52 protein-coding genes, 1 pseudogene and 1 riboswitch are annotated in these 55,746 nt (G+C 73.4%); of the genes and pseudogenes, 18 read left to right on the top strand and 35 right to left on the bottom strand.

Features of this window, described 5'->3' with window-relative positions:
* Positions 1-136: 136 nt before the first annotated feature.
* The 6 genes and pseudogenes from ACZ34W_RS15800 to ACZ34W_RS15775 form a co-directional block, all read right to left on the bottom strand.
* Positions 137-1,597, bottom strand: a complete 1,461-nt coding sequence (locus tag ACZ34W_RS15800; protein ID WP_329490602.1) for a catalase — start codon at positions 1,595-1,597, stop codon at positions 137-139.
* Between the two features lie 267 nt (positions 1,598-1,864).
* Positions 1,865-2,917: pseudogene (gene alc / locus ACZ34W_RS15795) on the bottom strand (allantoicase); the annotation flags it as partial.
* A complete protein-coding gene (gene allB / locus ACZ34W_RS15790) occupies positions 2,914-4,293 on the bottom strand; it encodes an allantoinase AllB (protein ID WP_465604353.1) in 1,380 nt (459 codons plus the stop codon). The gene allB and the pseudogene alc, both read right to left, overlap by 4 nt.
* 114 nt (positions 4,294-4,407) lie before the next feature.
* A complete protein-coding gene (locus ACZ34W_RS15785) occupies positions 4,408-5,550 on the bottom strand; it encodes a glycerate kinase (protein WP_465604351.1) in 1,143 nt (380 codons plus the stop codon).
* Positions 5,551-5,899: 349 nt separating this feature from the next.
* Positions 5,900-6,787 (bottom strand): 2-hydroxy-3-oxopropionate reductase, encoded by an 888-nt coding sequence (locus ACZ34W_RS15780; RefSeq protein ID WP_329490598.1) that lies wholly within the window; start codon positions 6,785-6,787, stop codon positions 5,900-5,902.
* 58 nt (positions 6,788-6,845) lie between these two features.
* On the bottom strand, positions 6,846-7,688 hold the full coding sequence (locus ACZ34W_RS15775; protein WP_329490597.1) for a TIM barrel protein: 843 nt from the start codon (positions 7,686-7,688) through the stop codon (positions 6,846-6,848).
* A gap of 237 nt (positions 7,689-7,925) precedes the next feature.
* Here ACZ34W_RS15775 and ACZ34W_RS15770 point away from each other — a divergent pair, with 237 nt between their 5' ends.
* The 7 genes from ACZ34W_RS15770 (at position 7,926) to ACZ34W_RS15740 (ending at position 13,815) form a co-directional block, all read left to right on the top strand.
* Positions 7,926-8,171 (top strand): thiamine-binding protein, encoded by a 246-nt coding sequence (locus tag ACZ34W_RS15770; protein ID WP_387887521.1) that lies wholly within the window; start codon positions 7,926-7,928, stop codon positions 8,169-8,171.
* A complete protein-coding gene (locus ACZ34W_RS15765; RefSeq protein ID WP_329490595.1) occupies positions 8,168-8,548 on the top strand; it encodes a helix-turn-helix domain-containing protein in 381 nt (126 codons plus the stop codon). The genes ACZ34W_RS15770 and ACZ34W_RS15765 overlap by 4 nt, the downstream gene beginning before the upstream one ends.
* 225 nt (positions 8,549-8,773) lie before the next feature.
* The gene (uraD, locus tag ACZ34W_RS15760) at positions 8,774-9,277 is read left to right on the top strand and encodes a 2-oxo-4-hydroxy-4-carboxy-5-ureidoimidazoline decarboxylase (RefSeq protein WP_465604348.1); all 504 of its coding nucleotides are present in this window, start codon (positions 8,774-8,776) and stop codon (positions 9,275-9,277) included.
* 76 nt (positions 9,278-9,353) lie between these two features.
* Positions 9,354-9,689, top strand: coding sequence for a hydroxyisourate hydrolase (gene uraH / locus ACZ34W_RS15755; protein WP_329490593.1), 336 nt, complete (start codon positions 9,354-9,356; stop codon positions 9,687-9,689).
* Positions 9,690-9,715: 26 nt separating this feature from the next.
* The gene (gene pucL / locus ACZ34W_RS15750; protein ID WP_329490592.1) at positions 9,716-10,630 is read left to right on the top strand and encodes a factor-independent urate hydroxylase; all 915 of its coding nucleotides are present in this window, start codon (positions 9,716-9,718) and stop codon (positions 10,628-10,630) included.
* Between the two features lie 265 nt (positions 10,631-10,895).
* Positions 10,896-12,359, top strand: coding sequence for a nucleobase:cation symporter-2 family protein (locus ACZ34W_RS15745; protein ID WP_380384500.1), 1,464 nt, complete (start codon positions 10,896-10,898; stop codon positions 12,357-12,359).
* Between the two features lie 70 nt (positions 12,360-12,429).
* Positions 12,430-13,815: an 8-oxoguanine deaminase gene (locus tag ACZ34W_RS15740; RefSeq protein ID WP_329490591.1), complete on the top strand. Its 1,386-nt coding sequence runs from the start codon at positions 12,430-12,432 to the stop codon at positions 13,813-13,815.
* 218 nt (positions 13,816-14,033) lie between these two features.
* On the opposite strand, the gene ACZ34W_RS15735 is transcribed toward ACZ34W_RS15740, so the two are convergent.
* Both ACZ34W_RS15735 and aceB read right to left on the bottom strand, forming a co-directional pair.
* Positions 14,034-14,420, bottom strand: a complete 387-nt coding sequence (locus tag ACZ34W_RS15735; RefSeq protein ID WP_329490590.1) for an allophanate hydrolase-related protein — start codon at positions 14,418-14,420, stop codon at positions 14,034-14,036.
* Between the two features lie 145 nt (positions 14,421-14,565).
* Positions 14,566-16,218 carry a malate synthase A gene (gene aceB, locus ACZ34W_RS15730; RefSeq protein WP_465604345.1) on the bottom strand — a complete coding sequence of 551 codons (1,653 nt, stop codon included), beginning with the start codon at positions 16,216-16,218 and terminating at the stop codon, positions 14,566-14,568.
* 202 nt (positions 16,219-16,420) lie between these two features.
* Between aceB and ACZ34W_RS15725 the strand changes: the two genes are divergently transcribed.
* On the top strand, positions 16,421-17,218 hold the full coding sequence (locus tag ACZ34W_RS15725; RefSeq protein WP_329490588.1) for an IclR family transcriptional regulator: 798 nt from the start codon (positions 16,421-16,423) through the stop codon (positions 17,216-17,218).
* Positions 17,219-17,397: 179 nt separating this feature from the next.
* Positions 17,398-17,967 carry a hypothetical protein gene (locus ACZ34W_RS15720; RefSeq protein ID WP_465604343.1) on the top strand — a complete coding sequence of 190 codons (570 nt, stop codon included), beginning with the start codon at positions 17,398-17,400 and terminating at the stop codon, positions 17,965-17,967.
* Between the two features lie 143 nt (positions 17,968-18,110).
* Here ACZ34W_RS15720 and ACZ34W_RS15715 read toward each other — a convergent pair whose 3' ends face one another.
* On the bottom strand, positions 18,111-19,385 hold the full coding sequence (locus tag ACZ34W_RS15715) for a glycoside hydrolase family 16 protein (protein WP_465604341.1): 1,275 nt from the start codon (positions 19,383-19,385) through the stop codon (positions 18,111-18,113).
* Positions 19,386-19,389: 4 nt separating this feature from the next.
* A riboswitch (cyclic di-AMP (ydaO/yuaA leader) is annotated at positions 19,390-19,514 on the bottom strand.
* A gap of 426 nt (positions 19,515-19,940) precedes the next feature.
* Here ACZ34W_RS15715 and ACZ34W_RS15710 point away from each other — a divergent pair.
* Entirely contained in the window at positions 19,941-20,270 is a 330-nt protein-coding gene (locus ACZ34W_RS15710) for a MoaF-related domain-containing protein (RefSeq protein ID WP_329490584.1), read from the top strand.
* A gap of 71 nt (positions 20,271-20,341) precedes the next feature.
* Here the strand turns inward: ACZ34W_RS15710 and ACZ34W_RS15705 are convergent, their stop codons facing one another.
* Positions 20,342-21,484, bottom strand: a complete 1,143-nt coding sequence (locus ACZ34W_RS15705; RefSeq protein WP_465604339.1) for an alpha/beta hydrolase — start codon at positions 21,482-21,484, stop codon at positions 20,342-20,344.
* A 324-nt stretch (positions 21,485-21,808) separates the two neighbouring features.
* Positions 21,809-22,429: a TetR family transcriptional regulator gene (locus tag ACZ34W_RS15700; protein ID WP_329490582.1), complete on the bottom strand. Its 621-nt coding sequence runs from the start codon at positions 22,427-22,429 to the stop codon at positions 21,809-21,811.
* A 337-nt stretch (positions 22,430-22,766) separates the two neighbouring features.
* Here ACZ34W_RS15700 and ACZ34W_RS15695 point away from each other — a divergent pair, with 337 nt between their 5' ends.
* From ACZ34W_RS15695 to ACZ34W_RS15685, 3 genes are all read left to right on the top strand, one after another.
* Positions 22,767-23,531 carry an SDR family NAD(P)-dependent oxidoreductase gene (locus ACZ34W_RS15695; RefSeq protein ID WP_465604337.1) on the top strand — a complete coding sequence of 255 codons (765 nt, stop codon included), beginning with the start codon at positions 22,767-22,769 and terminating at the stop codon, positions 23,529-23,531.
* 161 nt (positions 23,532-23,692) lie between these two features.
* Positions 23,693-24,790 carry an FHA domain-containing protein gene (locus ACZ34W_RS15690; RefSeq protein ID WP_465604335.1) on the top strand — a complete coding sequence of 366 codons (1,098 nt, stop codon included), beginning with the start codon at positions 23,693-23,695 and terminating at the stop codon, positions 24,788-24,790.
* Positions 24,791-24,831: 41 nt separating this feature from the next.
* On the top strand, positions 24,832-25,224 hold the full coding sequence (locus ACZ34W_RS15685) for a hypothetical protein (RefSeq protein WP_465604333.1): 393 nt from the start codon (positions 24,832-24,834) through the stop codon (positions 25,222-25,224).
* 574 nt (positions 25,225-25,798) lie between these two features.
* Here the strand turns inward: ACZ34W_RS15685 and ACZ34W_RS15680 are convergent.
* The 4 genes from ACZ34W_RS15680 to ACZ34W_RS15665 all read right to left on the bottom strand — a co-directional run bounded on the left by ACZ34W_RS15680 (position 25,799) and on the right by ACZ34W_RS15665 (position 29,167).
* On the bottom strand, positions 25,799-26,758 hold the full coding sequence (locus ACZ34W_RS15680; protein WP_465604331.1) for a phosphotriesterase family protein: 960 nt from the start codon (positions 26,756-26,758) through the stop codon (positions 25,799-25,801).
* The gene (locus ACZ34W_RS15675) at positions 26,755-27,171 is read right to left on the bottom strand and encodes a carboxymuconolactone decarboxylase family protein (protein ID WP_359804297.1); all 417 of its coding nucleotides are present in this window, start codon (positions 27,169-27,171) and stop codon (positions 26,755-26,757) included. Before ACZ34W_RS15675 ends, ACZ34W_RS15680 begins: the two co-directional genes overlap by 4 nt.
* A gap of 14 nt (positions 27,172-27,185) precedes the next feature.
* A complete protein-coding gene (locus ACZ34W_RS15670; protein ID WP_465604329.1) occupies positions 27,186-27,806 on the bottom strand; it encodes a DUF4865 family protein in 621 nt (206 codons plus the stop codon).
* 341 nt (positions 27,807-28,147) lie between these two features.
* Positions 28,148-29,167 (bottom strand): LLM class flavin-dependent oxidoreductase, encoded by a 1,020-nt coding sequence (locus tag ACZ34W_RS15665; RefSeq protein ID WP_329490575.1) that lies wholly within the window; start codon positions 29,165-29,167, stop codon positions 28,148-28,150.
* Between the two features lie 400 nt (positions 29,168-29,567).
* Between ACZ34W_RS15665 and ACZ34W_RS15660 the strand changes: the two genes are divergently transcribed.
* Entirely contained in the window at positions 29,568-30,557 is a 990-nt protein-coding gene (locus ACZ34W_RS15660) for an aldo/keto reductase (RefSeq protein WP_465604327.1), read from the top strand.
* Positions 30,558-30,806: 249 nt separating this feature from the next.
* Here the strand turns inward: ACZ34W_RS15660 and ACZ34W_RS15655 are convergent, their stop codons facing one another.
* The 6 genes from ACZ34W_RS15655 to ACZ34W_RS15630 all read right to left on the bottom strand — a co-directional run bounded on the left by ACZ34W_RS15655 (position 30,807) and on the right by ACZ34W_RS15630 (position 36,799).
* Entirely contained in the window at positions 30,807-31,883 is a 1,077-nt protein-coding gene (locus tag ACZ34W_RS15655; protein WP_329490573.1) for an LLM class flavin-dependent oxidoreductase, read from the bottom strand.
* Positions 31,884-31,887: 4 nt separating this feature from the next.
* Complete coding sequence (locus tag ACZ34W_RS15650; RefSeq protein WP_329490572.1) at positions 31,888-32,793, bottom strand: ABC transporter substrate-binding protein; 906 nt, start codon at positions 32,791-32,793, stop codon at positions 31,888-31,890.
* A gap of 56 nt (positions 32,794-32,849) precedes the next feature.
* The gene (locus ACZ34W_RS15645; RefSeq protein WP_465604324.1) at positions 32,850-33,629 is read right to left on the bottom strand and encodes an ABC transporter ATP-binding protein; all 780 of its coding nucleotides are present in this window, start codon (positions 33,627-33,629) and stop codon (positions 32,850-32,852) included.
* Positions 33,626-34,432, bottom strand: coding sequence for an ABC transporter permease (locus tag ACZ34W_RS15640; RefSeq protein ID WP_329492337.1), 807 nt, complete (start codon positions 34,430-34,432; stop codon positions 33,626-33,628). The genes ACZ34W_RS15645 and ACZ34W_RS15640 overlap by 4 nt, the downstream gene beginning before the upstream one ends.
* 128 nt (positions 34,433-34,560) lie before the next feature.
* Complete coding sequence (locus tag ACZ34W_RS15635) at positions 34,561-35,589, bottom strand: NrtA/SsuA/CpmA family ABC transporter substrate-binding protein (RefSeq protein WP_442906963.1); 1,029 nt, start codon at positions 35,587-35,589, stop codon at positions 34,561-34,563.
* Between the two features lie 127 nt (positions 35,590-35,716).
* On the bottom strand, positions 35,717-36,799 hold the full coding sequence (locus tag ACZ34W_RS15630) for an ABC transporter substrate-binding protein (protein WP_465604321.1): 1,083 nt from the start codon (positions 36,797-36,799) through the stop codon (positions 35,717-35,719).
* Between the two features lie 555 nt (positions 36,800-37,354).
* On the opposite strand from ACZ34W_RS15630, the gene ACZ34W_RS15625 reads away from it, so the two are divergent.
* The gene (locus tag ACZ34W_RS15625) at positions 37,355-38,137 is read left to right on the top strand and encodes an IclR family transcriptional regulator (RefSeq protein ID WP_329490568.1); all 783 of its coding nucleotides are present in this window, start codon (positions 37,355-37,357) and stop codon (positions 38,135-38,137) included.
* A gap of 76 nt (positions 38,138-38,213) precedes the next feature.
* On the opposite strand, the gene ACZ34W_RS15620 is transcribed toward ACZ34W_RS15625, so the two are convergent.
* The 6 genes from ACZ34W_RS15620 to ACZ34W_RS15595 form a co-directional block, all read right to left on the bottom strand.
* Positions 38,214-39,017 carry a winged helix-turn-helix domain-containing protein gene (locus ACZ34W_RS15620; protein ID WP_465604319.1) on the bottom strand — a complete coding sequence of 268 codons (804 nt, stop codon included), beginning with the start codon at positions 39,015-39,017 and terminating at the stop codon, positions 38,214-38,216.
* 82 nt (positions 39,018-39,099) lie between these two features.
* Complete coding sequence (locus ACZ34W_RS15615; protein ID WP_465604317.1) at positions 39,100-39,228, bottom strand: hypothetical protein; 129 nt, start codon at positions 39,226-39,228, stop codon at positions 39,100-39,102.
* 660 nt (positions 39,229-39,888) lie between these two features.
* Complete coding sequence (locus ACZ34W_RS15610) at positions 39,889-40,437, bottom strand: GTP-binding protein (RefSeq protein WP_465604700.1); 549 nt, start codon at positions 40,435-40,437, stop codon at positions 39,889-39,891.
* A gap of 70 nt (positions 40,438-40,507) precedes the next feature.
* A complete protein-coding gene (locus tag ACZ34W_RS15605; RefSeq protein WP_465604315.1) occupies positions 40,508-40,975 on the bottom strand; it encodes a DUF742 domain-containing protein in 468 nt (155 codons plus the stop codon).
* 8 nt (positions 40,976-40,983) lie between these two features.
* Positions 40,984-41,403, bottom strand: a complete 420-nt coding sequence (locus ACZ34W_RS15600; RefSeq protein WP_329490565.1) for a roadblock/LC7 domain-containing protein — start codon at positions 41,401-41,403, stop codon at positions 40,984-40,986.
* Complete coding sequence (locus tag ACZ34W_RS15595; protein ID WP_465604313.1) at positions 41,400-44,357, bottom strand: sensor histidine kinase; 2,958 nt, start codon at positions 44,355-44,357, stop codon at positions 41,400-41,402. The genes ACZ34W_RS15600 and ACZ34W_RS15595 overlap by 4 nt, the downstream gene beginning before the upstream one ends.
* Positions 44,358-44,934: 577 nt before the next feature.
* Here ACZ34W_RS15595 and ACZ34W_RS15590 point away from each other — a divergent pair.
* The 3 genes from ACZ34W_RS15590 to ACZ34W_RS15580 all read left to right on the top strand — a co-directional run bounded on the left by ACZ34W_RS15590 (position 44,935) and on the right by ACZ34W_RS15580 (position 49,339).
* Positions 44,935-46,764 carry an AMP-dependent synthetase/ligase gene (locus ACZ34W_RS15590; RefSeq protein WP_465604311.1) on the top strand — a complete coding sequence of 610 codons (1,830 nt, stop codon included), beginning with the start codon at positions 44,935-44,937 and terminating at the stop codon, positions 46,762-46,764.
* 213 nt (positions 46,765-46,977) lie between these two features.
* Positions 46,978-48,138 (top strand): polysaccharide deacetylase family protein, encoded by a 1,161-nt coding sequence (locus tag ACZ34W_RS15585; protein ID WP_465604307.1) that lies wholly within the window; start codon positions 46,978-46,980, stop codon positions 48,136-48,138.
* A gap of 322 nt (positions 48,139-48,460) precedes the next feature.
* Positions 48,461-49,339 (top strand): nitroreductase/quinone reductase family protein, encoded by an 879-nt coding sequence (locus ACZ34W_RS15580; RefSeq protein ID WP_465604305.1) that lies wholly within the window; start codon positions 48,461-48,463, stop codon positions 49,337-49,339.
* Between the two features lie 119 nt (positions 49,340-49,458).
* Here ACZ34W_RS15580 and ACZ34W_RS15575 read toward each other — a convergent pair whose 3' ends face one another.
* From ACZ34W_RS15575 to ACZ34W_RS15540, 8 genes are all read right to left on the bottom strand, one after another.
* Entirely contained in the window at positions 49,459-50,259 is an 801-nt protein-coding gene (locus tag ACZ34W_RS15575; protein WP_465604303.1) for an SGNH/GDSL hydrolase family protein, read from the bottom strand.
* Positions 50,260-50,557: 298 nt separating this feature from the next.
* Positions 50,558-50,920: a VOC family protein gene (locus ACZ34W_RS15570; RefSeq protein WP_359804284.1), complete on the bottom strand. Its 363-nt coding sequence runs from the start codon at positions 50,918-50,920 to the stop codon at positions 50,558-50,560.
* Between the two features lie 4 nt (positions 50,921-50,924).
* On the bottom strand, positions 50,925-51,713 hold the full coding sequence (locus ACZ34W_RS15565) for a hypothetical protein (protein WP_465604300.1): 789 nt from the start codon (positions 51,711-51,713) through the stop codon (positions 50,925-50,927).
* Between the two features lie 204 nt (positions 51,714-51,917).
* Positions 51,918-52,850 carry a hypothetical protein gene (locus tag ACZ34W_RS15560; protein ID WP_465604298.1) on the bottom strand — a complete coding sequence of 311 codons (933 nt, stop codon included), beginning with the start codon at positions 52,848-52,850 and terminating at the stop codon, positions 51,918-51,920.
* A gap of 1,257 nt (positions 52,851-54,107) precedes the next feature.
* On the bottom strand, positions 54,108-54,326 hold the full coding sequence (locus tag ACZ34W_RS15555; RefSeq protein ID WP_465604296.1) for a hypothetical protein: 219 nt from the start codon (positions 54,324-54,326) through the stop codon (positions 54,108-54,110).
* 315 nt (positions 54,327-54,641) lie between these two features.
* Positions 54,642-54,911 (bottom strand): hypothetical protein, encoded by a 270-nt coding sequence (locus tag ACZ34W_RS15550; RefSeq protein ID WP_465604294.1) that lies wholly within the window; start codon positions 54,909-54,911, stop codon positions 54,642-54,644.
* Positions 54,908-55,093 (bottom strand): hypothetical protein, encoded by a 186-nt coding sequence (locus ACZ34W_RS15545; protein ID WP_465604291.1) that lies wholly within the window; start codon positions 55,091-55,093, stop codon positions 54,908-54,910. Before ACZ34W_RS15545 ends, ACZ34W_RS15550 begins: the two co-directional genes overlap by 4 nt.
* A 211-nt stretch (positions 55,094-55,304) precedes the next feature.
* Entirely contained in the window at positions 55,305-55,526 is a 222-nt protein-coding gene (locus tag ACZ34W_RS15540) for a hypothetical protein (protein WP_465604289.1), read from the bottom strand.
* Between the last annotated feature and the right edge of the window lie 220 nt (positions 55,527-55,746).

Below are 55,746 nucleotides of genomic sequence, written 5' to 3'. Positions count from 1 at the left end.
TGTCGGGTGCTCTGTGCGGACAGCACAACGGCCCCTCCCCCACTGCCCTGGGAGGAGAGGCTCGGTGTGCGGCCGCCGGGGTGCGGGCCCCGGCGGCCGGTGAGGGTGGTTCACAGCGGACCGGAGGGACGCCGGGTCAGCCCTCGTCGCCGGCGCGGAGCTTGGCCACGGCGGCCTCCAGCCGGCTGCCGTACTCCTCGTCGGCCGCGTGGAAGTGGGCGAGGTTCTTCTCGACGATGTCGTCGCGCGTCACCTGCGCCAGGAAGCCCGCGATGTTGTCGATCAGGCGGGTCTTCTCGCCGGCCGACATCAGCCGGTAGAGCTCACCGGCCTGGAAGAAGTCGTCGTCCTTGGTGTGCGCCGGCGTGGTGTAGGTGCCGGTGTGGCCGTTCAGCGCGACCGGCGCGGCGAGCGCGTTGTCGGTCTGGGCCGGGCCGTCGTACGAGTTGGGCTCGTAGTTCTTGCCGCGGCCGGACTTGTTGACGGCGGCGAAGCCGTCGCGGCCGTAGTTGTTCGCCTCGGTCGCCCGGGGGGCGTTGACGGCGAGCAGCGTGTGGTTGACGCCGAGGCGGTAGCGCTGGGCGTCCGCGTAGGCGAACAGCCGGCCCTGGAGCATCTTGTCCGGGGACGGGCCGATGCCGGGCACGAAGTTGTTCGGCGAGAACGCCGACTGCTCGACCTCGGCGAAGACGTTCTCCGGGTTCTTGTTCAGCACCAGGCGGCCGACCTTGACCAGCGGGTAGTCGGCGTGCGGCCACACCTTGGTCAGGTCGAAGGGGTTGAAGCGGTAGTCCGCGGCCTCGGCGACCGGCATCAGCTGGACGTACAGCGTCCAGCTCGGGAACACGCCGCGCTCGATGGCCTGGTGCAGGTCGCGCTGGTGGCTGTCGGCGTCGGCGCCGAGCACCTCGGCGGACTGGCCTCCGTCCAGCGAGCGGATGCCCTGGTTGGTCTTGAAGTGGTACTTCACCCAGAAGGCGTCGCCCTGCTCGTTGACCCACTGGTAGGTGTGCGAGCCGTAGCCGTTCATGTGGCGGTACGAGGCCGGGATGCCGCGGTCGCCGAAGAGCCAGGTGATCTGGTGGGTGGAGGCCGGCGAGTGGGCCCAGAAGTCCCAGACGTTGTCGGCCTCCTGGACGCCCGTGTACGGGTCGCGCTTCTGCGAGTGGATGAAGTCCGGGAACTTGATCGGGTCCTTGATGAAGAACACCGGGGTGTTGTTGCCGACGAGGTCGTAGTTGCCCTCCTCGGTGTAGAACTTCAGCGCGAAGCCGCGCGGGTCGCGCACCGCGTCGCTGGCACCCAGGTTGCCCGCCACGGTGGAGAAGCGCAGGAACAGTTCGGTGCGCTTGCCGACCTCGGAGAGGAAGGCCGCCCGGGTGTACTGCGACACCTCGTCGGTGACCTCGAAGTACCCGTAGGCGCCGGAGCCCCGGGCGTGCACGACGCGCTCCGGGATGCGCTCGCGGTTGAACCGGGCCAGCTTCTCCAGGAGCTGCTGGTCCTGGATGAGCAGCGGGCCGTACTCGCCGGCCGAGGCCGAGTTCTGGTTGTCGGCGACGGGCGCGCCCGACTCCGTGGTCAGGATCTTGGACATGGAGGGTCCTTCAGGGTCGACAAAGACGTGCGTGGAGAGGAGGTTGACGGCGCCTCAGACACCGAGCAGGCGCCAGACGGCCGAGCGGCGGCGGGAGGAGTGCTCGCCGTCCGGGCCGTCACCCGGCCGCAGCGCGGCGACGGCGGCGGTGGCCGCGGCCCGGTCCGCCAGCGGGCGGGCGGCGGCCAGGTCGGCGGCCTCCGCGCCGGTGAGACCGGCCTCGGTGAGCGCGACGGCGGCCTCGGCGGCGGGAACGGCGTTGAACCAGCGCAGGGCGAGGGCCGCGCGGCCGGACTCGGTCAGCCGACCGGTGAGGCGCAGCCGGGCGAGGCCGCCGTCCGGGTACACGTTGATCCGGACGTGGGTCGCCGGGCGGCCGACGTCGAGCCGCAGGCGGTGCCGGGTGTCGGGCTGGAGTCGGGTGCGGGGCAGGATCTCGAACCAGCCGTCGGGGTCGGTGGCCGGGTCCCCGCCGTCGGTGGCGTCGTAGCCGGTCAGGTCGGCCCAGCCGGGGGCGTTGGCGACGAAGTGGGTGGTATCCACCTCGGCGGCAAGGACCTCGCCGCCCCCGGCCAGGGCGATCTGCACCCAGTCGTTGGCCTTGTCGCGCCGACGCCGGGTCTCCCAGCCCTCGCCCATGACGGTGGCGCGGCCGGGAGCGTTCAGGTTGTGCGGGGAGGAGAAGTAGCGGTCGGACGCCGCCTCGGCCACGCCGCCGAACTCCTGGGCGGCCAGGTCGAAGGTGAGGCCGTCCAGCTCGCGCGGGTCGGGCAGCACCTCGCCGTGCACCCGCAGCCGGGCGACCCCGCCGTCCGGGAAGATGTTGAGGCGTACGTGGGTGTAGCGGGTGCCGTCGGCTATCGCGAACTCGTGGGCGGTGTCGCCCCGGAGCGGGGTGCGCGGCAGCAGTTCGACCCACTCGGCGGCCGCGAGCTCCGCCGGCGACGGGTGCCCGGGAACGGCGGCGGCCTCGACCGAGGCGCTCTCCGGGTAGTTGCCGGTGAAGTGGGCGGTGTCCACGACGAGGCCGCGGATCACTCCGCCGACGCCGAGCCGGACGACCGCCCAGTCGTGGTCCTCGTCGGTGGGGTGCGGCTGCTCGGGGCCGGCGCCGCGGCGGCGCCTGGACTCCCAGCCGTCCATGATCTGGCCCTTGTGGCCGAAGGTGTGCGCCCGGAACTCCGCCGGCTTGGCGACCAGCAGGTTCTCCGCGTCCGCGAAGGTGTCCTCGTTGGTGGCGACGACGCCCGCGCCGAGCCGCCGGGAGGCCAGGTCGACCAGCTCGGTGAACGGGGCGCTCGGGGTGTTGACGGTGCTCACTGGGTCTCCTGGTGACGGGTGATCCGGCGGCCGAAGGGCTCGGCGGCGGTGTCGACCACCCGGCCGCGCAGCCAGGTGGTGCGGACGGCGCCGGTCAGCGTGCGGCCCGCGTAGGGGGTGACGGGATTGCGGTGGTGCAGCTCGGCGGCGTGCACCGCGAACGCGCCGTCCGGGTCGAAGGCCACCAGGTCGGCGTCGTGGCCGACGGCGATGGCGCCCTTGGTGCCGGTGAGGCCGACCAGGGCGGCCGGCCCGCTCGCCATCCAGCGGACCACGTCGGACAGCGTGTGGCCGCGGCGGCGGGCCTCGGTCCAGATCGCCGGCAGGCCGAGCTGGAGGGAGGCGATGCCGCCCCAGGCCGCCGCGAAGTCGCCGCTGCCGCCGAACTCGGGCAGCAGCTTGAGGTCCGGGGTGGACGGCGAGTGGTCGGAGACGATCGCGATGAACTCGCCGGCGGCCAGCGCGGCCCAGAGCGCGTCGCGGTTGGCCTCGTCGCGGATCGGCGGACAGCACTTGAACGCGGTGTCGCCGTCCGGCACCTCCTCGGCGGCCAGCGTGAGGTAGTGCGGGCAGGTCTCGGCGGTCACCCGGACGCCGTCCGCGCGGGCCTGCCGCAGCAGCGGCAGCACCGCGGCGGAGGAGACGTGCAGGATGTGCACCCGGGCGCCGGTCCGGCGGGCGGTGTCGAGCAGCCGGGCGACGGCCGCGGTCTCCGCGTCGGCGGGCCGGGAGGCGAGGAAGTCGCGGTAGTGGACGCCGGGTTGCTGCGGGGCGGCGGCGAGCACGGCGGGGTCCTCGGCGTGGATGATGGCCAGCGCGCCGATCCGGGCCTGCTCGGCCAGCGCGGCCTCCAGGTCGGCCTGCTCGACGTGCGGGAACTCGTCCACGCCGGACGGCGCCAGGAAGCTCTTGAAGCCGAACACGCCCGCGCGGTGCAGCGGTTCGAGGTCCGGCACGTTGCCGGGGACGGCCCCGCCCCAGAACCCGAGGTCGACCCAGGCCTGGCCCTCGGCGGTCTTCCGCTTGGCCTCCAGGCCGTCCACCGTGGTGGTGGGCGGGATGGAGTTGAGCGGCATGTCGATGATCGTGGTGACCCCGCCGGCGGCGGCGGCCCGGGTGGCGGTGGCGAACCCCTCCCACTCGGTCCGGCCGGGCTCGTTGACGTGCACGTGGGTGTCGACCAGACCGGGGAGCAGGGCGGTGTCGCCGAGGTCGGTGAGTCCGCCATCGCCGGCCGTGAGCGCGCCGTGCCCGGCGATCCGCTCGATCGTGCCGTTGCGGATCAGCACGTCAGCGGGTCGTTCGCCGTCCGGCAGCACGACCCGGCGGGAGCGGATCACCGCCGTCTCGCTGAAGGACGCCTCGCTGGGGGGCATGGGGGACCTCCGAAAACCTGGGTACGAGTGGGGTGTGCCGAAGGAATGCCCGGAGCCTAGGGCCGCCTTCAACAAAACGTCAATGTAGGAAGGTACGAGAGCCGGACGGCCTGCTCAGCCGCGCAGCAGCGCCCTCGCGAGGCGCTCCCCCGCGACCTCGGCCAGTTCCCCGGCCCGGGTCATGCTGTCCCCCGGCTGTTCCGCCAGGTCCGTGAGCGCGTAGGCCGCGGTGAAGCCGGCCGCCCGCCACTCGCGCTCCGACAGCTCCAGCCGTCCGGCCACAGCGGCCACCCGAACCCCCGCCCGGGCGGCCGCCGCGGCAACTCCGGCGGGCGCCTTGCCGTGGAGCGTCTGAGCGTCCAGGCAGCCCTCGCCGGTCACGACGAGGCGTGCCCCACGCACGGCCTCGTCGAAACCCAGCAGTTCGAGCATCAACTCGATGCCGGGTCGCATGGTGGCGCCGAGCAGGGCGAGGGCGGCGAAGCCCACCCCGCCCGCGGCCCCGGCGCCGGGGGCCTCCCGGACGTCGCGGCCGACCGCTTCGCCGACCACGTCGGCGAAGCGGGTCAGCCCCTCCTCCAGTACGACCAGGTCGTCACCGTCGGCGCCCTTCTGCGGCCCGTAGACGGCGGTCGCGCCGCGCGGGCCGAGCAGCGGGTTGTCCACGTCGCAGGCCACCACGACCTCGACGCCGGTGAGCACGTCGGCCAGCGGTCCGAGGTCGAGCCGGGCCAGCTTGCGCAGTGCGGCGCCGCCCGGCGGCAGTTCGGCGCCGTCGGCGTCCCGCAGCCCGGCGCCGAGCGCCTGGACCATGCCCGCGCCGCCGTCGGTGCAGGCGCTGCCGCCCAGGCCGAGCACGATCCGCTTGGCTCCCAGGCCCACCGCCCGGCCGATCAGCTGGCCGACCCCGTAGGAGCCGGCCGCGAGCGGGGCGGTCCGGCCGCCGGGGAGCCTGGCGAGCCCGGAGGACTGTGCCAGCTCGACCACGGCGGTGTCGCCCCGGACGGCGAGCGCGGCGTCCACCGGCAGGCCGGTGGGGCCGGCCACCTTGGCCGGGATCCTGCTGAACCCGGCGGCCAGCGCGGCGGCCAGGGTGCCCTCGCCGCCGTCGGCGACGGGCAGTTCGCGGACCTCGACACCGGGCGAGGCACGGCGGATGCCGGCGGCGATCCGGGCGGCGACCTCGGCGCCCTCCAGGGTGCCCTTGAACTTGTCGGGAGCTACGACCACGTGGCCCTGGGTGGGGGTGGCGGGCATGGTGCGGGCCTCACTTCCGGACGGTTCTGGCGCTGGTTCGTCAAGCATGTGCCCCGGGAGGCCGGGACGCGGGGTGCGGCCCCCTCCCCGCCGTTCCCCTCGTCCCGCTTCCGACGTACGAGGGGCTCCCCTCGGCGAGGGAGGGGGCCGGGCGGCGCGCGGGCACGACCGAAGTGCCCCCGACAGGGAGTGCGCGCCGCCGGTTTGGTCGATCGGCAGGAGGCGGATGAGCCCCGGCCCGCCTGCCGATCGGGTCTGGCCTCCTGGTGGCGCGGGCACGACCGGTGAGGTACACGCCACCAGGAGGAGTCTCAGAGGTACCGCGGGGGTACCGCCGGTCCCGCGAGCGTCACGCGAGCTCGCGGCCGGAGAGGCGCTCGACGCCGCGCAGCAGCGCCGAGTGGTCCAGCGAACCGTCGCCGTTGGCGCGGGCGGAGGCGACCAGCTGGGCCACCACCGCACCGACCGGCAGCGCGGCACCCACGGCACGGGCGGCGTCGGTGACGATGCCCATGTCCTTGTGGTGCAGGTCGATCCGGAAGCCCGGCGCGAACTCGCGGTTCAGCATGTTCGCCTTCTTGCGGTTCAGCACCGTGGAGCCGGCCAGGCCGCCGCCGAGCACGTCCAGCGCGGCCGCGAGGTCGACGCCGGCGTTCTCCAGGAACACCACGGCCTCGGCCAGCACCTGGATGTTGACGGCGACGATCAGCTGGTTGGCGGCCTTGACGGTCTGGCCGGCGCCGGCCGGGCCGACGTGGACGACCGTGGTGCCCAGCACGTCGAACAGCGGCTTCGCCTCGGCGAAGTCCTCGGCCGCGCCGCCGACCATGATCGACAGCACCGCCTCGACGGCGCCGGCCTCGCCGCCGGAGACCGGCGCGTCCAGGGTGCGGACGCCCTTCTCCTTGGCGGCGGCCTCGACCTTGATCGAGGTCTGCGGGGTGATGCTCGACATGTCGATGACGAGCGTGCCGGGCCGCACGTTCTCCAGCACCCCGCCCTCGCCCAGGACGGCCTGCTCGACGTGCGGGTCGGCCGGGACCATGGTGATGACGACCTCGGCGTCCTTCACCGCGTCCGCGATGCTGCTCGCACCGTGGCCGCCGACCGCGACCAGCGCGTCGATCTGCGGCTGGGTGAGGTTGTAGCCGGTGACGTGGTGGCCGGCCTTGACGAGGTTGGCGGCCATCGGGCTGCCCATGATGCCGAGGCCGATGAAGGCGATCTTGCGGCTCATCGCGTCGTTCCTTTGTCCGTGGTGGGGTGGGGTGCGGTGGCTGCCGGAGCGCGGTGCGCTAGCCGGCGCGGTGCTCGCGCGGGAGCCACTCGAAGCTGTCGGCGCTGACGCCGCCCGCCGGGCGGTACTCCAGGCCGATCCGGCCGGTGTAGCCGGCGGCGGTCAGCCGGGCGAAGAGGTCCTCGAAGTCCAGCCCGCCGGTGCCCGGCTCGTTGCGGCCGGGGTTGTCGGCGATCTGCACGTGGCCGAAGCGGTCGGCGTAGGTGTCGATCACGGCCGCCAGGTCCTCGCCGTTCATGGCCAGGTGGTAGAGGTCGCAGAGGAACTTGGCGTTGCCCAGGCCGGTCGCGGCGTTGACCTTGTCGACCACCTCGACCGCGGCGGCCGCGGAGACCAGCGGGTAGTCCGGGGACTCGGGCTTGTTCAGCGCCTCGATCAGCAGGACGGCGCCGATCTCGTGGGCGGCCCGCGCGGCGACGACGAGGTTCTCCAGCGCGAGCGCGTCCTGCTCGGCCGGGTCCACGCCCTCGATCCGGTTGCCGTAGAGCGCGTTGAGCGCCGTGGTGCCGAGCGAGGCGGCCAGCCCGGCGGCGACCGGCACGTTGGCCCGGAAGCGCTCCTTCTCGGCCGGGACCGAGACGGTGCCGCGGGCGCCCTTGCTGAGGTCGTCCAGGAAGTTGAGACCGGTCAGCCGCACGCCGGCGTCGCCGAAGGCCTTGCGGAGCGCGTCCAGCTCGGCCTCGGACGGGGCGTGCTCCTCGCCGAACGGCCACCACAGCTCGGCGGCGGTGAAGCCGGCGGCCGCGGCAGCGGCCGGGCGCTCCAGGAGCGGGAGCTCGCCGAACAGGATCGACAGGTTGACGGTGAAGCTGTGCGCGGAGGCGGCAGTCACGTCAATCACCTCTCATCTCTCTTCCGTCTATCCGCAACTTCCACGATCCGGAAGAGGGATTCTGCTTGGTGGAAGCATGTCCGGCCCGTCGAGCGAGTGTCAAGACCGTCGCAACAATTTGTTGAAGAGGCCGAAGCCGATCCCCCGCACCGGGCCCGCGCTGTTCGATCGACCAGCCGCCCCCCGGCGGCCGACCGCCCGATGACCGGCCGCGCTCCCGCTCGCTACAGTGAGCGGGTGCGATTGATGGTGGAGTTCACGACAGAACCGTTCGAACTGGACACGTTCCCGGAGCACGCCGTGGCGGCCCGGAAGGTGGTCGACGAAGCCGGCCTGGCCGTCGCGGTCGGCCCCTTCGGAACCGGCGCGGAGGGCGAGGCCGACCAGGTCCTGGCCGCCGTGACCAAGCTGCTCCGGGAGACCCTGGACGCCGGCGCGACCCGAATCTCGGTCCAGGTCAGCGTGCTGGGCGAGGAGGGCGGTACGCCGTGACCGAGCACGTGGACCACCCCCTCGCCGCCGCGATAAAGCCGCTGCTGGAGGCCGTCGGCGCGACGCCCGTGCCGCTGGCGGAGGCGAAGGCCGAGGACGTCCTGCTGGAGTGGGAGGGCACCCCGGCCCTGGCCGTCCGGCTGCCCCACCTGAGCAGTGCGCTGGACCGGCTGCTGACCGAGATGGCCCGCCAGTTCGACGGCCGGCCGCTGGCCGAGCTGGACCGCTGGGAGAAGCAGCGCGTGGTCGCCCTGCTGGAGGAGCGGGGCGCCTTCACCGTCCGCCACGGGGTGGAGACGGTCGCCTCGGCGCTCGGCGTGAGCCGCTTCACCGTGTACAACTACCTCAACCGCCAGGACGGCACGAAGTCCGGCTGAGCGTGCGACGCCCCGGTCGGCCGCGTCGGCCGACCGGGTGTGCCCCGCCGGCCCGGCCAGTCTTCATCAGCCCCCGGCGGGGCACACTTGTCTCATCGCACACGAAACGGCCCGGCAACCGGGGCCGGTTCAAAACGTAACCACCAACCGTTCAACAAAGTGTTGACGGCCCGGTTGGGTGGATCTAGCTTGTGCGGGTGGCACCACTCTTCAGGAGGTCCACCCGTGACCAACCACCCTCACGCCCTTGACGCCCTGGCGGCGGCCGACGCCGCCGAGCTGAGAGAGCTCCTGCTGGAGGTCTGCTCCAGCCGCACCTGGGCCGACGCCGTGGCATCGGCCCGGCCCTGGCCGGACCGCGCCGCCCTGCTCGACGCCAACGCGACGGCCATGGCCGCACTGACGGCCGCCGACCTGCGCGACGCGATGGCCGGCCACGCCCGGATCGGCACGCCCAAGGCGGGTGACGCCACCTCCGAGCGCGAACAGGCCGGCATCCGGGGAGTGGACACCGCACTCCTCGACGAACTGCACCGGGCCAACACCGCCTACGAGGCCAAGTTCGGCCACGTGTTCCTGATCTGCGCGACCGGCCGCACCGCGGACACCATGCTCGCCGCCCTGCGGGAGCGCTTCCCGAACGACGCCGCCACCGAGGCGGAGATCGTCCGGGGCGAGCTGCGCAAGATCAACGACATTCGGATCAACCGACTGCTCGACGAGAACTGACCCGTCGTCAGCTACTTTCGACGCACCGACGTATCGACGTACCGTCACATCTGCCATCAGTAAGGTCACTTCACCCATGACTGGCATCTCCACCCACGTGCTCGACACCAGCCTCGGCCGCCCGGCCGAGGGTGTCCCGGTCGAGCTCGCACTGCACACCGAGGGTGGCTGGAAGGTGCTCGGCACCTCCGCCACGGACTCCGACGGCCGGGCCAAGGACCTGCCGGCCGCGGAGGCGGGCTCGGTCGTCCGGCTGCTCTTCGACACCGCCGCGTACTACGCGCGCACCTCCGCGGAGCCGCCGTTCTTCCCCGAGGTCGCGATCGTCTTCACGGTCGCACCCGCGCAGCACCACTACCACGTGCCGCTGCTGCTGAACCCGTTCGGATACTCGGTCTACCGCGGAAGCTAGACCGCTTGATTGATTGGGAGCCTGTCATGGCCCACGTGCTCGGTCAGAACCAGTACGGCAAGGCGGAGAACCGCATCGTCCGCGTCTACCGTGACAGCACCCGTCACGAGATCAAGGACCTGAACGTCTCGGTCGCCCTCTCCGGTGACCTCGACGACGTCCACCTCACCGGCTCCAACGCCAACTGCCTGCCCACCGACACCACCAAGAACACCGTCTTCGCCTTCGCGAAGGAGTACGGGATCGAGTCCGCGGAGCAGTTCGGCATCACGCTGGCGAAGCACTTCGTGGACAACAACGAGCCGATCCACCGGGCCCGGATCCGGATCGAGGAGTACACCTGGGACCGGATCAAGACCCCGGACAACTCCGCGCGCTTCATCGGCTCGGAGGAGGTCGGCCACTCGTTCGTCCGCAACGGCGGCGAGACCCGCACCTGCGAGGTCGTCTACGACGGCGAGACCGTCCAGGTGATCTCGGGCCTCAAGGACCTCGTGGTGATGAACTCCACCAACTCGGAGTTCTGGGGCTACATCAAGGACAAGTACACCACCCTCCAGGAGGCGTACGACCGGATCCTCGCCACCCAGGTGACGGCCCGCTGGAAGTACGGCTTCGACGGCCGGGACGAGGAGCCCCAGCCCAACTGGAACCGCTCCTACACCCATGTGCGGCGCCACCTCCTGGAGGCCTTCGCCGAGACCTACTCCTACTCGCTGCAGCAGACCCTGCACTCGATGGGCACCCGGGTCCTGAACAACCGCGCCGAGGTGGACGAGGTCCGCCTGGAGCTGCCCAACAAGCACCACTTCCTGGTCGACCTGGAGCCGTTCGGCCTCAAGAACGACAACGAGGTCTACTACGCCGCCGACCGGATGTACGGCCTGATCGAGGGCACCGTGCACCGCGAGGGCGTCGTCCCGGTGATCCCGGTCGCCTGACCGTTCCCCACCCATGGACCCCGCCCGGCACCACCGCACCCCCCGGCCTCCCACGGCCGGCCGGCACCGGACGGTTCGCAGTACCCGCAACTCCTGCACCAGCAGTTTCTCCACCCCCCACCCACCGGAGATCGTGCCCGCCTCACGGCGGCCGGCCCGGGGTGCTGGAGAAGCGTCCCGAGGGATCCTTGCTCCGCCGTCCCGCCCTCGGGGGATCTCCAGCGCCGCGGGCGCGCCGAGAGCCAGGGCACAAGAGGGGCTCGACATGGCACTCCGTTCCACCCGCACCACAGACGGCGGTTCCACCCCAGAAAGACCACCCGGTCCGGACGGTGTGTCAACCCACCTCCCCGACACCCCTTCCGGGCCGGGAGTCCACCCCGTGGACGAGATGCTGCCGACGGTGAAGCTGGTCTCCACCGGTCTGCAGCACGTCGCCGCGATGTACGCGGGAGTCGTAGCTCCTCCACTCATCGTCGGCGCCGGCGTGGGGCTCTCCCCCACCGAACTCGCCCTGCTCATCTCGGCCAGCCTGTTCACCGCCGGACTGGCCACCCTCCTGCAGACCCTCGGCATCTGGAAGATCGGCGCGCGGCTCCCGTTCGTGAACGGCGTCTCGTTCGCGGGCGTCGCGCCCATGATCGCCATAGCCAAGGAGCACGGACCGAAGGACGCCCTCCCGGTGATCTTCGGAGCGGTGATCGTCGCGGGGCTCCTGTGCTTCCTCGCGGCGCCGTACTTCTGCAAGCTGATCAGGTTCTTCCCACCGGTCGTCCAGGGCACCGTGATCACCCTCATCGGGGTGTCCCTGCTGCCGGTGGCGGTGAACTGGGCGCGCGGCGGATCGCCGGGCGCCCCGGGATTCGGGTCCATGCGGGCCATCGGCCTCGCCGCGATCACCCTCCTCGCGGTGGTGCTCTGCAACCGGCTGCTGCGCGGCTTCTGGCAGCAGCTCTCGCTGCTCGTCGGGCTGGCGTTCGGCACCCTGCTCGCCTTCCCGCTGGGCCTGGCCGACTTCGGCGCGGTACAGGACGCGAAGGTCTTCGCGCTCCCCTCCCCGTTCCACTTCGGCGCCCCCGTGTTCGACGCGGCCGCGATCGTCTCGCTCTGCATCGTCATGGTGGTCTCGATGACCGAGTCCACCGCCGACATGCTGGCGCTCGGCAAGATCGTCGACCGTCAGGCCGACGAGGCCACCCTCGCCGCCGGCCTGCGGGCGGACGGCCTGGCCACCGCGCTGAGCCCGGTCTTCAACGGCTTCGCCGCCAGTGCCTTCGCCCAGAACATCGGACTGGTGGCGCTGACGAAGATCCGCAGCCGCTTCGTGGTCGCGGCCGGCGGCGGGATCCTGATCCTGCTCGGGCTCTTCCCGGTGCTCGGGTCGGTCGTCTCGCTGGTGCCGCAGCCCGTCCTGGGCGGCGCCGGGATCGTGCTCTTCGGCACGGTCGCGGCGAGCGGCATCCGCACCCTCGCGGAGGCCGGCATGGAGTCCAGCTCGAACACCATCCTGGTGTCGGTCGCGCTCGGGGTCGGGATCATACCGATCGCGGTACCGACCTTCTACGACGCTTTCCCGGAGGCCGTCCGCACCCTGCTGCACTCCGGGATATCGGCCGGCAGCGTGATGGCCGTCCTGCTCAACCTGCTCTTCCACCACGTCGGGGTCGCCCGCCGGTCGCCGGCCGACGGGAACCCCGCCACGACGGTGCCGACGGCGACACCGTCCTGACCGGTTGACGGGGGGCGCGTGCCGCTCATCGCGCGCTCCTCGTCAACCCTCCCCCCATAGGAGTAACACCATGGCAGTCCAGCCCCCACCCGCCGACCAGCGGATCGTGATCGAGAACGTCGCGATCGCGACGGTCGACGCCAACGACACCGAGTACGCCCGCGGCCACGTGGTCGTCCTCGGCAACAGGATCGAGTCGGTCGGCGACGGCCCCGCCCCGCAGTGGCTGGACAACGTGGTACGCCGGATCAACGGCGAGGGCCACCTCGTCACCCCCGGCCTGGTCAACACCCACCACCACTTCTACCAGTGGATCACCCGCGGGCTCGCCCAGGACAACATCCTCTTCGACTGGCTGGTCGCCCTCTACCCGACCTGGGCCCGGATCGACGACAAGCTCGTGCACGCCGCCGCCCAGGGCTCGGCCGCCGCACTGCTCAAGTCCGGCTGCACCACCGCCGCCGACCACCACTACGTCTTCCCGAAGGACGGCGGCGACATCCTCGGCGCCGAGATCGAGGCCGTCCAGGAGCTCGGCATGCGCTTCACCGCGCTGCGCGGCTCCATGGACCGCAGCAAGAAGGACGGCGGCCTGCCGCCGGACCACGCGGTCGAGAACACCGAGGAGATCCTGATCGCCTCCGAGGCGGCCGTGGACAAGTACCACGACGCCTCCTCCGACGCGATGCTCCAGATCGCCATCGCGCCCTGCTCGCCCTTCTCGGTCTCCACCGAGCTGATGCGCGAGGCCGCCCTGCTGGCCCGCCGCAAGGGCGTCCGGCTGCACACCCACGGCTCCGAGACCGCCGAGGAGGAGGCGTTCTGCAAGGAACTGTTCGGGATGGGCCCGACCGACTACTTCGAGTCGGTGGGCTGGCTCGGCGAGGACGTCTGGATGGCGCACTGCGTCCACATGAACGACTCGGACATCGCCAAGTTCGCCGAGACCGGCACCGGTGTCGCGCACTGCCCGTCCTCCAACGCCCGCCTCGCCGCCGGCATCGCCCGCGTCCCCGACATGCTGAAGGCCGGCGTCCCGGTCGGCCTCGGGGTGGACGGCACCGCCTCCAACGAGTCCGGCGAGCTGGGCACCGAGCTGCGCAACGCCCTGCTGATCAACCGCCTGCACGGCTACCCGACCGCGCTCACCGGCCGCCAGGCGCTGCGCCTCGGCACCATGGGCGGCGCCCGGGTGCTCGGCCGGCAGAACGAGATCGGCTCGATCGAGGCCGGCAAGCTGGCCGACCTCGCGCTGTGGAAGATCGACGGCATCATGCACTCCTCGATCGCCGACCCGGTCGCCGCGCTGACCCTCGGCGCCCTGCCGCCGCTGGCCGCCCTCTTCGTCAACGGCAACGCCGTCGTGGAGAAGGGGCAGCTGACCACGGTGAACGAGGACCGGATCGCGCAGGCCTGCGCCCGCGCCGCCAAGGAGCTCGCCGCCCGCCCCGTGTAACCCCCTGAACTCCGGGCCGCCCAGGGACGGTGCGTCACCCGGACTCCGTGCGCCACCGCTCAGGACGGCGCACGGACCACAGCCCCGGACCCACGGCGAGGGTCCGGGGCTGTGGCGTGCCCGGGCGGAGGCGGCCCCTCCGCGTCGGCCCGATCGGGGTCCGGACACGACGGAGGGCCTGCGCCGGTCGGCGCAGGCCCTCCGAGCGTGGTGGGGTGTCAGGCCGTGCGGCCCAGGGTGGCGAGGTAGCGGCGCCATCCGCCGTAGCGGGTGATCTCGCGGTGGACGCCGCGGTCGGCCTCGCCGCGGGCGAGCAGCATGGAGAGGCAGGGCGAGCCGTCGGCCAGCGTGATGACGCCGAGTTCGAGCTCACGGGGCTCGCCGGGGAGGATCACGTCCCGCAGGTGTTCGAGGGTGATGTCGTACAGCTCGCCCTCGATGGCGGTGTCGACGGACGGGTCGGCGAGCAGTCCGGGGCAGACGTCCCCGATGGAGAAGAAGCGGTAGCCCGGCGCGGTGCGGACCGGGCCGACCAGCGCGTCGGCCACCGAGGGGTGGAAGGGGCCGCCGACCATGGCCTGGCCGTTGAAGAAGATGCGTGCCACGGGGATCGATGCCTCCGGAAACGGCCGTTCCGCACGGCGACGATGAGGACAGCTGGATTCGTCGCCGTACGGAACGGAGCAATGGGGCGCGGCGACTGCTACAAGCCGGCAGGCGGCAGCGGGCGCACGCACGGATAGATTGGACTCAGTCCAGCAGGGGCAGCGCGGGCAGGGTCAGGAAGTCCGCGAACTCCTCGGCCAGGGCGACCTGTTCGAAGAGCTTGGCGGCCTCGCGCCAGCGCCCACCGGCGTAGGCCTCGTCGCCCAGCTCGGCCCGGAGCGCGGCGAGCTCCTCGGCCACCAGACGGCGCACCAGGTCGGCGGTGGCCTTCTCGCCCGTGTCGGAGAGCACCACGCCGTTGTGGATCCACTGCCAGATCTGCGAGCGGGAGATCTCGGCGGTGGCGGCGTCCTCCATCATGTTGAAGATGGCGACGGCACCGAGGCCGCGCAGCCACGCCTCGATGTAGCGGACCCCGACCTGGACCGCGTTGTGCAGGCCGGCGTGGGTGCAGTGGCCGCCGGCGCCGGCGATGTCGAGCAGCTGGGCGGCCGTGACGGGCTCGGCCGGGCCCGGGTCGTCCTTCTGGTTCGGGCGCTCGCCGAGGACGGCGTCGAAGCAGGCACGGGCGACCGGGACGAGGTCCGGGTGGGCGACCCAGGAGCCGTCGAAGCCGTTGCCGGCCTCGCGGTCCTTGTCGGCCCTGACCTTCTCCAGGGCGGCCGCGTTGACCTCGGGGTCGCGGCGGCTGGGGATGAAGGCGGCCATCCCGCCGATCGCGTGCGCGCCGCGCCGGTGGCAGGTCTGCACCAGCAGCCGGGTGTAGGCGGCCATGAACGGGGAGGCCATGGTGACGGCGTTGCGGTCCGGCAGGATGTAGTGCTCGCCGGCGTCGCGGAAGTTCTTGACGATCGAGAACAGGTAGTCCCAGCGGCCGGCGTTGAGCCCGGCGGCGTGGTCCCGCAGCTCGTAGAGGATCTCCTCCATCTCGAACGCCGCGGTGATGGTCTCGATCAGCACGGTGGCCCGGACGGTGCCGTGCGGGATGCCGAGCGCCGCCTGGGCGTGGGTGAAGACGTCGTTCCAGAGCCGGGCCTCCAGGTGGCTCTCCGTCTTCGGGAGGTAGAAGTAGGGGCCGGAGTTCGGGTCCTCCGCGCCGCGCGCGAGCAGCCGCGCCGCGTTGTGGAAGAAGTAGAGGCCGAAGTCGAGGAAGGCCCCGGCGACCGGCCGGCCGTCGACCAGCAGGTGGTTCTCGTCCAGGTGCCAGCCGCGCGGGCGGACCACGACGGTGGCCAGCTCGGCGGCCGGCCTGAGGGTGTAGGCCTTGCCGGCCGAGGAGGTGAAGTCGATCCGGCCCTCGAAGGCGTCGATCAGGTTGATCTGGCCGCCGACCACGTTCTCCCAGGTCGGCGAGGTGGCGTCCTCGAAGTCCGCCAGCCAGACCCGGGCGCCGGAGTTGAGGGCGTTGATGACCATCTTGCGGTCGGTGGGGCCGGTGATCTCGACCCGGCGGTCCTGGAGGGCGCGGGGGGCCTCGGCCACCGTCCAGTCGCCCGCCCGCACGGCGGCCGTCTCGGGGAGGAAGTCCAGGGTGCCGGCCTCGGCGATCTCGGCACGGCGGGTCCTGCGGCGCACCAGGAGCTCCTGCCGGCGGTCCTCGAACGCGCGGTGGAGGCCGACGACGAAGGCGACCGCCTCCGGAGTGAGCACCTCCTCGGCCCGGTGGACTCGCGGACCGGCGACAGTGACGACCGGAGCGGCGGGGGAGGCGCCGGCGGGTCCCTGATCTGTAGCCATGAGCAGGACACTCCTAAGACGGTTGAGCATGGCGAAGGCAGTTCCGGTGGGAACGTCCTTGATCTGAACCGAGGGGAAACCCCACCTGTCGGAGGGTTCGATTCTGTAAGGTGGAGACTAGTTTCCGCGATACAGAATTTCAACGGTTTGTTGAGGTGATCGCTGGGACTCTACTCCTCCCCCGACAGCGAAGGGAACGCCGGTGGTTGCGACCCCCGACACAGCATCGACGACGGGTCCGGACCGCGCGAGCGGCGGCGTGCAGTCCGTCGAGCGCGCCTTCCTGCTGCTGGAGGCGCTGGCCGACTCCGGCGGCGTGGCGACGCTCAGTGAGCTCTCCACCTCCTCCGGGCTGCCGATGCCCACCATCCACCGCCTGGTTCGTACCCTCGTGCAGCAGGGCTATGTCCGCCAGGACACCGCGCGCCGCTACACCCTGGGCCCCCGGCTGATCCGGCTCGGTGAGACGGCCGGGCGACTGCTCGGCAGCTGGGCCCGCCCCTACCTGGCCGAACTGATGGAGGCCACCGGCGAGACGGCGAACCTGGCCGTGCTGGAGGGCGGCGAGGTGGTGTACGTCGGCCAGGTGCAGTCGCGGCGCTCGATGCGGATGTTCACCGAGGTCGGCCGCCGGGTGCAGCCGCACTGCACGGGCGTCGGCAAGGCGCTGCTGGCCCAGCTGCCCGAGGAGGAGGCGCGGGCCGTGCTCGGCCCGAACCCGCTGCCGGCGCACACCTCCTACACCGTGACCGACCCGCAGGAGCTGCTGGTCCAGTTGGCGCAGGCGCGTGAGCGCGGCTACGTGGTGGACGACCAGGAGCAGGAGATCGGGGTCCGCTGCATCGCGCTCGCGGTACCCGGCGCGCCGACGCCGACGGCGCTCTCCGTCTCCGGCCCGGAGGCCCGGATCCGGGCGCTGGAGGAGCAGGCCGGCGCGGCCTCGCTCGTCCCCGTGATGCACCAGATCGCGGCCCGGCTGGGGCAGGTCCTCGCCCCCTGACGGACGATCACCGCTCCTGCCGCGCAGGGAAGGCCGGGTGGCCTCCGGCGTGCCGTTCCTCCGTTCGGGCGGCCCGAGGGCGGGGTGCGACGAGGACGGCGAGCCGGTCGGTCACGCTGGTGCCGACGCGGCCCGCAACGGTGCGGACCGCCGGAACGCAGAGGGCAGGGTGAGCGACGATGTCGCGCAGAAGGTCCGCACTGAGATTCCTCGGCAGGGCGCTGACGGTGGGGTGCGCGGTGACCGCGCTGGCCGCCGGGTCGGCGGGGGCCGCCTGCCCGGGCGCCGATCCCGCGGTCGGGGACGCCCCGGCGGCGGAGGTCGCGCCACTCGCGGTGCCGGCCCCGTCGAACTCCGACCTGGAGGTGATCCGGCTCGACCCGGACGCCGTCGCGCCGGAGGGCATGGTCACGTTGCACGCCTTCATCGCCAACCGCGGGCCGGACAGGACGGCCTCGCCGTTCACCGTGGTCGTCACCCTGCCGGAGGGTGTCACGCCAAGGGAGCCGTTCTCCCCGGAGAACTGCACCGCGTTCCAGAACGGCCACCGGGTGCGCTGCCAGTTCCCCCCGGGCCTGCCGAGCCTCGAGAGCGCCACGGCACTGATCCCGCTGAAGGTCGGCGCCGACGTCCCCTACGGCGAGCTGCACGGCGGCTACGTCGCCATCAGCAGTGCGGACGACCCGAACTCGGAGAACAACAAGCTGCCGTTCACGATGAACATCGTCGAGCCCCCCGCCAGCTACTGACCGGACCGGCCAGGGCCGTACCGAGCCGGGCCCCGACGGCTCAGCGCGGTACGGCTGTCCTGAGCCGTACCGCGCCGAGTGCGTTCCGGTCCGGGTGCGTTCCGGTCCGGGTGCGTTCCGGTCCGGACCGGGCGCCGATCGGCCTAGCGGTAGACCCGGACGTAGTCCGCGGCGAAGGTGATCGGGGCCGTGCCCTGCGGCGCGGCGTGGTACTGCCCTGCACTCAGGGACAGGTTGAGGATCAGGTACGCGGACCAGTTGGCGCCGACGCCCTTGCCGTCCGAGAACACCTTCGTACCGTTGACGTACCAGTCGACCGAGGTGGCGCCGTAGTGGGTGCCGATGGTGACCCAGCCGTCCTTCGCGATCGCCTTGGCGTCGGTGTAGTACAGGTGGCCCGGGTTGACGTGGTTGGTCAGCTCCAGCAGGTTCGGGTTGTCGGGGTGGTACTCGAAGGAGTCGATCTCCCCGTTGCCGTTCTTCCAGGTCCACAGGGCCGGCCAGGCCCCCGTGCCGGCCGGGAGCTTGACCCGGGTCTCGGCGTAGTCGCCGGTCTTCACCTGGAAGCCCTCGCTGGAGTACTCGGTGGTGAGCAGCCCGGTGTCCCAGGACTTCTTGCCGTTCTCCAGCGTGTTGGCGCCCGGCTTGGCGGTGAACGTGGCGACGCCGCCGGCCACCGAGACGTTGTTCCTGTTCAGCCAGTCCAGCTTGTTGTCGTCCGGGTTGTGGTTGCCGTAGCGGTAGGCGCTGCTCTTGTCGCCCGTCCAGCGCGAGCCGTAGGCGATCGGGCCGTTGAACTCGTCCGACCAGGTCAGCGACTTCCCGGCGACCGGCGCGCCGGTCGCCGGCGCGGTGGGGGCCGGGGCGGTGGGCGACGGCGTGGCGGTCGCGGTGGGCGACGGCGTCGGGGTGGGCTTGGGGGTGGCGGTCGGGCTCGGGGCGGGGGCGACGGTCGCGTCGGAGACCGCGAGCTGGCGCGAGGGCAGGTTGTGCCAGGTACCGCCGAGGTCCTGCCAGAAGCCGAACTGGGTGTACGTCCCGGCGGGCAGGGTGCGGGCACCGGTGGTGATCGACAGGCCGCCGGGGCAGATCTGCGCGTTGGAGACGTTGCCGGGGAAGTCGAGGTTGCGCCCGGCCGCGTCGCGGACGCCGACGCCGACGGTCTTGGCCGTGAAGCAGGACGAGGAGTGGACGGTCAGCGCGGCCGTGGTGGCCTTGCCCGCGACCATGGTGGCCGGGGCGAGCCTGTCCTGGGTGACGGTCGGCGCGGTGGCCGCCTGGGCGCCGGTGAGCGCCGGGACGCCGAGCAGGCCGGCGCCGCTGATGGCGAGCGCTCCGGTGGCGGCGAAGGCGGCCTTGCGGCCTCGGTGGGAGGGGCGGGCGTGGCGCGGGGTCGCGCGCCGGGCAGGCTTCTGCATGGCGGTGTCCTCTGTAGACGCCTGCGAGGTGAGCTGTCGGGTTCGGGCTGAGGTTGCCCGGCCGCCTGTGGGAGCGGCTTCACCCCTAGCCTCGGTCCGCACGCGCGAGCGCGTGGGCCTGGCACTGACCTGGGTCCCCCGCTCCCGTCCGCTGCGGTGCTCGACTGCCGACCGGCGGGTGGACAGGACTCGGCGTCCCGACGGCGGGGTCCGCGAAGACGGACTCGTGCAGGCTAGGCAGGCCGCTCGAATGTCGACAAGCCGACGGGGGGTGTTGTCGCGCAGCTCACAGTGCGAGCCGTCCGGAGTGGATCAAGTCACCGGGGAAGTTGATCAGTTGGAGACGGGGCGGGGCGTGGGGCGGGCGCGGGGCGGCCGACGGGGTCGGCGGCGGGTCGGCGAGCGGGTGGCGGAGGTCCGGCCGGGCGGGGGCGGCGCCGCCCCGGTGTCCGCTCCGTGGCCGGGTGCCCGCATGTCCGCCGCGAAGGTCGGCCGGTCGGATAGGTTGGGAGTCCAGCCGTACCGCACAGACGAGAGACGAGGACCCGCTCCGCCATGACCGCGCCCCTGCCCGCCTTCGCCGGCCGTACCTACCTCTTCCAGGTCGACAACGGCGCGGCCTTCCGCAACGCCTACTCGCCCGACGGCAAGCGGCTGCGCTGGGAGGGCCTCGGCGAGTCGGCGGGCCAGTGGGAGGACGTCGCGCTGCACATCGCCGAGATCGGGCCGGAGCTGTACTTCGTCAGCTGGACCGAGCAGAGCGGCATCACCGTCAGCCACGTGATGGACCTCGGCAGGCTGACGGTGCGCGCGTTCTGGACGTACGAGGGCGAGGGCGGCCGGGTCGGCGAGCTGCACACCGGGACGCTGGAGCCGGTGGCCTGAGCCGTGGCCTGAGCGCTGCTGTACCGGCCGTGCCGCGGCGCCCCGCGCCCGTCCGGGTCAGGGGTCAGAGGTCAGACCGCGCGGTCCGGCACCCTGAGGTGCTGGGAGAGCCACTCCAGCGAGGACGGCAGCAGCCTGCTCCAGGTCTCGAAGTTGTGGCCGCCGGTCCTCATCATGCTGTAGGAGACCTTCATGGGCGCGTGCGCGGCGGCCACGAAGGCCTCGGTGTCCCGGCGGTAGTCGCCGTCGCCCTCCCTGGTCCCGGCCAGCAGGACGGACACCTCGGGCTGCGGCAGGTTCTTCAGCCGCCACATCAGGTCGGCCTCGTTGCGACGCTGCTGGCTGCCCTTGAAGAGGTCCCCGGTCGTCGGGTCGTCGGCGGCCTGGTAGTAGCCGGAGAGCGAGACGGCGGTCGGGAAGACCTCCGGGTGCCGCATGGCGAGCTTGAGGGCGCAGTAGCCGCCGGTCGAGTTGCCCATGAATCCCCAGGCCCGCGGGTCCGAGGAGACCCGGTAGGTCGCCTGGATCGCGGCCGGGACGTCCTTGGTGAAGTACGTCTCCGACTGCGCGCCGCCCGGGATGTCCTCGCACTCGGTGTCCTGCGGGAGTGCGGGCGAGGGGCGCATCAGCACCATCACGGTCGGCTGCATCCGCCCCTCCTGGAGCAGCTTGAGCGCCGCGCCCGGGTAGTTCAGCCGGGTCACCAGGTTCTTCGCGATGCCGGGGAAGCCGGTGCTCACGATCACCGCCGGGAACTGCTTCTGCGCGTACTCCGGCTGGAAGTACTGCGGCGGCAGGTAGACGTACCCCTCGGTGGAGAGCCGTGTGGCGGCACCGTCGATCCGGACCTCGCGGATCTCACCGGACTGCTTCGGGTCGCGACCCAGCGCCCCGCCGCCCTTGACGGACGCGTGCCCGATGGTCTCCACCTGCAGGCGGCCGGACGCGTCCGCCTTGTTCTGGATGACGACCGGGCCGTTGCCGCCGGTGCCGAGCAGGTCGTCCCAGCTGCTGTAGAAGGCGAAGTAGTTGTTGGCCACCAGGCCCAGTGCGGCGAGCACGGTGAGCTGGGTGGCGAGCAGTGCGCCGATCCGGCCGAGCACCGCCTGCCAGGTCGTCTTCGACAGTCTCGGCCACAGCCAGACCGTGCCGGCCATCATCACGACGGCGATCAATACGGTCAGCGCCAGCACCTTGTGGCTCGTCAGACCCATGTCCTACTTGCTCCCACGCCTCGAACTCCCCCATACCCGTCGTCAGGACATCTGTCAGGACAACCGGAACGGCCGCCCCGGTTCCCCCGTCCACCACGGAAGCCACCACCGAGGCGCGATCAACAACCCTAGCGGCCCGCCGGGCCCCCGTGGACCCGCCGACCAGCGGGTATGGCGACCGGGGTGGTGCCGGGACCGCGGGAGAGCGGGCTGGCACGAGCGGAGTGACGGGCAGTGTGACGAGCGGTGTGACGGGCGATGCGACGGGCGATGCGACGGGCGGTGTGACGGGCGATGCGACGGGCGGGCCGGCCTGAGGTCGCGTCAGCTGACGCTGCTCCAGAGGCGCAGACCGGCGGTCAGTTCGCGCATGCACCGGGCGCCCAGCTCCTGGGGCGAGCCGGGCCCGGCGGCGGGGGCGTCGGAGAAGGCCCACTCCTCCAGGGCCACCCGGATGGCGGTGGTCGCGGCGGCGGCCGCGAGCCGGATCTCCAGCTCGTCGGTACCCCGGGGGCAGCGGGCGGTGAGCACCGCGCGCAGCCGCTCCTCCGAATCGGCGTGCACGCGCTGCCAGACCGAGTCGAGACGGGGGTCGCGAAGCAGGTCGCGGGTCCAGTGCATGGCCTCCACGCCCGGGGTGTCGGTGGGCGTCAGCGACTCGACCGCCGAACGCTCCAGCGCCTCGCGGACCGGCAGATCCGCCGAGCTCTCCGCGAAGAGCAGCACCCACCGCCGGCCGCCGGCCGCCAGCAGCGGGGCGACGGCGTCCTCCTTCACGGAGAAGTAGCGGTAGAAGGTGCGCACCGAGATGCCGGAGGCGAGCGCGATCTCCTCGGCGGTGGTCGCCTCGGCCCCGCGCTCGGCGAAGAGCGCGGCGGCGGTACGGGCGATCTCCAGCCGGGTGGTGTCACGGCGGCGCTGGTTCAGGGTGGGGCGTCCGATCACAGCACTCAGCGTACGCGTACCGACGCACGCGGTGGCGCGACGTGCCGGGATGGCGTGTTGTGCCGGGATGGCGCGGCGTGCCGGGATGGCGTGTTGTGCCGGGATGGCGCGGCGTGCCGGGATGGCGTGTTGTGCCGGAGTGGCGTGACTCGCCCGGGTGGCGCGGCGCGCCTCGGCGGCGTTCCGCGCCGGGCGGTCGTCAGCGGTATGACCGTCCAACCGAATCCGCGTGGCACATCGTGCCACTTTGGCCCAGCGCGACTTATTGGCACGACGTGCCACTTCGGCGTACCGTGTCATTCGAGGTCGCGAGACCACGAACGAACGGAGAACCACCATGGAGCGCTTCAGCGGGCGGATCGTCCTGATCACCGGCGGCGGCTCGGGCATCGGCCAGGCCACCGTGCACCGGATCCTCGCCGAGGGCGGGCGGGTCGTCGCGGTCGACGTCGACGAGGACGGCCTGAAGGCCACCCTGGACCGGGCGACCGGTGACGGGACCGCCGACCGGCTGACGACCTCGGTCGTGGACATCTCGGACGAGGCCGCCGTCCGCGCAGGCGTGGCCGAGGCGGTGGCCGGACTCGGCGGGCTCGACGTCCTGGTCAACGCGGCCGGGATCCTGCGCTCCTCGCACACCCACGAGACCAGCCTGGAGTTCTGGAACACGCTGATCGCGGTCAACCTGACCGGCACCTTCCTGATGACCCGCGAGGCGCTGCCGGCCCTGCTCGCCGACGGGCGGGGCGTGGTGGTGAACTTCAGCTCCACCTCCGCGACCTTCGCGCACCCCTACATGGCCGCCTACGCCGCGACCAAGGGCGGCATCCAGTCGTTCACCCACGCGATCGCCTCGGAGTACGCCAAGCGGGGACTGCGCGCGGTCTGCGTCGCCCCGGGCAGCATCGACAGCGGCATGACCAACAACCCGGGCCTGCCCGCCGACGCCGACTTCAGCCTGCTCGCCAAGCTCTCCCCCGCGCTCGGCCAGGGCTTCGCCGGGCCGGAGACGGTGGCCGGCGTGATCGCCATGCTGGCCTCGGACGACGGCGCCTTCGTCACCGGCACCGAGATCCGGATCGACGGCGGCACCCACATGTGACCCCCGACCGGACGGCTGGCCGACCCGGTGGGCCCCGGGGGCTGTCCCGAGGCACCGAGGTGGCCTTTACTGGAGGTGAGGGCACCCGAGCCGGCGGACGGACGCCGCACCGTGTCGCCGCCGCCGGTGGTTCAGCAGCCCGCCCGGCAGGAGGCCGTGCCATGAGCTCACCGTCGCGGGATCAAGCCTTACCCCGTCTCGTCGTCGACACCCCCGGCCGGCTCCAGGGCGAGGTCTTCGAACTGACCGACCGGCCGCTGCTCGTCGGCCGGGACGCCACCTGCCAGATCCGGGTGGGCGAGCCCGGCGTCAGCCGGCGCCACGCCGTGGTGCAGCGGTCGGCCGGTCACACCACCGTCGAGGACCTGGCCTCCACCAACGGCACCCGGCTCAACGGTCACCCGGTGCACGGACAGGAGGAGCTGCACGCCGGGGACGTCCTGGACTTCGGCCCCTTCGAGGTGCACTACGAGGACCCGTGGGAGGCCGCCACCGCCATCCTTCCCGGCCCCGGCACGGGGGACCCGGCGCAGAGCCCGGCGGAGCGGCCCGCCGATGTGACTCGGACCGCCGCGCTGCCGCTCCAGCCGGAGCCGTCGGAGCGCCAGGAGTACCAGGAGCGCCAGGAGTACCGGCAACCGCAGGAGCAGCCGCGCGGGCTGCGGGGTCCGCTCGTACCGCCGTCGGCGCCGCAGCAGCAGTACCCACCACAGCAGTACCCTCCGCCGCCGCAGTACCCGTCGGCGCGGCCGCCCCCGCCGGGCCGCCGCCCGCCACCGCCCGGGCCGCCCGACCGCCCGGCGGCACCGCCGTACGGGGCGGAGCGCCGGTTCGAGGTGGGGCAGCAGCAGGCGGGCAACCTCAGCAACGTCGCGGGCGACCAGTACAACTACGTCACGCAGGCCCGGCGGGAGAGCTTCTTCCGCGAGATCGCGGCAACCCGGACCAGGGCGCGGCACCTGGTGGTGGCGGGCTTCCTGCTCTTCGTGGTCGGCGGCGCGGTCTACGGCTGGGCGATCATCCGCTTCATCGCCGAGACCAACGACGCGGCCAACACCGACAGCCCCGACCTGACCGTGCCCAATGTCCTCGGCCCGGAGATCGGCGGTATGCCGGTGGGCGCCATCGGCTTCGGGGTGGCCGCGATCGGCAGTGTTCTGATCCTCGTCGGAATCGTCCTGCACATCGTGGTCACCTCCCGTCGGCGGCGCTTCGAGTCGGCGGAAGCGCAGCGGCTCCAGGCGCCACCGCCCCGCTGAGACTCCCCAGCGTCCAAGGACCGACTCCCCGGAGGGACGCCATGGTCTTCAACATCGGCAACCAGCAGGGCGGCGTGATCAACAACGTCGCCGGTGACCAGACGGTCCGGGGCGGCCAGACGGGCCACTTCACGGCGGCCGGGCAGGACGTCCGCGCGCTGGTCGGCGAACTCCGCTCCGCCGCCGAGCGGGCGCAGCTGCCACCGGCGGTCGCCCCTCAGGTCCGGACCGAACTCGACGCGCTGGACACGGAGGTCGCGCGACCGGAGCCGGACCGCGAGGCGGTCGCGGGCCGACTCACCAGGATCACCCGCCTGCTCGGCTCGGCCGGTGCACTCGTCGCCGCCGGTACCGGCCTGCTCGGGCCCCTCTCGGCCCTGGCGGGCTGGCTCGGCGCACTGGGACAGCCGATCCTCCGGGCACTCGGCGGCTGACCCGGGCCCCGGCCGGGCGGCCGCCCGCCAACGCGGCACCGCCCGGTCCTCAGCGGTCGGCCCGGGGACGGCGCAGCCCGTACCGGTCCGCCGAACCGCTCTCCGCCTACTCCTCCTCGGCCACCGGCTCGGCACATCGGGCCGGCCGATCCTCCGAGCACTCGGCCTCGGCCGGGCGGCCGCCCGCCAACGCGGCGCCGCGTGGCCCGCAGCACAGGACCGACGGAACGACCAGTGCCCTCTCCGCAGCCCTGACCGGCCTACTCGGACCGCACTCCACCCCCGGGGAACGGCTCGACGCTTCGGACGGCTGTGCCGAACGCGCCGACCCCACCGGCCCGGCAGCACGAGCCCTCGACGAACGCCCACGAGTCGGCCGCCGCGCGCGCCGCGACCGGTATCGGTTTGCCCGGCCCACCGGGCAGCCCGCCCGAGTCCCGGTCGAGCGGCCCCGCCGGGCAGGCAACGCAGCGGGTCGGTGAGCAGCCCGCGGAACAGCCGGTGCACCTGTCATCGGCTCGGACCGCCCCACCCCGGTGGGTGGCAGCCACTGCGGCCCGGCGGCGCAGAGCGCTCAGTGGGGCGCCCAGCGGACGGTCAGGGCCTGGGCGGGGTTGGTGACGAGGAGGCGTCGGGCCAGGTCCGGGCCGAACTCGCGGTCCAGGCGCGGAGCGAGGGCCGTGAGCAGGTGGGTGGGTCCGGGGCTGTGCCGGGCGGTGCGGGTGGTGGTGTCACCGCCGAGGAGCAGCCGGTCGGCGTGGCCGGCCTCGACCAGCGCGGCGACGGTGTCGAACAGGTGGTGGTCGGTGGCGTGATGGGCCCGGGAGGGACCGTCCAGGGCCAGGTAGGCGCCGGAGCCGGCGAGGTGCCGGTGCAGCCGCAGGTCGGGCAGCCGGTTGAGGTGGCCGAGGATCACCCGGTGGGCCGGCACGCCGTGCTGCCCGCAGAGCAGGTCGAGGACCTCCGAGGCGGCGGTCCCGAGTTCGTGGTGGACGGCGATCGGCGCGCCGGTGGCGTGGTGCGCCTCGGCCGCCGCCGCCATCACCCGGCGGGTGTGCGGGCCGAGGCCGTGGTAGTCGCCCGCCACCTTGATCAGTCCGGCCCGGACGCCCGCGGGCGCGGCGCGCAGACCGGTGGTCAGCTCGGCGGTGAACAGCTCGGCGAGCCCTTCGTAGCGCTCGGCCAGCCACCGCGGGTCGTAGTGGACGTCCTGGTGCAGGCCGGTGGCCGCGACCAGGTGGACGCCGGTCGCGCGGGCGAGACCGGGGAGCGCGAAGGCGCCGCGGCCCATGCCGTGCGGGGTCCACTGGACCATCGCCCGGCCGCCGGCCGCCGCGAAGTCGCGCAGCACCCGCTCGGCGGCCGCCGGGTCGTCCAGTTCCTCGCCGGGCAGCCGGGGGCTGCGCAGGAACAGGTGGTCGTGGGCGTCACAGACGCCGAACTCGGCCGGGTCGAGGTCACCCAGAACGGTGCGGACGGCACCGCCCCCGGCGCCGGCGGCAACCTCGGCGGCACTGTCGACAGAAGCGCTCACGCGGCCCGGCCCCCGGTCTCCGCCTCGGCGAAGGCGGTCTTCGCCACCCGCAGGGCGGCCAGGGCCTTGGGCACGCCGACGTAGGGCGCGAGGTGGACCAGCACCTCGGTGATCTCCTCTCTGCTCAGCCCGACCCGCAGGCTGTTGCGGACGTGGTCGGCGAGCTGCGGCTCCACCCCGCCGAGGGCGGTGAGCGCGGCCAGGTTGGCCACCTGGCGGTCGCGCAGCGCCAGCCCGGGCCGCTGGTAGGTGCCGCCGAAGAGGCTGGTGACGATCCAGTCGGCGAAGCCGGGCGCCAGCGCGTCCAGGCCGGTCAGGGTGGCGGCCTGGGTCTGCGGCCCGGCGAGTTCGTCCAGGAGCGCGTAGCCGGCGGCGCGGTCGAGCGGCGCGGGGACGAGGTCGGCGGGGTTCACGGCGTGTGGTCCTTTCACCAGTTGCGGTCGGCGGGCAGCCGGTCGAGTTCGGGGGTCGACAGGTGCAGCACCCGGTAGCGGGTGCCCGGGGCGTCCTCCGGGACCGGGCCGCTCCAGAGCGCGATGCGCAGCAGTTCCCAGCGGTCGGGGTCGACGGCGACGGCCGCCGTGTGCAGCGCCGGGTGGTCGGGCAGGGACGCGAGGGCGGCCTCGACGGCCTCGGCCGGGTCGGCGCCGTCCGGGAGGGGTTCGAGGTCGCGGCTGGCGAAGCCGGCGGACCCGTCCGCGTCGCCGCGCAGCAGACCACCGCGCGGCGGTCCGTCCCGGCGCGGACCTCCGTGGCGCAGACCGGCGCCGAGCCAGTGTCGGACGGCCGGACGGCCGAAGTCGGCGCTCAGGCCCCGGAAGCCCGGGCCCCAGAGGAAGCTGTTCATGCCCTCGGCGGTCCGCCAGAGGTAGAACGGGGCGTACTGGTTGACGGGCGAGTCGTCGCGGCCGCGCTCGCGCACCAGGTACGCCTTGAGGCCGAGGCCGGGGTAGGCGTCGAGCAGGTGGCCCTTCTCGGCGACCCGCCGGTGGATGATCCCCATGTCGTAGTCGGCGGGGAGGGTGATCTCGTACTGCATGGCGTGCACGTCGGGCTCCTGGTGGGGGCTTCGGACAGGGCGGGGCCGCTCACCTCGGCCGGTAGGCGGTCCCGGCCGGCGCGGTACGCGGCGAGCAGCCCGAGGGCGTCCGGGACGGCCCGGTCGAACGGCTCGGCCGTACCGGCGGCGCGGGCGAGCACGTAGCCGCCCCGGACGACGGCGACCATGACCGCGGCGATGACGTCCGGGTTGCCGTTGCCATGCGGCGACTGTACCTACTGGTACGTCCGATGTACATACCAGTAGGTACAGAACCACGACGGCGGCTGCCGGAGCCCCGCGAGGCGACCGGCCTCACCGGGTGACGGCGGTGCGCGCGGGGCCGCCGGTCAGGGCAGCTCGCGGCGGATCACCGGGGCGACCTCGGCGGCGAACAGCTCCAGCTGCTCGTGCTGGACCTCCTCGGTGAGGGCGTCCACGCCGATGCCCACCACCTCGTTGCCGAACGCCTCGTGATAGCGGTGGATCTTCTCGATCACCTGCTGCGGGCTGCCGACCAGCGCCGAGCCGCGCTCCAGCGCGTCCTCCAGCGACTCGAACGGCGAGTTGTTGTGCCTTCCGGCCGCCGAGCCGAGCAGGGCGTCCCAGTACGGGCGGAAGCCCTCGATCGCGTCCTGCGAGCGCCTGGCGACGAACAGGCCGCCGAAGCTCGTCCCGACCCGGGCGTCCTTGGGGTCGCGGCCGTAGTGCTCCCAGCGCTCGCGGTAGTGGTCGACCAGCGCCTTGTACTTGGCCAGCGGATGGAAGGAGTTGGCGGAGAACAGCGGGTCGCCGAAGCGGGCGGCGAGGTCGGTGGACTGTTCGCTGGTCGCGCTGCCGTGCCAGACCGGGATCGGGTCCTGGTACGGACGCGGCGAGGTGGTGACCTCCCTGAGCGGCGGGCGGGTGCTCCCCTCCCAGCTGACCTTCTCCTCCCGCCAGAGCCGGTGCAGCAGTCCGTAGTTCTCGGCCAGTGCGTCCCACTGGCGGTCCTCCGGCAGCCCGAACAGGTCGAAGTGGCGCGGGTCATTGCCCTTGCCGATGATCAGTTCGAGTCGGCCGCCGGAGAGTTGGTCGAGCACCGCGTAGTCCTCCGCGACCCTCACCGGGTCCAGGATGCTGAGCACCGTGACGGTGGTGAAGAGCCGGATCGTGGAGGTGCGGGCAGCGATGGCGCTGAGCAGCACGGGGGGCGCCGGGGAGAGGAACGGTTCGCCGTGCCGCTCCCCCACGCCGTAGCCGTCGTAGCCGAGCCGTTCGGCGGTGACGGCCTGGTCGATGACGTTGTGCAGCTTCTCGTAGGTCGTGCGCCGCACTCCGGTGACGGGGTCGGGTCCGTTGGAGACGAGGGACGAGACGGTGAACCGCATGGCGGTCTCCTTGTGGGGCGTTCGGTGGTCGCTCGGCGGGGTGCGCCGGCGCTCGGCGGGGATCCACCGGGGAGGTCCGGGGATCCGGAGGGAAACGGGGATCCCGGGGGAACGGGGATCCCGGGGGGAACGGCGGCGCGGCGCACCCGGGCCCCGGCGGCCCCGCGCCCAGGGGCCGATCGCGCTCACACGGGAGCGGCGGCGGGGCGGGAGAGGAGCTTGGGCGGCGGCGGCGTCAGCGCGAGCCGCGGACGGGGCGACAACAGCGCGGGAGAGCTGCGCAGATGGTCATACCGGCTCCCCTTCGCCTCGCACACACACGATCCACCGCGAGCATATGCACCGGTCAGGGGCGGGGCAAGAGCTTGATCGGGGCGACGGTCCTGGCAGGATGTCCGGCATGACGTACCTCGCCGCGGATGACCGCTATGCCTCGATGACCTACCGCCGGGCCGGCCGCAGTGGCGTCCAGCTGCCCGCCGTCTCGCTCGGCCTGTGGCACAACTTCGGTGACGCCCAGCCGCTGGAGGTGCAGCGGGCGGTGCTGCGCCGCGCCTTCGACCGGGGCGTCACCCACTTCGACCTGGCGAACAACTACGGCCCGCCGTACGGCAGCGCCGAGCGCAACTTCGGCTACCTCTTCGCGCAGGACTTCCGCCCGTACCGGGACGAGATGTTCATCGCCAGCAAGGCGGGCTGGGACATGTGGCCCGGCCCGTACGGCGACGGCGGCAGCCGCAAGTACCTGCTGGCCAGCCTGGACCAGTCGCTGGGCCGGATGGGCCTGGACTACGTGGACGTCTTCTACTCGCACCGCCACGACCCGGACACCCCGCTCGAAGAGACGATGGGCGCGCTGGACTCGGCCGTCCGCTCGGGGAAGGCCCTGTACGCGGGGATCTCCAACTACCCGGCCGAGCAGCACCGGGAGGCCGTCGCGATCCTGCGCGAGCTGGGCACCCCGGCCCTGCTGAACCAGTCCGCCTACTCGATCCTCGACCGCTCCGTGGAGGAGGGGGTGCTGGACGCGGTCGGCGACACCCGGACCAGCCTGATCGCCTACTCCCCGCTCGCCCAGGGGCTACTGACGGACCGCTACCTCTCCGGTGAGGTGCCCGCCGGGTCGCGGATGTCGGTCGGGCGGTTCCTGAACAAGGAGGCGCTGACCGGCCCGAAGCTGGAGCAGCTGCGCTCGCTGAACAACGTCGCCGAGCGGCGCGGGCAGACCCTCGCCCAGCTGGCGCTGTCCTGGGTGCTCCGCGACGACCGGGTGGCATCGGTGATCATCGGCGCGAGCAGCGTCGCCCAGCTCGACCAGAACATCGACGCGCTGAACGGCGGCCCGCTGACCGCCGAGGACCTCGCGGAGATCGACGCGCTGAGCCGCTGAGCCGTCCTGGCCGTCTGATCCGGCCGGTCCGAAGTCCCGGCAGTCCGTACAGTGCCGCCCCGAGCTTCCTCGGGCGACTCCGCGTGACCTGCCGGGACTTCGGGCGTTGTACCGTCCGCACACGTCCTTCGAGACCCTGGAGTCCCCGTGCGGACGCTCCTCCTGCGCACTCTCGCGCGCTTCGCCCGACAGCTGGCACTGACCTCGCCGGTGCCGTTCCCCGTGCTGCCGGGCACCTTCGCCCCTCCGCTAACGGCGGCCCACGCCGAGCGCGGGTAGCACCGTCTCGGCGACCCGGTGCGCCTCTTCGAGCAGCGGGTTGCCGGAGAGGATGAAGGTGTCCACACCGAGCGATTCGAACTCCTGGAGACGCTCGACCACCTGGGCGGTCGAACCGACCACCGCCGTACCGGGGCCGGGGCGGAACAGGCTCATCCCGGGCCACAGGTTCGGGTGGCTCTCCAACTCCCTCGCCCGCGCGGGCACTCGGCCCCCGTGCTGGCGGAACTGGCGCTGCCAGCCGACGCCGTCCTCACCGGTCGCCCCGCCGAGCTGCCGGGCGTAGGTGGCCTCGCTGGTGACGTCGAGCAGCCGGTCGGCGGCGGCCCAGGCCTCGTCCTCGGTGTCGCGGACGATCAGGTGCAGCCGCAGGCCGATCCGCAGGGTGCGCCCGTACGCGGCGGCGCGCTCGCGGACCAGGTCCAGCTTCTCCCGGAGCTGCTGGGGCGGTTCGCCCCAGGTCAGGTAGACGTCCACGTGCTCGGCGGCCATCTCGATACCGGCCGCCGAACTGCCGCCGAACCAGAGCGGGATGCCGCCCGGCTGGACGGGAGCGAGTTCGCGCAGGCTCGCGCCGGCGTTCTTCAGGTCGTAGAACTCGCCTTTGTGGTCGAAGACCTCACCGGAGGTGAGGCGCCGGACGATCGACCAGTACTCGGCACTCAGCCGGTACCGGTCGTCGTGCTCGACGTCCAGGCCGTACTCGCGCAGCTGCGCGGTGGAGCCGTTCACGACGTTGAACCGGAGCCGGCCGCCGTGCAGGTGGTCGAAGCTGAGCGCCATCTTCGCCAGCAGGGTGGGCGAGATGAGCCCGGGGTGGACGGCCAGCAGCGGCTTGAACGCGGGGGTGGTGGCGGCGGCCAGCGCGTTGCCGAGGTCCCAGACGTCGTAGAGGTCGGTCGCCAGCAGCGCACCGGTGTAGCCCAGGCGCTCGACGCTGCCCGCGAGTTGCTGGAGGTAGCGCAGGTCGACCGGGCGTCGGCCGGCCGGTTCCCAGGGGTAGTGGCCCTCGCGCGGGATGATGTACCAGAGGACTTCGGAGGCCATCGGGTCAGACCGCCTTGGCGAGTGCGGCGGCCACCGGGGCCTCCAGCGCGGGCAGATGGGCGTCGGCGACGGTCAGCGCGCGGTCGATGAAGCCGACGCCGTGGAAGATGTCCGCGGCCTCCTGCTGCTCGGCGACGAACTCGGCGGTGGCGGGCTCCAGCCGCCACGGCAGGGCGGTCAGCGCCTGCTCCCAGTCCTCCACCGCCCCGCCCAGGTCGGCGGCGGCGATCGCGGCCGCCTCGGCCGGGTGGGCGGCCACCCAGGCATCGGCCCGGCGCAGCGCGGCCGCGATCGCCGCCACCACCTCGGGGCGCTCGGTGGCGAAGTCCCGGCGGGTGAAGAACACCGAGCGGTCGGTGATGACGTCACCGGTGCGGATCAGCTCGCGGAACCGCCCGCTCCGGCGGGCGGCGGCCAGTTCGGCGCCCTGGGCGATCCAGCCGAGGATCTCGCCGTCGCGCAGCCGCTGCGCCTGGTCCTCGTCGGCGGCCGGGCGGACCGGGGTGATGTCGGTCGCGTAGGAGAGGCCCTCGGCGTGCAGCGCCTTGGCCAGCAGGTGGGTCTGCCAGGAGCCGACGGCCAGCACGACGGTGCCGCCCCTCAGGTCGGCGACGGAGGCCACCGGGCCGTCGGCGAGCACCAGCAGCGCACCGTGGTCGGGGCGGGGAGCGGAGACCGCCGCGTACACCAGGTCGTGGCCGGCGGCCTGGGCGGTGACCGGCGGGGTGGAGCCGGTGCCGCCGAAGTCGATGGTGCCGTCGGCCAGCAGGGCGCCCGTACGGGTGCCGTCGGCGTAGTGGTGGAAGACGCCGGTCTCACCGAGCGGGGCCAGCTCCTCGGCCAGGTGGTCCAGCCGGGAGAGGTAGTAGAGCGAGGGGTTGCTGGCGTGGACGCCGAGGGTGATGGCCATGGTGATCTCCGGTGTACTGGCGGGGACTTGGGGGGTGGGGAATGCGGAGCGCGGGGTCAGTGGACGCCGAGGTCGGCGAGCAGGCGGCGGCGCAGCTCGGCGAAGGCCGGGTCGGCCGGGTCCCGGGGGCGCTCGACGGCGACCCGCTCGTCGCGGACCAGCCTGCCGTCCCGCAGGACGGCGACCCGGTCGGCGAGCCGGACGGCCTCCTCCACGTCATGGGTGACCAGCAGGACGGCCGGGCGGTGGCGGCGGACGAGGTCACCGACCAGGTCCTGCATCCGTAGCCGGGTGAGGGCGTCCAGGGCGGCGAACGGCTCGTCCAGGAGGAGGAGTTGCGGCTCCCGGACGAGCGCCCGGGCGAGCGCCGCCCGCTGCGCCTCACCGCCGGAGAGGGTGGCCGGCCAAGCGTCGGCGTGCTTCTCCAGCCCGACCTCGGCGAGTGCCCGCAGGGCGGTCTCCCGGGTCGCGGCGCCGCGCGGCAGCCCGACGGTGACGTTGGCGAGCACCCGCTTGGACGGCACCAGGCGGGGCTCCTGGAAGACCACCGTGCGGACCGGCGGAACGAGCACCGTACCGGCGTCGGCCCTGTCCAGGGCGCCGAGGATCCGCAGCAGGGTGGTCTTGCCGGTTCCGCTGGCACCGAGCAGGGCGACGAACTCGCCCCGGGCGATGGACAGGTCCACCCCGTCGAGGACGGCCCGGGTGCCGAAGACCCGGCGCAGGCCGCGCAGGTGGACGGCGGGGGCGCCGTCCCCGGCCGCGACGGCGCCGGTGGTCGGGGTCGCGGTGGCGGTCGGGGACGCGGTGGTGGCGGTGGTGGTCGGGGTGCTCATCGGCCCGCTCCTTGGGTGGCCTTGCGCCAGGGCATCAGGAAGCGCTCCAGGAGGCGGACCACACCGTCCGCGGTGAGGCCGAGCAGCCCGTAGATCAGGATGCAGACGGCGAGGACGTCGGTGCGCGAGAAGTTCTGCGCCTGGGCCATCAGATAGCCGATGCCCTCGGTGGAGTTGATCTCCTCGGCGGCGATCAGCGCGATCACACTGAGCGTCATCGAGAGCCGCAACCCGGAGAGCAGCGAGGGCAGCGCACCGGGCAACACCACGGTGCGGACGATCGCCCAGCGTCCGAGACCGAAGCTGCGCATCGCCTCGATCAGCTTGCGGTCGGTGTTGCGCACGCCCCCGGAGGTGGAGACGTACATCGGGAAGCTGGTCGCGACCCCGATCAGGGCGATCTTCGCCGTCTCGGTGATGCCGAACCAGACCATGAAGAGCGGGACCAGGGCGAGGAACGGCACCGTGCGCAGGACCTGCACCGCGGAGTCCAGCAGCTCCTCGCCCAGCCGGAAGAACCCGGTGACGACGCCGAGCACCAGCCCGGCGCCGGCCCCGAAGACCAGGCCGAGGCCGGCCCGGGTGAGCGAGACGGTGAGCGCGTCGGTGAGCTGGCCGTTGCCCCAGAGCTCGCCGACCGCGTCGGCGACCTGGGCGGGCGAGGCGAGCACGTCCTGGGTGAGCGCCCCGGTGGCGGAGGCCAGCGCCCAGCCGCCGAGCAGGGCGAGCGGGCCGATGGTGCGCAGGATCAGCGCGACGGCGCGGGGGCGGGGCGCGGGCAGCCGGGTGCGCGGGGCGACCAGACCGGCTTCGAGGGCCGCGACGGTGCCGTCGTCGGCGGTGGCGGCCCCGGTGGCGGCGTCCCCGGTGGCGTCCCCGGTGGCGTCCCCGGTGGCCTCCCGGGTGACGGCGGGCGCGTCGGTCACGGTGCTCACTTGGCACCGTCCGCGAGGGTGGCGATGTCGATCAGGTACGGCTTGACGTCGACCAGCTGCTTGGTGACCTTCTGGTCGGCGAAGAACGCCGCCACCGTGGCGAAACGGGCGGTGTCGGCCTCGGTGATGACGTCGGCGGTGGCGCTCTGCCGGGTGACGGCGACCGCGATCTCCTTCTCGGCGGGGGTGACGGCGGTCGGCCCGGAGTCGGTGAACACGTTGAGGTAGCCCGCCGGGTCCGCCTTCTCCTTCAGGCCGCCGTCGTGCAGGTAGGCGTAGAAGGCCTTGACCACCTCCGGGTGCTTGTCGGCGAAGCCGTTGCGCACCGCCCAGACCGCGTAGTTGTCGGAGCCGACCTCCTTGCCGTTGACCAGGAAGTGCGCGCCGGAGTTGGCGATCGACGGGGTGGAGAAGGTGTTCCAGGTCGCCCAGGCGTCCACCTGGCCGGAGTTGAAGACGCCCGAGGTCTGGTCGGCGCGCAGGTAGACGCGTTCGACCCGATCGGCCGGCACGCCGCTCTTCTCCAGGGCCTTGAGCAACAGGTACTCGCTGGTGCCGCCCTGGCTCACCGCGACCTTCCGGCCGGCCAGGTCCTGGACGGACTTGATGGGCGAGTCGTTCTTCACCAGGATGCCCTCGCCCACGCCGTCCGGCGCCGTCTGGGCGAACAGCTTGAAGCCTGGCTTCTGCGCCAGGGCGGCGACGGCCGAGGTGATCGACCCCAGCGCGACGTCGAGCTGGTCGGCGGAGAGCGCCTGGGCGGCAGGGGCGAACGGGCCGGCGCTCCCCGTCCAGGCGACCTTGGCGTGGACGGCGGCGAGGGCCCGGTCGAGCGAGCCGTCCTTCTTGCCCAGGGCGAGGAAGCCGCTGTTGCCCGGGTCCGGCAGGCGCAGCACCACCTCGGCCCTGCCTCCCCCGTCGGCGGAGGCCTTGGCGCCACCGGCGGACGAACCGCAGGCGGCCAGGGCGGTGGTGGTGAGCAACGCGGTGGCGGCGAGGGCGAGGCGGCGGGTCTTCACGGTCAGCTCCAGGGGAATCGGCAGGCCGGCGGGCGCGGCAGTGGGCAGGACAGCGGCGGGGGCGGCGGGGGGCAGGTCAGCGACGCGGACAGGGCGGCGCGGCGGGCGGGGCGGCGGCGTGGGGTGAGCGGCCTCAGGCCGGCCCCGCCGCGGCGCGGCGGGCGGCGAGCAGGGCGCGGGCGGCGCGCAGCGGCTCGGGGTCCGCCCAGGCGGCGACGTCGACGGGGGCGGCGAGGAAGCCCTGGTGGCGCAGGAAGCGCTCCTGCTGCTCCAACAGGCCGAGGCGCTCCTGCGAGAGGTCGAGGTGCAGGGTGCGGTGACCGCCCGCCGCGTAGGCCCCGGCGACGCCCTCGGCGCCGGCGCCGGTCTCGGCCCGCAGGATCCGGGCCACCTCGGCGGGGTTCCCGGCGGCCCAGTCGGCGGCCTCCAGGAGGACGGCCAGGAAGCGGGCGACCAGGTCCGGACGCTCGTCCAGCAGCCGCTGGTGGACGGTGACCGGGCGCGGTGTGCCGTTGTTGACCCGGCGGCGGCGGTCCGGCACGGCGTCCAGCTCGATCGCGACCTCGGCGCCGATCCGGCGGGCCGCCTCGACGGCCAGCGCGCCCTTGACGTACACCGCGTCCACCACGCCGTCGCGCAGCGCGGCCAGTTCGGCGGCCCACTGCCCACCGCCCGGGGCGGCCGGGACGTCGACCAACTCGGCGTCGTCCAGGGTGAGTCCGGCCGTGGCGAGGGCGCCGTGCAGGCCGGCCAGGGCCATCGCCCGCCAGAAGTCGATGCCGATCCCATGGCGTGGGACGGCCAGTCGCAGCCCGCGCAGCTGCCCGGGCGAGCCGATCCCGCTGCCGGCCCGGACCAGGACGACCTGACGCTCCTCGATCCAGGTGAGACCGATCAGCCGGGTCCGCTCGCCGCGCGAACGGGCCCAGAGCGCGGGCACGTTGCCGCCTTCGCGGAACAGGCCGGTGAGGGCGTGGGTGTAGTGGTGGTCGGCGGCCACCTCCGGCGGGGCGTCCTGGAGCGAGCGGACGGTGATGCCGTCGGCGGCGAACTCCCGGGCGAAGCGGCCCTGGTCGGCGGCGATGCCGGTGGCGGTGGGGACGGGGCAGCGGGTGAACCAGAGCGTGTCCGGGGCGTCGGCTGCGACACCGGCCGCCGCGGCGGGTTCGGCGTCGGAGGGGGCGGCATCGGCGGTGGAGCGGACGTGGCTGGGCACGGTGGCGGGTCCTCTGGCTGGGCGGATACGGGCAGCGGCGGGGCGCGGCACCGGGCGTGGTCGGTCGGAGGGAGGGGGTTGAGCGGAGGGCTGGGCAGCGGGCTGCACGGGGGCCGACCGGGGAACCGGGCGGGGAGCGGGCGGGCGGTCCGGCCGTGACGCGGCCGGGCGAAGGGCCCACGGCGGCGCGGGAGGGCACCGACCTGGGAGGACCCGGGGCGCGGTGCGGCGTTTCGACCGACTCGGGGGCTACGGCGGGTCAGCGACAACAGGTGCAGGGGGCGGAGCACCGGTGGGTCGTCACGGCGCTGCTCCTTCCTGCCGGTTGGGTGGCCTGGGCGACAACTCGGGCTCCGGACGGGGCCGTCCGGGGCGATGTGCCGAGCGTTCCACGGCGAGGGAGCGCGAAGCAAGCTTTTGCCACATCGTGGGATCAGTTGTTCATCAACGCCATCCCATTGCAATGCCACCGACACAATTCCGCAGCAGCGGCTGCCATAGTCTGGAACCGACCCCGGTGGACCCGCCGGGGCGCCGGACCGAACGCGAGGTGCCATGGCCGAGGCCGCCACCGCCGTCCAGAGCCCGCCGACCGGTGCACAGGCCGTCCAGCGGGCCCTCGGGCTCCTGCACTGCTTCCACGACAACGGCCCCGACCTGAGCGCCTCGGACCTGGCCCGCCGGATGGACCTCTCGGTCTCCACCGCGCACCGACTGGCCCGCACCCTGGTCAGCGCCGGCTTCCTGGAGCAGGACGAGCAGACCGCCCGGTACCGGCTCGGCCCGGCCGTCGCCGAACTCGGCCAACTCAGCTTCCACCAGCGGGGGCTGCACCTGGCCGCACCCGAACTGGACCTGCTCGCCAAGCGCACCGGGGCCACCGCGGACCTCGCCATCCGCAGCGGCCCGCACGCGGTCATCCTGGTCGGCGCCTCCGTGCGCCCGGACACCGGGCTCGGACTGCGGCGCCCGCTGCACTCGACGGCGCTGGGCAAGGTCCTGCTGGGCTGGCCGCGCCCCGGCGAGCCGCAGCCTTCGACGATCGGCCCGCTGCTGCCGTTCACCGACCGGACCATCACCGAACCCGCCCGTCTCGACGAGGAGTTGGCGAAGGTGCGGGCCGCCGGCTACGCGCTGAACGACGGCGAGTCGGCGGCCGGGGTCCGCACCGTGGCCGTCCCGGTACTGGACGGCGCCGGGCAGGCCCGGTTCGCGCTGGCCGTCCGCTCGACTCCGGCGCACCTGACCGACGACCGGCTGGACTGGTTCCTGGGGCACGCGCGGACCTGCGCCGCCGCACTGGCCGTCCTGCTGCTGCCGCCCGACCAGCGGGCCTGACCGACCGTCATTCATGCGACACGGGCCGGGCGTTCGAAGGAACGCCCGGCCCGTGACGACGGGATTCAGCAGCGGGTCACGCCACCGGGGTGTACTTGTAGCCGACCCGGCGGACCGTGACGATGCTGTCGCGGTAGGCCGCGCCGAGCTTGCGGCGCAGGCGCGCCACGTGCACGTCCACCGTGCGGCCGTCGCCCACGTGGCCGTAGCCCCAGACGGCGGAGACCAGGTGGTCACGGGTGTGCACCCGCTGCGGGTGCTCGGTCAGGTGCGCCAGCAGCTCGAACTCCAGGTAGGTGAGGTCGAGCAACCGCCCGTCGACGTAGGCGTTGCGCCGCTCGGTGTCGACCGAGATGCCGTGACCGGCGGGCCGGACCGGGCGGGCGGCCTGCGGCTGGACCTGAGCGCGGGGCCGGGTCGGGTCCGGCGCCTGCGCGGCGAGGAGCGGGGCGCCCTGAACGTGCTGGCCGGGGCCGACCGCGGCGGCGCCGCCCTCGGCGGGCACCAGCACCAGGTAGCCGACCATCGGATGGCCGGCCGAGGCGCCGAACTGCGCGCCGTACTGGGCGAGCAGGGCCTGCGGCAGCGCCCCCTGCGGGAGCGCGGCGACGACGGTGGCCCCCTCCGGCAGCGCGGCGAGCAGGGCCTGCGCGACCTGGCCGCCCTGCGGCGCCGGGGCCGCGACCGGGGCGGGCGCCACGAAGTGCGACGGCGCCTGGCCGACCTGGTGGTGCGGCCCCGACTGGTGCTGGGGGGCGGCGGGGTGCGGCGGGATCGTGGCGCCGTGCCATCGTTCGGCGCTCGACGGGACGGAGCGGACCGCGCGCAGGTGCGGGGTCGCGGCGGGAAGGGGAAGGGTGGCCGTGGAGGAGGAAGACATGGTGCCGCTCATTTCGCGCGTGACGGACGGGGTGGAGTCGTCTGCGCGTCGACCGGGTGTACTGCCGGGGGCTGAACCGAGGTCAGCGGCCGGCGGGCCGGGACGCGCTGGGCGAGCCCGGACACGTCTGGTCGAACAGGTGCGGCTGCCGGGACGGCCAGAACGGCTCAAGGTCGAGGTGACCTCGGCTGCTGTCCACGACGTTGCTCATGCGCCCATTCAACCATGTGAACGGACCGTTGCACCGCACGCGGTGCGACGCTCCCGGCACGCCGGCAGGCATGGCGGCAGCAGGGGTGGTGATGGGGCGGGCGAGGTTCACTGATGGTCTCCGCGAGAGCGGGCATGGGATACGGCGGCACGGCCGGACACCGGCGTCCGGTGCGGCTGGGCCTACGGATTGACGAAGCGTCAGAAGCATGCTTCACGACCGGGTGGGCCGCGAAGTCCGTCGGGCTACCGGGAGGTCGGCCGGTCCGTCACCGACAGCAGGCGCTGCAGATCAGCGCGTGGTCGATGTACCGGCGGATCGTCAGGGCCGGCGTGACCGGGGCCGGCGCGGCCGCGGCGCGGCGGTGGTCGACGGTCACGGTACTGCCCTCCCCCTGGTCCTGGACGCGGTCGCGTGAGCGGTGCGTCGTGGTGCGCCGCCGGGCTTCCCACGGCGTTCCGGTGTGCTCCGAGGCATCCCGAACCGCAGGGCCGGGCGGCCTTCGTCCAGAGCCTTCCACGCCGGACCCGGTCTAGGCAACCTTCCGACCGGCGGACGTCCGGCATGCGGACGCCCGAATGAGACGACGGCTCCCGGCGGCCGCCTGCGACCGCCCGGGCTCCCCGGCTTCTGCGCCGGGCCTGATCGGCAGAGCACCGGTCAGGACCGGCCCGGGCCGCCCCTTCGCTGTGCGCCGACGTGCTCGACCAGGGCGACCAGCACGTCCTTGCCGTCCTCGCGCCGGCGGGCGTCGCAGAGCAGCACCGGGATCCCCGGGTCCAGGTCGAGCGCGTCCCGGACCTCCTCGGCGGCGAACAGCTCGGTGCCGTCGAAGCAGTTGACGGCCACCACGAAGGGGATGCCGCGCTGCTCGAAGAAGTCCACCGAGGGGAAGCAGTCCGCCAGTCGGCGGGTGTCGGCGAGCACCACCGCACCGAGCGCACCACGCGCCAGCTCGTCCCAGACGAACCAGAACCGGTCCTGCCCCGGGGTGCCGAACAGGTAGAGCGCCAGCCCGGCGCGCAGGTCGATCCGGCCGAAGTCCATCGCCACGGTGGTGGTCCGCTTGGCCTCCACCCCCGCGGTGTCGTCCACCGGGCGGCCGAGTTCGCTCAGCTCCTCCTCGGTGCGCAGCGGGCGGATCTCACTCACCGAGCCGACCAGCGTGGTCTTGCCCGCGCCGAAGCCGCCCGCGACCAGGATCTTCACCGCGACCGCCGGACCGCCCCGCCAGGGCGGGTCGTTGGCCGTGGCACCGGCGGCGGCGTTCTCGTGGTGGTCAGAGCGCACGGAGTCCATTGATCACGTCTCGCAGCAGGCGCTCGTCCGGCAGCTCGGCGAGCGGAACGGGTCGGGTGACGCTGATCAGCTCGGCGTCGTAGAGGTCGCCGAGCAGCACACGGACCACACTGACCGGCAGGTCGGTGTAGGAGCCGAGCTCGGCGACGGACAGCGGCTCGCGGCGGCACCAGGTCAGGATGGTCTGGTGCTCCGGGGCGAGCACCAGCGCGGGCACCGCCCCGGCCCGGGGCCCGGGTTCGGCGACGGTGATCAGCGAGATCAGGTCGAACAGGCCGTCCTCGACCGGGCGGGTACGGCCCCGGGTCATCGAGTACAGCCGCACCACCGGACCGGCCTCGTCGTCGAACCACCGGTCGTCGACCGGGGTGCGCGGCTGGAACAGGTCGACCCCGGACTCGTCCCCGGCCGGGGCGTCCTGTTCCAGCTCGGGCTCCTCCTCCGCCATCGGGCCGCTCATCTCCCCGGCGGGGCGGCTTCGGTGCGCGGCTCGGCGGCCATGTGCTCGCCGACCCGCTTGACCAGCAGGGCCATCTCGTAGGCGATCTGGCCGATGTCGGCCTCGGCCTCGCTCAGCACCGCCAGGCAACTGCCGTCGCCGGCCGCGGTGATGAAGAGGAAGGCCTCGTCCAGCTCGACCATGGTCTGGCGGACGCCGCCGACCTTGAAGTGCCCGCCGGCGCCCTTGGCCAGGCTGTGGAAGCCGGCCGCGACGGCGGCCAGGTGCTCGGCGTCCTCGCGGTCGAGGTCGCGGGAGGCCCCGGTGGCCAGCCCGTCACTGGACAGGATCACCGCGTGCCGCAGGGCCGCGACGCGCCCCACGAGATCGTCGAGAAGCCAGTTGAGGTCCCCGGACGACTGCGTCGAAGTGGTCATGAATCTCTTCCTTCCGCTGGAGCGGGTGGTGCGGGTGGTGCCTTCACTGCGGGTGGTGCCTTCACTGCGGATGCTGCAGGTGGTGCCGGTACCGCGGGTGTCGAGGGTGCTGTCTGTGCGGGGCCCGGGGCGGGCGACGCGCCCGGTACCCAGCGGGCGAGCGGGGCCCGGTCGCCGGGCGGCGGGGCGGGCAGGGCCGCCGGGGCCGGGGCCGGTGCGATCGCGCGCCGGTTCGGGTCCGGCGGCTGCCACGCGGGCACGGCGGCCGGCCGGGCGGGCGGGACGGGGGCGGCCGAACCGCGGCCCCGGGTGAAGCCGCGCTGGAAGGAGGCGAACGTCGCCCGCGCCTCCTCCGGCGAGCGCTCGCGGGCGGTCTCGGCGGCCGACCGCTCGGGCTCCTGGACGGCGCGCTCCCGGAGCTGGGGCGCGAGGCTGGCCTGCCGGACGCGGCGCGGCAGTGGACCGGGCCCGCCGGCGCGAGGACCGTCGGCCGCCTGCCCGGCGGAGGGCTGCTCTGCCGGGGGCTGCGCTGCCAAGGATCGCCCGGCCTCGGGCAGCCCGGCTTCCGGCCGCCCGACCGGGGGCCGACCGACCGAGGACAGCCTGGCGGAGGGGAAGGCGGCCGGCGGCTGCTGCCCGACCGGCGTGCGGTCCGGCCCACCGGCGGCACGGGCGTCCTGCGGTCCGGCCTCGGCGCCCTCCGGCGCGGCCAGGCCCTCCCGGCGGTGACGGCCCGGGCCCCGGACCGCCTCGTCCGGCGAGGCCGTGACCAGCGTCGGCCCGGTCCTGTTCCGCGCCCGCCGCGGCAGACCGCCCGGGGTACGGGTGGTGTCGGGCGCCGACGGCCGCGGGCCGCCGCTCCCCCGGTGGCGTCCGCCCTGGTCGGACGCGGTCCCGGCGGCCCGGCGGGCCTCCGGCCCCGGCCCGCCGTCGGCCGCGCCGCTCGCACCGCCCGCCGTACCCCCGCCGCCCGGCGGCGGCACCACGACCAGGTCGCGCTCGCCCTGCCCGGCCGGCACCACACGCCGGCCGGGAGCCGCCCCGGCCGGCGGCCCGTCCGACGCCTCCGCCAGCAGCTCGCGCGGGATCAGCACCACCGCGGTCGTCCCGCCGTACGGCGACGGCCGCAGGTGGACCCGGATGCCGTGCCGGCGGGCCAGCCGGCTGACCACGAAGAGGCCCAGGCGGTCGGTGTCCGCGAGGTCGAACTCCTGCTCCACCGCGAGGCGCTCGTTGATCTCGGCGAGCGCGAGTTCGCTCAGCCCGAGCCCCCGGTCGTCGATCTCCAGCGCGAAGCCGTGGGCCACCACCTCGCCCTGGACGGTCACCTGGGTGCTCGGCGGGGAGTACACCGCGGCGTTCTCGACCAGCTCGGCGATCAGGTGGGTGACGTCCGCGACCGCGCTGCCGAGCAGCCCGGTGCCGGGGAACGGCCGGACGATCACCCGCGCGTAGTCCTCGACCTCGCCGACGGCGGCGCGGACGACGTCCACCATCCGCACCGGCTTGCGCCAGGCCCGGCCCGGGGAGCCGCCCGCCAGGATGATCAGGCCCTCGGCGTGGCGGCGCATGCGGGTGGTGAGGTGGTCGACCTTGAAGAGGTCCTCCAGCTCCGCCGGGTCCTCGGTGCGGCGCTCCATGGTGTCCAGCAGCGTCAGCTGGCGGTGCAGCAGCACCTGGCTGCGGCGGGCCAGGTTGACGAAGACCGCGGAGACGCCGCGCCGCAGGTCCGCCTGTTCGACGGCGGCCTCCACGGCGGCCCGCTGGACGGCGTTGATCGCCCGCCCGACCTGGCCGATCTCGGCCGAGCCGAACTGCAGCTCCGGCGCCTCGGTCGCGACGTCCACCGCCTCGCCCTTGCGCAGCCGCAGCATCACCGAGGGCAGCCGGGTGCCGGCCAGCTCGTTGGCCGCGTTGCGCAGGCCGATCAGCTCGCGGGCCAGGCCCCGGCCTATTCGGTAGGAGATCATCACCGACAGCACCACCGCGACCAGGCCGATCGCACCGGCGATGCCGCCGCGCCAGAGCAGCCCGATCGCGTACGAGCGCTCCCGGTCGCCGATCGCCCCGGCCAGCCGGGTGTTGATGGCGGCGAGGTCCCCCAGCGCGCGGTCGGCGGTCTCCCGCCAGGAGTCGCCGTTGATCGCCTGGACCACTCGCTCCGGCCCGCCCGCGCCCACGAAGTCGGCCTCGGCGCGGGACAGCGCCGCCCAGGCCTCGCCGCCGCGCAGCGCGATGTAGTCGCTCTGGTCGGCCGGGTCGAGCTCGGCGATGTAGACGGTGAACAGCGCCTGCTGGTTGTGCAGGGCGTCGATCGCGACCTGGTACTGCTCGGCGGTGGGCCGACCGGAGGCGGTGCTCAGGCCCTCCATCGCCGCGTCCTCCTGGGAGAGGTACTCGCGGGCCCGGGCCAGCTCGATCAGGATCGTCCCCTGGCGCGGCAGCTGGCCGCTCTGGCGGGCGACGAAGGCGGACCGGAAGCCGAAGGTGGGCTTGACGAGGTCGCTGTACTGCCCGAGCGCGAACTCCCAGTTGAGCGAGGAGCGGTTGATCTGGCTGCGGAGCGGGGTCAGCTGGTCGGCGGCCGCGAGGATCTGCAGGTAACGGCCACGCTGCGCCGCGTCGAGCTTGCCCCCGTCGTCGGTCTTCTTCAGCCGCAGCGTCACGAGGTCCCGGTCGGTGACGGCCTGGGCCTGCTCGAAGGCGTCCCGGGCAGCCCGCGAGCTCGGGTCGGCCAGCCGCTGGACGGCGGCGCGGCGCTCGTTCTGCAGGTCGTACGCGTACTGGTCGACCGGCTTGCCGAACTCCTTGTACGTACTGCTGACCGCCAACTGGCTCCAGACGTCACCGGTGGTGGCGAGCGTCGCGTACACCCACAGGGCGGTGAGCGCGACGATGGGCACCAGGAGCAGCGCGATGATCTTCGCGCGGATCGAGCTGCTGCGCAGACGCATGGAGTCCTCGGTCGGGAAGTGCCAGGCGCGGACGGGGAGCGGTTCGAAGGGGCGGTCGGCAGAGGCGGGCTGGCGGTGGCGGTGACGGTACGGCGGCGGTGGTGCGGGGTGGTGCGCGACCTCGGGCGAGCCCTTCGGGTGGGGCTGTCGTTCGGGGTCGTTGTCCGGGGCTGTGGACCAGGGTGGCTCACGGCTGTCAACCAGGGCTTTCGTCCTGGTTTCCGGCGGTCGGAACAGGCCGGTCGGCGAGGCCTCGGCCGCAGGTCTGCGAGAGCCTACTACGCCCTGACCACTCGTTCGAGGGTCGAACCCGCCCTCTCCCGCCCCCCGGCCCGATGATGTCCGAATGATCCCTGTCATCCCGGATTCACCCCTCGGCCACCCACCCCCGGCCATCCCCCGCCACGGCACTTTCCCTACGGGCCGGTGCCGATCTCGTCGCGTCACGGTCACACCCCTGGGCAGTGACAGAGCAATCCGATAGTTTCGCTCCACCTGCCCGACCGTTCAGCGCGCCGCCGATCCGGACGCCCGTACGGGCCCGGCAGGCAGGGGCCACAACGGGATCGGGGGCAATGTGCGCGAGTTCAGCTCCCCCGCACCGACCGGACCACCGGCCACCGGCGGGCTGGCCGACTCGCTCTACGACACCGCCGAACGCATGTCCGGCCTGGTCCAGCTGGCCCGCCGGACGGACGGCGACCCGCAGTGGCACGAGGTCACCGCGGCCGCCTTCCGGGACGAGGTGCTGGCGCTCGCCAAGGGCCTGCTGACCCGGGGCGTCCGGTACGGCGACCGGGTCGCGCTGATGTCCCGCACCCGCTACGAGTGGACGCTGTTCGACTACGCGCTCTGGTCGATCGGCGCGATCACCGTCCCGATCTACCCGACCGCGGCGCCCGAGCAGGTCCGCTGGATCCTCGCCGAGACCCAGGCGGTGGCCTGCCTGGTCGAGGACGAGGACCACGCCATGACGGTCGGCGCGGTCTGCGACGCGCTCCCCGACCTCACCGGCATCTGGCAGTTGGACCGGGGCTGCGTCGACTCGATCACCGAGGACGGCCGCGGGGTGCCCGACTCGCTCGTCCACCGCCAGCGGCTCGGCGTCGCGGCCGAGAACGTCGCCACCATCGTCTACACCTCCGGGACGACCGGCCGCCCCAAGGGCTGCATGCTCACCCACGCCAACCTGGCCTCGGCGGCCGACGCCCTGCTGGACGGCTGGGCCGAGGTCTTCGCGGACACCGGCGGCGGCCAGCCGTCCACCCTGCTCTTCCTCCCGCTGGCGCACGTCTACGGCCGGATGGTGCAGATCGCGGCGATCCGCGGCGGCTTCCGGATCGGGCACATCCCCGAGGTCTCCACCGAGGCCCTGCTGCCCGCGCTCGCCGCGTACCGGCCGACCTTCCTGCACCTCGTCCCCTACGTCTTCGAGAAGGTGTTCCAGCAGGCCCGGCGGGCGGCCGAGGAGGCCGGGCGGGGCGAACTCTTCGAGCAGGCCCGGCAGGTGGCCGTCGAGTGGGCCACCGCCCGCGAGCAGCGCGCGCTGGGCCACGGCCCCGGACCGGGCCCCCGGCTGCGGCTGCGCCACCTGGCGTACGAGCGGACCGTCTACCCGCGACTGCGGGCCGTGCTCGGCGGCCGGGTGCGCGGCGTGATGTGCGGCGGCTCGGCCCTCAACCGGGAGCTCGCCCTCTTCTTCACCGGCATCGGCCTCAGCCTGTACGAGGGTTACGGCCTCACCGAGACCTCCGCCGCGATCACCGCCAACCCGGCCGGCCGGCAGAAGCTCGGCACGGTCGGCCGCCCCGTCCCGGGGGCCTCGGTGGCCATCGCCGACGACGGCGAGGTGTGGGTGCGCGGCTCCGGCGTCTTCGGCGGCTACCTCAACCACCCGAGCTGCACCGAGGAGTCGCTGTACGACGGCTGGTTCGGCACCGGCGACCTCGGCCGGCTGGACGAGGACGGCTACCTCACCCTCACCGGGCGCAAGAAGGACCTGATCGTCACCAGCAGTGGCAAGAACCTCGCCCCGGCCACGCTGGAGGAGCGGGTGCAGGCGCATCCGCTGGTCTCGCAGTGCCTGGTGGTCGGCGACGACCGCCCGTACGTGGCCGCGCTGATCACGCTCGACCCGGCCGCCCTGGCGCACTGGCTGAAGTCGCACGGCCGGGAGCAGTTGGACCCGTGGGCGGTGCTCTCCGACGAGCAGTTGCACGCGGAGGTCCAGCGGGCGGTGGCCGCGGCGAACACCGCCGTGTCCCGCGCCGAGTCGATCCGCGCGTTCCGGCTGCTGCCGCGCGAGTTCGGCATCGACCAGGGCCTGATGACGCCCTCGCTGAAGCTGCGCCGGGCGGCGATCACGGAGTACTACCGGCCGGACATCGAGGAACTGTACAGCTCCTGACGGTCCGTCTCATCCTCTTCGCGGCAGGGCGGGCGGCGTGCTCACGGTACGTCACTCCCTTGACGATCCGAGTGGTCCAGTCCATTGTTTTGCCTCGGTCTGAGTGCGGCACGCCCACGGCTCCCGCCCCTCGGGGAGCGCTCCACCTCGTTCCACACGCCCTCCCCACGGGCGTGTCCTCCACTGCCCCCACGCAGGAGTCCTCACGTGTCCATGTCCTCACGCCTGTCGGCGCTCGCCGCCTGCACGCTACTCGCCGTCTGCGCTCTCGCGGCCCCGGCGTCGGCCTCGACCTCTACCTCTACCTCTACCTCGGCCGATTCCACCGCACCCGCCGGGGCCGCGGCGCCCGCCGTCAACCTGGCCACCAACCCGGGCTTCGAGATCCCCGCCTCCTCGCTCGCCGACTGGGGCAGCGTCCCCGGCTGGCGCTGCGCCGGCGGCCCCGCCGAGGCGTCCGCCACCACCACCGCCCCGCACTCCGGCGGCTCCGCCCTCGCCGTCACCCCGGCGAACGATGACTCCAACGGCGAGTGCGCGCAGACCGTCTCCGTCCGGCCCGGCACCACGTACACCGCCTCGGCCTGGGTCCGCGGCGCCTTCGTCCACCTCGGCGTGACCGGCACCGGGCGCGATGTCGCCCCGGCCTGGACGGCGACCACCAACGGCGGCTGGCAGAAGCTGACCACCCGGTTCACCACCGGTCCCGACGCGCGCACCGTCCGGCTGTACGTCCACGGCTGGTACCAGCAGGGTCCGTTCGCCGTCGACGACGTCCGGGTGGACGGTCCGGCGCCCGCTCCGGCCACCGCCGCCGGCTCGGTGCCGACCAGCGACCGGGTCGTCTTCTTCACCGTGGACGACGGCTGGCAGCGCACCCCCGAGGCGGAGCGGTTCATCGCCGACCACCAGCTGCCGATCACCGCGTTCCCGCTGCCCATGCCGGCCGCCACCGACCCCGACTTCTTCCGCCGCGTCACCGCCGTGCCCGGCTCCTCCATCCAGGACCACAGCGTCTCCCACCCGGATCTGACCACGCTCGGCCCGGCCGAGCAGCAGGTCGAGATCTGCGACGCCCGCGACGCCCAGGTCCGCACCTTCGGCACCGCCCCGACCGTCTTCCGCCCGCCGTTCTTCGCCTGGAACGCCGACACCCTGCAGGCCGCCGCCAACTGCGGCATCCAGCACGTGCTGACCGCCGACGCCGACTTCAGCTGGGGTGCCTCCAACATCTGGCACGAGGGCACCCTGTCCCCCGGCGACGTCGTCCTGATGCACTGGACCGACACCCTTGCCGGAGACCTCCAGCGCGCCCTCGCCGCCGCCGACACCGCCGGGCTGAAGCCGGCCGGCCTGGCCTCATACCTGCGGTAGCCCCGAGCCCGCGTCGCCGCTCCCCCGGGGGAAGAGCGGCGGCGCGCGCCGCCCTCGATCCTGATCGAGCTCGTTGACACGGGGTGGGCGGGTGACTGTAATGGGGGGCGTGCAGCGCGGTGTCGGCCAAAGAGAAATGGGCCGACCGGCGACCGGGCGGGCACCTTCGACCGAGGGACGATGCGCGATGAGTTCTCACTCCGCTTCCCTGATCTGACGCAAGCGGCTGCGGCGCTGCCCGTACGCCCGCTTCGGTCCGTTGCGCTCGTGCGATGCGGCGCCGTGGCCTCCACTCCCCATGCACCGGAGACTCCACAGGCGTATGCCCATGTCTTTCAACCAAGCGATCATCGAGGAATTCCGAACCAACGGCGGCGAGGTCGGCGGCCCCTTCGAGGGCGGCGACCTGCTGCTGCTCACCACCACCGGCGCACGGACCGGACAGGACCACACCGTGCCGCTCGGGTACGTCCGCGCGGACGGTCTGCTGCTGGTCGTCGCCTCGGCGGCCGGGGCGCCGGACCACCCCCAGTGGTACCGCAATCTGCTCGCCCACCCCGTGGTCCGGGTGGAGCTCGGCACCGAGGTGTTCGAGGCCGTCGCGGTGCCGGCCGAGGGCGCCCGGCGGGACCGACTGTTCGAGGCGGTGGTCCGGGCGGCCCCCGGGTACGGCGACTACCAGGCGCACACCGCACGGGTGCTGCCGGTGGTGGCACTGGAACGGTCCGGGGCCGAGCCGCGCGAGGTGGCCGACCTGGCGGGAAAACTGCTGGAGGTGCACACCTGGCTGCGTGCCCAGCTGCGGCACGTCCGGGCCGAGACGGAGGCCCACTTCGCGGCCGGGCCCGCCGGTGACGGCCGGCCACCGGGCCTCGGGCTGCAGATCCGGCAGCACTGCCTCGCGCTCTGCGCGGGGCTGACCCACCACCACACCGGGGAGGACGCCGCGATCTTCCTCGCGCTGGCGCGGAGTCACCCGCACCTGCGGGAGACGCTCGCCCGGCTGGGCGAGGAGCACCGTTCGGTCGGCCGGATCAAGGACGGGCTGGTGAAGCTGCTCGCCGGGATCGGGGTGGCCGAACCCGAGCGGTTCCGGGCGGAGCTGGCCCGGATGTCGGCCGAGCTGGAGGCACACCTGGACCACGAGGAGCGGGAGCTGCTGCCGGTGCTCGCCGGCATCCCTTTCCCACCGGGGCGGTGAGCCGGGGCGGTGAGCCGGGGCGGTGAGCCGGGGCGGTGAGCCGGTGTGTTGAGCGAGGCGCCGGCCGGTCCCGCCCCGGAGGTGGGCGGGACCGGCCGGCACACCGGCTGCCGCGCCGGCTAGACCTGCGCGGAGAACACCGGGAGGTAGCCGCCCGACTGCCCGGCGGCCTTCGGGTGGTAGCTCTCCTCGATGGGCAGGGTCGTGCTGTTCAGCCAGGTGGTGCCGGAAGCGCAGATCTCGTGCCCGGTGAAGGCGCTCCGGACGTCACCGAAAGCGAAGCCGGCGTCGGCCGCCCGCTTGGCGATGACACCGTCGAGGACGTCCGCCGCGCTGTTGATGGCGGCGCGCTTGGTGTCGCCGATGCCGAAGATGCAGCTGCCGCCGACCTTGTAGAGGTGCGGGTAGCCCAGCACCACCACGCGGGCGTTGGGCGCCTTGGCGTGGATGGCCGCGTAGACCTGGTCGAGCTGGCCGGGCAGGGTGTTGTTGGCGTAGGTCTTCGCGGCGGCGACGGCGTTGAGGCAGGCGCTCTCCGAGTCCAGCACGCAGGTCTGCATGGTGCTGGCGAAGCCCGCGTCGTTGCCGCCGACGCTGATGCTGACGAGCGTCGTGCCGGAGTTCAGGACCGAGAGCTGGTTGTTGAGGACGTCACCGGTTCTGGCACCGGAGCAGGCGACGAAGGAGAAGGACGACGGCGCGTGCGCGTTCTTCCAGAGGTAGGCGTAGGCGTTGGTGCTGCGCTTGCAGTTGCCGCTCTCGCTCGTGTAGCTGCCGGAGCCGAGGCCGGAGGCGTAGGAGTCGCCGAGGGCGGCGTAGTTCACGCCGGCCGCGTGGGCGGACGAGGCGGTGAAGAGGGTGGTCATCGTGAGGAGAGCCGCGAGGGCGGCCATGGACATGGCACGGGTGGGGCGTAGCATGACACCTCCAGGGAGTGACGTGAGTCACATCTGTGATACCAGGCAGTAGGGTGCTCGGTAAGTGCTCATGCCAAGACAATTGACGGGCAGTCTGACGACGGTGGAGTGAACTCGGCGGCGGGATACGGCAAGTGCGCTGGCCAGGCCCCGGCGGCGCCGTCGGCGGCGCCGGCGTCGGGGTGCCCCGATCGAGGGACGGTCACGAGGCCGTCGCGCACTCACCCGCCGGTGCCGGGGCCGGGAATCCGGGGCGGACGGCCGCCGGACGCCGCGCGGGAGCGGACACCGAGGCCTGCCGCTAGGCGCAGACGATCTCCAGCTCGAAGCCCTGACCATTGATCAGGTGCACCGCCTCGCCGGTGTCCACCCGGACCGTCCACCCGGCCGCGAGGGCGGCGGCCACCGCCGCGCGCGAGCCGTGCACGGCGAGGTGGTTGAGCCCGGCGCGCAGGCGCTGATGACCGCCGGGGAGCAGCGCGGTCGACTGCTCGATCACCAGGTAGGCGGTTCCCAGACGCCAGCTGCGGCCCCGGGGCCACTGCTGGAACGGCTCGCAGCCGAGGGCGAGCAGCACCGGGGACCATTGCGCCTCGGCGGCGGCGAGGTCGTCCACCCAGAGCTCGACGTGGTGGAAGAGCCCTGCCGGATGCGGCACCGTCACTCGGTCACCCCCCGCTCGCACGACGGCCGGGGGCGGGAGAGGCGGGGCGGGGAGAGGCGGGGCGGGGGGCGTCGGGGCCGGGGGCGTCGGCGGGGGCGGCTCCGGCACCCGGACCGGGGCGTGGGCCCGAGCCCGGGCCCGGGTCACCCGTGGCGGCGCTCAGCCGGAGGGGCGCCGGGCCCGGGTGGGCGGCGCCGGGGAAGACCTCGCAGCCCTCGGCCGGCAGCTCCTCGATCGCCTCGTTGGCGGCCGAGGGCACCCCGAGCCACCGGACGCCCGCCGCGACCGCCGCCCGTGCCTGGCGCAGCCCCGGTTCACCCCAGCCGAGCAGCTCGACCGCGAGACCGGGCGCGACGAGCAGCCGCCGGTAGTGCCGCCCCGACGCCGGGTCCGCCGCGCTGGGACCGACGGCCCGCAAAGCGGCCGCCATCCGGACCCGGGCGCACTCGTGGCCACCGTTCGCCGAGCCGACCCGGTCGTACAGGTAGCCGAGGTAGTGGGGCGTGCCGATCACCGCCTGGGCCTCCTCGGCCGCCTCGCGGGCCAGGGCGGAGCCCGGGTCGCCGTCGTCCTCGGGCTCCAGCGAACCGCCGGGGAGCGAGACGATGCCGTCCTTGGGGTTGACCAGGGTCAGCACCCGGCCGTCGGGCGCGAAGAGCCAGCCCCACGACTGCTTCACCGAGAGCCCGGCCGGTACCCGCTCGCCCGGCCGCCACGGCCAGCCCGCCGTGGGACGCCGTCGCACCTTGCCCAGCAGCTCGGCGATCTCCGCGCTGTACTCGATCCGGCTCATGCGTCCCCCTTTCGGTGTCGGGCTCGCCGGACCGACGGTGCGCGGGGAGGACCTGCGTGCGCGGTACAGGGCGGAGCGGCGGAGGCGGCGGTGTGGGGCACCGCGCGCTTCTCCTGTTGATCTTCCCCGAAATCTTCCCCGAACAGGCGGTCGATGAACAGTCCCCAGCGCCGCTTGGTGGACACGGAGGCCTCACCCGGGTGGTCAGCCCAGCGGCCCACCCCCCTCCGGCCCCCGGTCGCCGGGGTCCGACGCCCCGCCGGGCCACGGCGGCGCGCCGGAGGGCGGCGCGCCGCCCTCCGGCGGCGGCGCGGCGGGCAGCGGGAAGCCGGGCAGCGGTACGGCTCCGGCCGGGAACGGCACCCCCAGCGCGGCATCGTCGGCGAGCGTGTCGACCACCTCCCGGGCGGTCATCGGCCTCAGCCGGCCGGCCGCCAGGGCCCAGCCGCGCACCACCGGACCACCGGGCGCCGCAGGGTCCCCGTGCAGCAGGAGGGCGCCCGCGCCGCCGAGTGCCACCCCCGCCGCCAGGGTGGCGCAGAACGCCTCGGCGTCCCGGCCGCCGAGGAGGACCCGCCCGCCGTCGCCGCGCACGTCCGCCGCGGCGGTGAGGTGCTCGCCGTCCTCCGGGCCGTGGCAGCGCAGGGTCAGCAGGTGGCCGCCCTCCCCGGCGCCCTCGGCCAGCGCCAGGTACACCCCGGTGACGTGGTGCATCACCGCCACCAGCCGCGACTGCCCGGACGGGCCGTCGCCGACCGCGTCCAGCAGCGCGGCGCAGGCGATCGAGATCCGCACCCGGGCAAAGTGGTCGTCGACCAGGACCGGGAGCAGCTCGGTCAGCTGCTCCCCGCCGTAGACGAAGGGCTCGCCGGCCAGCTCGGGGTCGGCCGCGTAGGCGATGCGTGCCGCCGCCGATCCGGGGTCGAGGCCGAAGGCCTCGCAGTAGTCCCGGTAGTCGGCCGGCTCGAACACCCTCAGGTGCACCTCGATGCCCTGCCCGCGCAGGGCCCGGAGCCGGGCCTGCGTCCGCCACAGGTAGTCCCGGAAGCCGAGCGGGCCGAACAGCCCGAGCCGGGCCAGCTCGGCGAAGTCGGCGGCGTGGACGGCCAGCGCCAGCGCCACCGGCTGCGGCGGCACACCGCGCGAGCCGCCCCGCTGCCGCGCCCGGACGCCGGGGCCGCCCGGCCCGGCCCCGCCTCCCCCACCGGCCGCCCGACCCCCCGGGCCGCGGCCACCGCCCCGGCCGCCCGACGAGGGGCCACCCGGCGGACCGCCGGAGGGACCACCGGGCGGGCCGCCGGCGAACGGGCCGCCCGGCCCCGGCCCGGACCGAACACGCGCCGGCGGCCGCGCTCCCGCAGCCGCCACGCGCCGCATCGCGCGCCGGGCGCGCCCACCGGCCGCCGGGCGCCCGGGCCGGTCCCGCCCGACCGGCTCAGGCACGGCGGACGCCGACAGGACAGGCACGGACCCGGGCACGGACCCGGGCAGGATGGACCCGACCGCGCGGCGGCCGTCGTCATACGGGGACTGCACGGACATGGGTCCTCCCAGGGGCTCGTGCCGCCGCCCCGGGCTCGGAGCGGTCGGCGATCGAGAACATACACACCGTCACTGACAACGCACCCTGAGCGATCGGCCGGAGCCCCCGAGGACGGGTGTGACGGCCGATCCGGCCCGCGTTGTCAGTGCCGGACGTTATGGTCGGGGACCATGCGACTGCTGCATAGAGACGCAGATCATTAAGCGGCCTTCCTTACCACACCAGCAGATTTGCCAGCAAATCAGCAGGTCAAAGCAGAAACGGCCCGGAAGACTTCGAAGAGTCTTCCGGGCCGTTCCTGTCTGTTTGCGGGCACTGTGCTGACTTGGTGCTGACTCGGAGGAAGGCTTCTGACCTGCCTGTTTCCGGCTGTTTGGGACCGCTGTTGGTCACGTGCTCCACACACCGGGGCCGGGGCATACTTCAGGGACCCGCTCCGGTCGGCTTCTTAGTTTGGGACGGGAGTCTTGCGCTGGCCGGTGGACGTCCGACGCGGCTGCGCTCGTACTGGTTCTCAGTCGTAGGTGCGTCCGCACAGTGGAACGTTTTGTAGACGAGTCGGCCGCCCTCGATGCGGCGGAGCAGGACTGTCGTGCGCCGGGTCTGGTACGTCACGGGGTCCGCGCCGCGCTCACGGCTCAACAGGGTCCACACCCGTCCTCGCCCGTCCGTGAAGCGGCCCATCAGTCCGGGGAGTCCAAGGCTTTCGACGCACCCTCCTTCGGCCCGTCGCGGGCAGGTACAACCGGCGGTACTGAGACCCGCGTCGTACTCCGGTACGTACATGTGTGTCTCAACGCTGTCGTACAGCGGCGGGGCAACAGGTTCAGTACGGGGGGAGGCGAAGGGGTTCATGCCGGATTCTCCAGGATCTCCGCGATGGTGACGGGTGGGAACACAGAAAGGTCGATCGCCCGAACAAGGTCGCCCTGAAGAGGCGTTGCCGGGACCACCATGGCCAAGGGACAGATCCACATCACGTCGTCGCGTCCGGGTTCCCGCAGGAATGCGTGCTGCCACCGGCTTCCGTTGACGATCCCAAGCCGCCCGTCGCCCCTGCTGTCGATCACTACCGACCCCGGGGCGGGTCCCACATGGTTCGTGTTGGGTCGGCGGTGCATCCCTTGCACTTCCGCCTGAACCTTCCGGCGGGCGTCCCCGCGAACCTCACTCTTCAACGCGAAAGCTCCCCTCCTGGTGGTGTGATTGGTGGCTCCGTCCGTCCCGCCGGGGGTGTCGCACGACGGACGGAGCCCTTCCCCTGCCAGCCACTCCAGCCCCGGACCGGCAGGGGGTCATCCGGCGGTAAGTGCCGGACGTTGGTGCCCGTCCCGAGCGCGCTTCCCCATGACTGCTTCGCACCCGGGACGGGGGTCTGTGGTGTGCTAATCGGGCGGTGCAGCCGCCTGTTCGATCCGCCGAAGGTCCCCATCCTCGTCCGTGACGTGCAGCACGAGCGGCGCGTCATCGGCGATGAACAGGTTCCGCCGGACGCTGTCGGCGATGACGTCCTCGAAGTGCTCTTCTACGTCGGTCGCCGAAACGAACGGGATGGTGAGTGCCCCCTCGATCTCCAGCTCGTAGCCGACGGCCGGAACCACTTCCACGCGAACCTCACGCACACGCGGCAACCGTGCTTCCTCCTCGGGGGTCATGCGGCACGCCTCCGTCCGCAGACCTGAACGGGCGGCTCCTCGGGGTGCTTCGTCAGGTAGTCCGGCGGCAGCAGGAAGCCGAACCGGCCGCAGCCGCAGCGCCATTCGGGGATGTCGTCCGTTTCTGCCCCGGTCAGCTCGACCGGGTTGCCGCACGGGCAGGTGGGGGAACCGCCGATCACTTCCGCGCCTTTCGCCTGAGGGGAGCCGTTGCGCCTTCCATGAGTGCTGCCGCGCCCACGCTCCCGCCGCCGAACAGGGAGCTGAACGCCAGTAGGAACGTCACGCACCTGAACCACCAAGGCGTGTTGTACATGGACCGAGCTGCCAGCAGAGCGACGACCAGGGCGACGACGAACGTCACCAGGACCACGGCACCGAACCGGCCGCGCATCACAGCGCCGGTCTAGGAGGCGCCCCGGACGGGTCGGCCGGCTGAAGGTCAAGACCGGGCTTCAGGGGCTCGATCCGGTCCGGGTCGGTGGTCCACTCGCACCCGCCACCGGGAGGCCGCAGATGGACCGATCCGGCGTAGGTGCACATGTACTCGCCGATCTCGCCCGACCGTTGATCGAGTACCTGTTCGTTCTGCTTCGGGGTGTAGATGTCGCCCACCGCCGCCGCCCTCCGTCGCTGCTGTGCAGTGACTAGCCAACGACACCGGGTAGGGGAAGCGGTATACCTGACGCCAAGACAAACCATCTGTCTCGATCGAGGATTAGACGCCGTTGTCGTACCGGTCAGGGCGGTTGCCGATCGAACGGGAGTCCCGTTCGGGTGATCGCGGGGTGATGGACGCATGAAGACAGGGCCTCCGGTGCAGCTCCTGGGTGTT

The organism is Kitasatospora sp. NPDC022856 (genome assembly GCF_055561235.1).
This window is presented reverse-complemented; position numbering and strand designations above follow the sequence as displayed.

Bases quoted from the DNA above. Each gene is read 5' to 3' on its own strand.
- ACZ34W_RS15800 (WP_329490602.1), bottom strand. From the start codon at position 1,597: ATGTCCAAGATCCTGACCACGGAGTCGGGCGCGCCCGTCGCCGACAAC.
- allB (WP_465604353.1), bottom strand. From the start codon at position 4,293: ATGCCCCCCAGCGAGGCGTCCTTCAGCGAGACGGCGGTGATCCGCTCC.
- ACZ34W_RS15785 (WP_465604351.1), bottom strand. From the start codon at position 5,550: ATGCCCGCCACCCCCACCCAGGGCCACGTGGTCGTAGCTCCCGACAAG.
- ACZ34W_RS15780 (WP_329490598.1), bottom strand. From the start codon at position 6,787: ATGAGCCGCAAGATCGCCTTCATCGGCCTCGGCATCATGGGCAGCCCG.
- ACZ34W_RS15770 (WP_387887521.1), top strand. From the start codon at position 7,926: ATGGTGGAGTTCACGACAGAACCGTTCGAACTGGACACGTTCCCGGAG.
- uraH (WP_329490593.1), top strand. From the start codon at position 9,354: ATGACTGGCATCTCCACCCACGTGCTCGACACCAGCCTCGGCCGCCCG.
- pucL (WP_329490592.1), top strand. From the start codon at position 9,716: ATGGCCCACGTGCTCGGTCAGAACCAGTACGGCAAGGCGGAGAACCGC.
- ACZ34W_RS15745 (WP_380384500.1), top strand. From the start codon at position 10,896: ATGGCACTCCGTTCCACCCGCACCACAGACGGCGGTTCCACCCCAGAA.
- ACZ34W_RS15740 (WP_329490591.1), top strand. From the start codon at position 12,430: ATGGCAGTCCAGCCCCCACCCGCCGACCAGCGGATCGTGATCGAGAAC.
- aceB (WP_465604345.1), bottom strand. From the start codon at position 16,218: ATGGCTACAGATCAGGGACCCGCCGGCGCCTCCCCCGCCGCTCCGGTC.
- ACZ34W_RS15720 (WP_465604343.1), top strand. From the start codon at position 17,398: ATGTCGCGCAGAAGGTCCGCACTGAGATTCCTCGGCAGGGCGCTGACG.
- ACZ34W_RS15715 (WP_465604341.1), bottom strand. From the start codon at position 19,385: ATGCAGAAGCCTGCCCGGCGCGCGACCCCGCGCCACGCCCGCCCCTCC.
- ACZ34W_RS15710 (WP_329490584.1), top strand. From the start codon at position 19,941: ATGACCGCGCCCCTGCCCGCCTTCGCCGGCCGTACCTACCTCTTCCAG.
- ACZ34W_RS15705 (WP_465604339.1), bottom strand. From the start codon at position 21,484: ATGGGTCTGACGAGCCACAAGGTGCTGGCGCTGACCGTATTGATCGCC.
- ACZ34W_RS15695 (WP_465604337.1), top strand. From the start codon at position 22,767: ATGGAGCGCTTCAGCGGGCGGATCGTCCTGATCACCGGCGGCGGCTCG.
- ACZ34W_RS15690 (WP_465604335.1), top strand. From the start codon at position 23,693: ATGAGCTCACCGTCGCGGGATCAAGCCTTACCCCGTCTCGTCGTCGAC.
- ACZ34W_RS15685 (WP_465604333.1), top strand. From the start codon at position 24,832: ATGGTCTTCAACATCGGCAACCAGCAGGGCGGCGTGATCAACAACGTC.
- ACZ34W_RS15665 (WP_329490575.1), bottom strand. From the start codon at position 29,167: ATGCGGTTCACCGTCTCGTCCCTCGTCTCCAACGGACCCGACCCCGTC.
- ACZ34W_RS15660 (WP_465604327.1), top strand. From the start codon at position 29,568: ATGACGTACCTCGCCGCGGATGACCGCTATGCCTCGATGACCTACCGC.
- ACZ34W_RS15655 (WP_329490573.1), bottom strand. From the start codon at position 31,883: ATGGCCTCCGAAGTCCTCTGGTACATCATCCCGCGCGAGGGCCACTAC.
- ACZ34W_RS15650 (WP_329490572.1), bottom strand. From the start codon at position 32,793: ATGGCCATCACCCTCGGCGTCCACGCCAGCAACCCCTCGCTCTACTAC.
- ACZ34W_RS15645 (WP_465604324.1), bottom strand. From the start codon at position 33,629: ATGAGCACCCCGACCACCACCGCCACCACCGCGTCCCCGACCGCCACC.
- ACZ34W_RS15625 (WP_329490568.1), top strand. From the start codon at position 37,355: ATGGCCGAGGCCGCCACCGCCGTCCAGAGCCCGCCGACCGGTGCACAG.
- ACZ34W_RS15620 (WP_465604319.1), bottom strand. From the start codon at position 39,017: ATGTCTTCCTCCTCCACGGCCACCCTTCCCCTTCCCGCCGCGACCCCG.
- ACZ34W_RS15615 (WP_465604317.1), bottom strand. From the start codon at position 39,228: ATGAGCAACGTCGTGGACAGCAGCCGAGGTCACCTCGACCTTGAGCCG.
- ACZ34W_RS15605 (WP_465604315.1), bottom strand. From the start codon at position 40,975: ATGGCGGAGGAGGAGCCCGAGCTGGAACAGGACGCCCCGGCCGGGGAC.
- ACZ34W_RS15600 (WP_329490565.1), bottom strand. From the start codon at position 41,403: ATGACCACTTCGACGCAGTCGTCCGGGGACCTCAACTGGCTTCTCGAC.
- ACZ34W_RS15595 (WP_465604313.1), bottom strand. From the start codon at position 44,357: ATGCGTCTGCGCAGCAGCTCGATCCGCGCGAAGATCATCGCGCTGCTC.
- ACZ34W_RS15585 (WP_465604307.1), top strand. From the start codon at position 46,978: ATGTCCTCACGCCTGTCGGCGCTCGCCGCCTGCACGCTACTCGCCGTC.
- ACZ34W_RS15580 (WP_465604305.1), top strand. From the start codon at position 48,461: ATGCCCATGTCTTTCAACCAAGCGATCATCGAGGAATTCCGAACCAAC.
- ACZ34W_RS15575 (WP_465604303.1), bottom strand. From the start codon at position 50,259: ATGCTACGCCCCACCCGTGCCATGTCCATGGCCGCCCTCGCGGCTCTC.
- ACZ34W_RS15565 (WP_465604300.1), bottom strand. From the start codon at position 51,713: ATGAGCCGGATCGAGTACAGCGCGGAGATCGCCGAGCTGCTGGGCAAG.
- ACZ34W_RS15550 (WP_465604294.1), bottom strand. From the start codon at position 54,911: ATGACCCCCGAGGAGGAAGCACGGTTGCCGCGTGTGCGTGAGGTTCGC.